Source organism: Oscillibacter sp., from assembly GCF_032018205.1.
GTDB lineage: Bacteria > Bacillota > Clostridia > Oscillospirales > Oscillospiraceae > Oscillibacter.
The window spans coordinates 1-46,647 of record NZ_DALZOY010000016.1 but is presented as its reverse complement, the minus strand read 5'-3'; the positions used below and the strand labels follow the sequence as shown (position 1 = coordinate 46,647).

Annotated in this window: 43 protein-coding genes; 29 read left to right on the top strand and 14 right to left on the bottom strand. The window is 56.2% G+C overall.

Annotated elements, in window-relative coordinates:
* Positions 1-673, top strand: a 673-nt coding sequence (locus RTU96_RS12300) for a methyl-accepting chemotaxis protein (protein ID WP_312636911.1), incomplete at its 5' end; no start/stop codon positions are given.
* A gap of 282 nt (positions 674-955) precedes the next feature.
* Here RTU96_RS12300 and RTU96_RS12295 read toward each other — a convergent pair.
* Positions 956-1,525 carry an epoxyqueuosine reductase QueH gene (locus RTU96_RS12295; RefSeq protein WP_312636910.1) on the bottom strand — a complete coding sequence of 190 codons (570 nt, stop codon included), beginning with the start codon at positions 1,523-1,525 and terminating at the stop codon, positions 956-958.
* A gap of 241 nt (positions 1,526-1,766) precedes the next feature.
* Between RTU96_RS12295 and RTU96_RS12290 the strand changes: the two genes are divergently transcribed.
* Both RTU96_RS12290 and RTU96_RS12285 read left to right on the top strand, forming a co-directional pair.
* Complete coding sequence (locus RTU96_RS12290) at positions 1,767-4,709, top strand: acyl-CoA dehydratase activase (RefSeq protein WP_312636909.1); 2,943 nt, start codon at positions 1,767-1,769, stop codon at positions 4,707-4,709.
* A 3-nt stretch (positions 4,710-4,712) separates the two neighbouring features.
* Positions 4,713-6,110 (top strand): 2-hydroxyacyl-CoA dehydratase, encoded by a 1,398-nt coding sequence (locus tag RTU96_RS12285; protein WP_312636908.1) that lies wholly within the window; start codon positions 4,713-4,715, stop codon positions 6,108-6,110.
* A 124-nt stretch (positions 6,111-6,234) separates the two neighbouring features.
* Here the strand turns inward: RTU96_RS12285 and RTU96_RS12280 are convergent, their stop codons facing one another.
* Positions 6,235-7,317 carry a GGDEF domain-containing protein gene (locus RTU96_RS12280; RefSeq protein ID WP_312636907.1) on the bottom strand — a complete coding sequence of 361 codons (1,083 nt, stop codon included), beginning with the start codon at positions 7,315-7,317 and terminating at the stop codon, positions 6,235-6,237.
* A gap of 392 nt (positions 7,318-7,709) precedes the next feature.
* Between RTU96_RS12280 and RTU96_RS12275 the strand changes: the two genes are divergently transcribed.
* Positions 7,710-8,975, top strand: a complete 1,266-nt coding sequence (locus tag RTU96_RS12275) for a methionine gamma-lyase family protein (RefSeq protein ID WP_312636922.1) — start codon at positions 7,710-7,712, stop codon at positions 8,973-8,975.
* Positions 8,976-9,067: 92 nt separating this feature from the next.
* The gene (locus RTU96_RS12270; protein ID WP_312636906.1) at positions 9,068-9,973 is read left to right on the top strand and encodes an EamA family transporter; all 906 of its coding nucleotides are present in this window, start codon (positions 9,068-9,070) and stop codon (positions 9,971-9,973) included.
* A 149-nt stretch (positions 9,974-10,122) separates the two neighbouring features.
* Here RTU96_RS12270 and RTU96_RS12265 read toward each other — a convergent pair whose 3' ends face one another.
* Complete coding sequence (locus RTU96_RS12265; protein WP_312636905.1) at positions 10,123-10,659, bottom strand: O-acetyl-ADP-ribose deacetylase; 537 nt, start codon at positions 10,657-10,659, stop codon at positions 10,123-10,125.
* A gap of 271 nt (positions 10,660-10,930) precedes the next feature.
* Between RTU96_RS12265 and RTU96_RS12260 the strand changes: the two genes are divergently transcribed.
* Complete coding sequence (locus RTU96_RS12260) at positions 10,931-11,596, top strand: hydrolase (protein ID WP_312636904.1); 666 nt, start codon at positions 10,931-10,933, stop codon at positions 11,594-11,596.
* A 45-nt stretch (positions 11,597-11,641) separates the two neighbouring features.
* On the opposite strand, the gene RTU96_RS12255 is transcribed toward RTU96_RS12260, so the two are convergent.
* Complete coding sequence (locus RTU96_RS12255; RefSeq protein WP_312636903.1) at positions 11,642-13,000, bottom strand: 8-oxoguanine deaminase; 1,359 nt, start codon at positions 12,998-13,000, stop codon at positions 11,642-11,644.
* A gap of 143 nt (positions 13,001-13,143) precedes the next feature.
* Between RTU96_RS12255 and sdaAB the strand changes: the two genes are divergently transcribed.
* The gene (gene sdaAB / locus RTU96_RS12250) at positions 13,144-13,812 is read left to right on the top strand and encodes an L-serine ammonia-lyase, iron-sulfur-dependent subunit beta (RefSeq protein ID WP_397356978.1); all 669 of its coding nucleotides are present in this window, start codon (positions 13,144-13,146) and stop codon (positions 13,810-13,812) included.
* Positions 13,812-14,687 carry an L-serine ammonia-lyase, iron-sulfur-dependent, subunit alpha gene (gene sdaAA, locus RTU96_RS12245; RefSeq protein WP_294853616.1) on the top strand — a complete coding sequence of 292 codons (876 nt, stop codon included), beginning with the start codon at positions 13,812-13,814 and terminating at the stop codon, positions 14,685-14,687. The genes sdaAB and sdaAA overlap by 1 nt, the downstream gene beginning before the upstream one ends.
* 109 nt (positions 14,688-14,796) lie before the next feature.
* Here the strand turns inward: sdaAA and RTU96_RS12240 are convergent, their stop codons facing one another.
* The 4 genes from RTU96_RS12240 to RTU96_RS12225 form a co-directional block, all read right to left on the bottom strand.
* Complete coding sequence (locus RTU96_RS12240; RefSeq protein ID WP_312636902.1) at positions 14,797-15,147, bottom strand: helix-turn-helix transcriptional regulator; 351 nt, start codon at positions 15,145-15,147, stop codon at positions 14,797-14,799.
* Positions 15,148-15,569: 422 nt separating this feature from the next.
* On the bottom strand, positions 15,570-16,436 hold the full coding sequence (locus tag RTU96_RS12235; protein ID WP_312636901.1) for a bifunctional 5,10-methylenetetrahydrofolate dehydrogenase/5,10-methenyltetrahydrofolate cyclohydrolase: 867 nt from the start codon (positions 16,434-16,436) through the stop codon (positions 15,570-15,572).
* A 13-nt stretch (positions 16,437-16,449) separates the two neighbouring features.
* Positions 16,450-17,079, bottom strand: a complete 630-nt coding sequence (locus tag RTU96_RS12230; protein ID WP_312636900.1) for a cyclodeaminase/cyclohydrolase family protein — start codon at positions 17,077-17,079, stop codon at positions 16,450-16,452.
* 214 nt (positions 17,080-17,293) lie between these two features.
* Positions 17,294-18,241: an Ig-like domain-containing protein gene (locus RTU96_RS12225; RefSeq protein WP_312636898.1), complete on the bottom strand. Its 948-nt coding sequence runs from the start codon at positions 18,239-18,241 to the stop codon at positions 17,294-17,296.
* 238 nt (positions 18,242-18,479) lie between these two features.
* Between RTU96_RS12225 and udk the strand changes: the two genes are divergently transcribed.
* Both udk and RTU96_RS12215 read left to right on the top strand, forming a co-directional pair.
* Positions 18,480-19,097 (top strand): uridine kinase, encoded by a 618-nt coding sequence (gene udk / locus RTU96_RS12220; protein ID WP_312636897.1) that lies wholly within the window; start codon positions 18,480-18,482, stop codon positions 19,095-19,097.
* 267 nt (positions 19,098-19,364) lie between these two features.
* Positions 19,365-20,288 (top strand): LysR family transcriptional regulator, encoded by a 924-nt coding sequence (locus tag RTU96_RS12215; RefSeq protein ID WP_312636895.1) that lies wholly within the window; start codon positions 19,365-19,367, stop codon positions 20,286-20,288.
* A 148-nt stretch (positions 20,289-20,436) separates the two neighbouring features.
* Here RTU96_RS12215 and RTU96_RS12210 read toward each other — a convergent pair whose 3' ends face one another.
* On the bottom strand, positions 20,437-21,075 hold the full coding sequence (locus tag RTU96_RS12210) for a TrkA C-terminal domain-containing protein (protein ID WP_312636893.1): 639 nt from the start codon (positions 21,073-21,075) through the stop codon (positions 20,437-20,439).
* Positions 21,076-21,385: 310 nt separating this feature from the next.
* Here RTU96_RS12210 and RTU96_RS12205 point away from each other — a divergent pair, with 310 nt between their 5' ends.
* Genes RTU96_RS12205 through RTU96_RS12195 form a run of 3 tightly spaced genes read left to right on the top strand, consistent with a single transcriptional unit; the run spans position 21,386 to position 24,441 of the window.
* Positions 21,386-22,387 carry an ABC transporter substrate-binding protein gene (locus RTU96_RS12205; protein ID WP_312636892.1) on the top strand — a complete coding sequence of 334 codons (1,002 nt, stop codon included), beginning with the start codon at positions 21,386-21,388 and terminating at the stop codon, positions 22,385-22,387.
* Positions 22,388-22,396: 9 nt separating this feature from the next.
* Positions 22,397-23,263, top strand: coding sequence for an ABC transporter permease subunit (locus tag RTU96_RS12200; RefSeq protein ID WP_312636891.1), 867 nt, complete (start codon positions 22,397-22,399; stop codon positions 23,261-23,263).
* 2 nt (positions 23,264-23,265) lie between these two features.
* Positions 23,266-24,441, top strand: a complete 1,176-nt coding sequence (locus RTU96_RS12195) for a glycine betaine/L-proline ABC transporter ATP-binding protein (RefSeq protein WP_312636890.1) — start codon at positions 23,266-23,268, stop codon at positions 24,439-24,441.
* Between the two features lie 145 nt (positions 24,442-24,586).
* On the opposite strand, the gene rplS is transcribed toward RTU96_RS12195, so the two are convergent.
* Complete coding sequence (gene rplS, locus RTU96_RS12190) at positions 24,587-24,928, bottom strand: 50S ribosomal protein L19 (RefSeq protein ID WP_293007748.1); 342 nt, start codon at positions 24,926-24,928, stop codon at positions 24,587-24,589.
* Positions 24,929-25,308: 380 nt separating this feature from the next.
* On the opposite strand from rplS, the gene RTU96_RS12185 reads away from it, so the two are divergent.
* The 9 genes from RTU96_RS12185 (at position 25,309) to RTU96_RS12145 (ending at position 35,822) form a co-directional block, all read left to right on the top strand.
* Positions 25,309-25,929: a TetR/AcrR family transcriptional regulator gene (locus tag RTU96_RS12185; protein ID WP_312636888.1), complete on the top strand. Its 621-nt coding sequence runs from the start codon at positions 25,309-25,311 to the stop codon at positions 25,927-25,929.
* Between the two features lie 145 nt (positions 25,930-26,074).
* A complete protein-coding gene (locus RTU96_RS12180) occupies positions 26,075-27,823 on the top strand; it encodes an ABC transporter ATP-binding protein (RefSeq protein ID WP_312636887.1) in 1,749 nt (582 codons plus the stop codon).
* The gene (locus tag RTU96_RS12175; RefSeq protein WP_312636886.1) at positions 27,820-29,568 is read left to right on the top strand and encodes an ABC transporter ATP-binding protein; all 1,749 of its coding nucleotides are present in this window, start codon (positions 27,820-27,822) and stop codon (positions 29,566-29,568) included. Before RTU96_RS12180 ends, RTU96_RS12175 begins: the two co-directional genes overlap by 4 nt.
* Positions 29,569-29,939: 371 nt before the next feature.
* Positions 29,940-31,379 carry a MarR family transcriptional regulator gene (locus RTU96_RS12170; RefSeq protein WP_312636885.1) on the top strand — a complete coding sequence of 480 codons (1,440 nt, stop codon included), beginning with the start codon at positions 29,940-29,942 and terminating at the stop codon, positions 31,377-31,379.
* 12 nt (positions 31,380-31,391) lie between these two features.
* Positions 31,392-31,586: a cysteine-rich KTR domain-containing protein gene (locus RTU96_RS12165; RefSeq protein WP_397356971.1), complete on the top strand. Its 195-nt coding sequence runs from the start codon at positions 31,392-31,394 to the stop codon at positions 31,584-31,586.
* Between the two features lie 115 nt (positions 31,587-31,701).
* Positions 31,702-32,850, top strand: coding sequence for an ABC transporter substrate-binding protein (locus RTU96_RS12160; RefSeq protein WP_312636884.1), 1,149 nt, complete (start codon positions 31,702-31,704; stop codon positions 32,848-32,850).
* Entirely contained in the window at positions 32,847-33,869 is a 1,023-nt protein-coding gene (locus RTU96_RS12155; protein WP_312636883.1) for an iron ABC transporter permease, read from the top strand. The genes RTU96_RS12160 and RTU96_RS12155 overlap by 4 nt, the downstream gene beginning before the upstream one ends.
* Positions 33,870-33,873: 4 nt before the next feature.
* Positions 33,874-34,656: an ABC transporter ATP-binding protein gene (locus tag RTU96_RS12150; protein ID WP_312636881.1), complete on the top strand. Its 783-nt coding sequence runs from the start codon at positions 33,874-33,876 to the stop codon at positions 34,654-34,656.
* A gap of 188 nt (positions 34,657-34,844) precedes the next feature.
* Positions 34,845-35,822, top strand: a complete 978-nt coding sequence (locus RTU96_RS12145; RefSeq protein ID WP_312636879.1) for a CAP domain-containing protein — start codon at positions 34,845-34,847, stop codon at positions 35,820-35,822.
* 133 nt (positions 35,823-35,955) lie between these two features.
* Here the strand turns inward: RTU96_RS12145 and RTU96_RS12140 are convergent, their stop codons facing one another.
* Positions 35,956-36,630, bottom strand: coding sequence for a hypothetical protein (locus tag RTU96_RS12140; RefSeq protein ID WP_312636878.1), 675 nt, complete (start codon positions 36,628-36,630; stop codon positions 35,956-35,958).
* 27 nt (positions 36,631-36,657) lie between these two features.
* On the bottom strand, positions 36,658-37,230 hold the full coding sequence (locus RTU96_RS12135) for a GNAT family acetyltransferase (RefSeq protein WP_312636877.1): 573 nt from the start codon (positions 37,228-37,230) through the stop codon (positions 36,658-36,660).
* A 423-nt stretch (positions 37,231-37,653) separates the two neighbouring features.
* Between RTU96_RS12135 and RTU96_RS12130 the strand changes: the two genes are divergently transcribed.
* The 4 genes from RTU96_RS12130 to rsmA all read left to right on the top strand — a co-directional run bounded on the left by RTU96_RS12130 (position 37,654) and on the right by rsmA (position 42,339).
* Positions 37,654-38,682: a G5 domain-containing protein gene (locus tag RTU96_RS12130; RefSeq protein ID WP_312636875.1), complete on the top strand. Its 1,029-nt coding sequence runs from the start codon at positions 37,654-37,656 to the stop codon at positions 38,680-38,682.
* A gap of 391 nt (positions 38,683-39,073) precedes the next feature.
* Entirely contained in the window at positions 39,074-40,453 is a 1,380-nt protein-coding gene (locus RTU96_RS12125) for a polysaccharide deacetylase family protein (protein ID WP_312636874.1), read from the top strand.
* A 99-nt stretch (positions 40,454-40,552) separates the two neighbouring features.
* Complete coding sequence (locus RTU96_RS12120; protein WP_312636873.1) at positions 40,553-41,260, top strand: polymer-forming cytoskeletal protein; 708 nt, start codon at positions 40,553-40,555, stop codon at positions 41,258-41,260.
* A 230-nt stretch (positions 41,261-41,490) separates the two neighbouring features.
* A complete protein-coding gene (gene rsmA, locus RTU96_RS12115; protein ID WP_312636871.1) occupies positions 41,491-42,339 on the top strand; it encodes a 16S rRNA (adenine(1518)-N(6)/adenine(1519)-N(6))-dimethyltransferase RsmA in 849 nt (282 codons plus the stop codon).
* A gap of 231 nt (positions 42,340-42,570) precedes the next feature.
* Here rsmA and RTU96_RS12110 read toward each other — a convergent pair whose 3' ends face one another.
* Together RTU96_RS12110 and RTU96_RS12105 are read right to left on the bottom strand one after the other, a co-directional pair.
* A complete protein-coding gene (locus tag RTU96_RS12110; RefSeq protein WP_312636870.1) occupies positions 42,571-43,008 on the bottom strand; it encodes a hypothetical protein in 438 nt (145 codons plus the stop codon).
* Between the two features lie 19 nt (positions 43,009-43,027).
* Complete coding sequence (locus RTU96_RS12105; protein ID WP_397356964.1) at positions 43,028-44,062, bottom strand: aldo/keto reductase; 1,035 nt, start codon at positions 44,060-44,062, stop codon at positions 43,028-43,030.
* A 236-nt stretch (positions 44,063-44,298) separates the two neighbouring features.
* Between RTU96_RS12105 and RTU96_RS12100 the strand changes: the two genes are divergently transcribed.
* From RTU96_RS12100 to RTU96_RS12090, 3 genes are all read left to right on the top strand, one after another.
* On the top strand, positions 44,299-44,661 hold the full coding sequence (locus RTU96_RS12100; RefSeq protein WP_312636869.1) for a LysR family transcriptional regulator: 363 nt from the start codon (positions 44,299-44,301) through the stop codon (positions 44,659-44,661).
* A gap of 129 nt (positions 44,662-44,790) precedes the next feature.
* Positions 44,791-45,114, top strand: a complete 324-nt coding sequence (locus tag RTU96_RS12095) for a helix-turn-helix transcriptional regulator (protein ID WP_312636868.1) — start codon at positions 44,791-44,793, stop codon at positions 45,112-45,114.
* Positions 45,111-46,487 carry a DUF2812 domain-containing protein gene (locus RTU96_RS12090; RefSeq protein WP_312636867.1) on the top strand — a complete coding sequence of 459 codons (1,377 nt, stop codon included), beginning with the start codon at positions 45,111-45,113 and terminating at the stop codon, positions 46,485-46,487. The genes RTU96_RS12095 and RTU96_RS12090 overlap by 4 nt, the downstream gene beginning before the upstream one ends.
* Positions 46,488-46,647 lie beyond the last annotated feature (160 nt).

The window sequence follows — 46,647 nt, the reverse complement described above, 5'->3', positions numbered from 1 at the left end:
GCAGACCGCCGGCGCGTTGTTTGATCAGATGCGGCAGCAGTCCGCGTATGCCGGTGAAAGTATGACGGAAATGCTTGCTGCAATCGGCGGCATGGAGGAAAATGCCAAAAAAATTACGGAAGTGATTCGTGCGATTCAGGACATCGCCTTCCAGACCAATGTGCTCGCGCTAAACGCCGCGATAGAGGCAGCGCGGGCAGGCGGCGCCGGGAAAGGCTTCTCGGTTGTGGCCGGGGAAGTCCGCAATCTTGCGCAGAGAAGCGCGGAGGCCGCCGAAAGCACACAGGCTCTGCTTGGGCAGTCCGTTTCCTCCGTGCAGGCCGGGCGCATCCACGCACAGAAGACCGAAGAGGCTTTGCACGAAATTATGGACTTTGTAAAACAGGTGACCGGCGCGATTCAGCAAATATCCGGCGCGTCCTTGAAGCAGAAGGAGGCCGCCGTGGAGATGCAGTCGAGCATGACGCAGATTGTGTCCTCTATTGCTTCAAACAGCGCATTTTCCGAGGAGTGCGCCGCCACCAGTCAGAGCCTTCTTGAACAGGCGGACGTTCTGGCGCAAAAGATGCGGCAATTCCGCCTGCTGGAAGCTGCGGATAATTCTCCTTTACCGGACGATGCTGCCATTACGCCGCCGGATTGCGGGGAGGACGTCCCTGAATCGAGTACCTGAGCCTTAGCCGCTCCATAAAAGCACTCGCAGCCCGAAGCCGTGGATGAGATGCCCATACGCAGAAAAACGTGCACTATCCAATAAGGCTTTCCCCTCATGACGGCAAAGGCTGCGGTTTTGATATCCTCCTGCCATTCCCACGCATATCATTCAAGGGTGGAAACTGGTATTGACCGGTTCCCACCCTTGAATTTTCATATTCGGTTTGCATGTGCTGAATTGTTCCTGTAATTTGGTGGACTTGCCGTCCCATGCTTCTTTTTGCGAACAGGACGCATAGAATCATGCGTTCTCCGCGTATTTCTCCCGGTCCCGGCGAATCTGCTTTTGATAGCGGTCCGCCTCGGAAAAGACGCAGCCGCAGTATTTTTGCATATAAAAGCCAAGCTCCCGCGCCTTTTGATTTCCTTCGCGGAAATTGGCCCGGAAGTCCCGGTATAAAAACGAAACGCCATATTGCTTCCCAAATCGCTCCGCCGCCCGGGCAATGCCGTCGTGGTCCTGATAAAGAGAGGCCAGAAGGGTGGAGGTAAAGGCCTCGTATCCGTGCTGGGCGGCATAGCGCGCCGCCTCCTCCAACCGGTGCTCGTAGCACCAGGCGCAGCGGCGGTCGATGTCGCCCGCCACATGGCAGACAAAGTCCCGCAGGCCGTATTCCTCCCGCACAATCAGCTTCATGCCGATGCTGGGCGCATACTCCGCAAGACAGTCCCGGCGGGCTTCGTATTCCTTCCAAGGATGGATATTGGGATTATACCAGAAGGCTGTGGGCTCCAGTCCCTCCGCCCGCAAAGGTTCGATGCAGGAGAGGGAGCAGGGGGCGCAGCAACAGTGCAGCAAAACGGATTCCATAAAACGTGTCACCTCGCCGTCAGTATAGCAGATTCGGCCGCTTTGCGCAAGAGAGCGGAAAAGCGTGGAAAAGAGTAGCTGTTTCCTATGGTTCCAGTGTTCGTTTTTAACGTAACATTAACGGAGGAAAACGTTTTTGCAATTGAAAAGTTCACATAAACAGAGTAGAATGAACACTGTTTAGCAGGAGGTGCGGTGCGAGTTTTCGCGCTGTTCGGACATTCTTAGGAGGAATCTGTTTTTGCGTGTTGGACTGGATGTCGGCTCTACCACCATTAAATGCGTGGTGCTGGATGACGACGAAAAAATTATATATTCTACATACGAGCGCCATTACAGTCATATTTTGGAAAAATCGGAGGAGCTGCTGCGGCGCATGGCCCAGTGGCACGTTCCCGGCGGGCGGGCGCTGCTCTCCATTTCCGGCTCCGCCGGAATGGGCATGGCGCAGAGCGTGGAGGTCCCCTTTGTGCAGGAGGTGTTCGCCACCCGCGTGGCGGTGGGGCGGTTTGCCCCCGGAACCGACGTGGTGATTGAGCTGGGCGGCGAAGACGCCAAAATTCTCTTTATGACAAACGGGCTTGAAGTCCGGATGAACGGCTCCTGCGCGGGAGGGACCGGCGCCTTTATCGACCAGATGGCAACGCTTTTGAAGATGACCGCCGAGGAGCTGGACACCGCGGCTTTGCGGGCGGAGAAGACCTATACCATCGCGTCCCGCTGCGGCGTGTTCGCCAAGAGCGACGTGCAGCCCCTCATCAATCAGGGCGCAAAGGCGGAGGACATTGCCGCCAGCATCTATCAGGCGGTGGTGAATCAGACCATCGCGGGGCTGGCACAAGGCCGCCCCATCAAGGGAAAGGTTTTGTATCTGGGCGGGCCGCTGACCTTCTCCAAATGCCTGCGGGAAAGCTTTGACAGCACACTGGGCGTTGCGGGCATGTGCCCGGAAAACAGCCTTTTGTTCGTGGCTCTTGGGGCGGCGCTGTACTCCGATCGGGAATTTGATCTCGCGGACGTGGCTCGGCATCTGCGGGAGCGGGGTGCGTCGGAAACCTACCGGTCCCAGCCGCCCCTGTTCGCCGACGAGGAAGAATACGAAAAATTCCGCGCGCGGCACGCAAGGGCATCTGTTCCTCAGGTTCCTTTCGGTGCGGAGTATGCCGAACCGGTGCACATCGGGATCGACTCCGGCTCCACCACCGTGAAGGTGGCAGTGATCGACGAACAGGCCCGGCTGCTGTTCACGGACTACCGTCCCAACGAGGGCAGCCCCACCGCCCTGATCCGGGAGGTACTGCTGCGGCTGTATGACGAGCATCCGGCTCTGCAAGTTGCCTCCGTCACCACCACGGGATACGGCGAGGATTTGGCCAAGGCTGCGTTTCACGCGGATTTCGGCGTGGTGGAAACTGTGGCCCATTTTACCGCTGCGCGGCATTTCCTGCCGGATGTGGATTTCATCATCGACATCGGCGGGCAGGACATGAAGTGCTTCAAAATTGAAAACGGAGCCATCGGCGACATCTTTTTGAACGAGGCATGCTCCTCCGGCTGTGGCAGCTTTCTCCAGACCTTTGCGCAGGCGCTGGGCAGAGACGTAAAGGAGTTTGCAAAGCTGGGCCTGTTTGCCCGGCGGCCTGTGGATTTGGGCAGCCGGTGCACGGTGTTTATGAACTCCAGTGTGAAGCAGGCCCAGAAGGACGGGGCCTCCATTGAGAATATTTCGGCGGGCCTTTCCATCAGCGTGGTGAAAAACGCCATCTACAAGGTTATCCGCGCCGCCTCTCCCGAAGAACTTGGCAGAAACATTGTGGTGCAAGGCGGTACATTTTATAACGAGGCGGTTTTGCGGGCCTTTGAAAAGGAGATGGGGACGGAGGTCATCCGCCCCGACATCGCGGGACTGATGGGGGCTTACGGCGCGGCGCTGCACGGCATGGAAAAGGTGGAGCCGGGAAGGCGAAGCACGCTTCTGACGGCGGAGCGCCTGCGCGGCTTTACGCAGGATACCCGCAGCAGACTGTGCGGCCTTTGCGGAAACAACTGCCAGCTCACCGTCAACACTTTTTCCGACGGAGCCGTCTTCCTCAGCGGAAACCGCTGCGACCGCCCCGTTACCGGCAAGGCGGACAGCGGGCTGCTGAACCTCTACGAATACAAACGCAGGCTGCTTTTAAGCTATAAGCCCGTCCCCGGAAAACGGGGAAAAATCGGCCTTCCGCTGTGCCTGAACAACTATGAGCTGCTGCCCTTCTGGCACGCGTTTTTTACAAGTCTTGGCTTTACCGTGTACCACAGCCCTCTCAGCAGCCGGGACCTGTATTTGAAGGGGCAGGCCAGCATCCCCAGCGACACCGCTTGCTTCCCGGCAAAGCTGGCCCACGGCCACATCCAATATCTGAGCCGGTTGGGGCTGGACGCGATTTTCTACCCCTGTATGACCTACAATTTGGACGAGGGCAAGGGCGACAATCACTATAACTGTCCCGTGGTGGCCTATTATCCGGAGGTTATCGCCGGGAACTCTCCGGAGATTAAAAACGTCAAATTTATCTACGATTATGTGGGGCTTCACCATCCCAAGGAGTTTGCCCACAAGATGCACGGGGTTCTCAAAAAGTATTTCTCCGGCATCAGCCGGAGCGAGGTTCGGGAGGCGGCGGACGAGGCCTATGCCGAGTATGAAAAGCACATGGCCCAGATCCGCGGAGAGGGCCAGCGCATCATCAAACAGGCCCGGGAAGAGGGGCGGCGCATCGTCGTTCTGGCCGGTCGGCCCTACCACGCGGACCCGGAGGTGAACCACGGGATCGACACCCTGCTGACCCAGTTCGGCGCGGCGGTGGTGACGGAGGACGCTGTTTCCGAGTTGGTGGACCGGTTTGAAACCTCCGTGCTGAACCAGTGGACCTACCACGCCCGGCTGTACGCCGCCGCGAAATACTGCACACAAAGCAGCGATATGGAGCTGGTGCAGTTGGTGTCCTTTGGCTGCGGGGTGGACGCTATCACCTCCGACGAGACACGGGAAATTTTGCAGGAGGGCGGAAAGCTTTATACCCAGCTAAAAATTGACGAAATTACGAATTTGGGCGCGGTGCGTATCCGCCTGCGGAGCCTGTTTGCCGCATTGGAGGAACAGGAAGACCGACGGCGGGTTGCCGCCCGGAAGGAGGACTGAGCCATGGAGATGAGTTATCCGAAATTTACCCCGGAAATGAAAAAGACGCATAAGATACTGATTCCCAGCATGGCTCCCATTCAGTTCCGGATTCTGGCCGCTGCCATGGAGAATCAGGGCTATACCTGTGAGCTTTTGGGCAATTGCGGTTCTCAGGTGGCGGAGAATGGGCTGAAATACGTCCACAACGATACCTGCTATCCCGCGCTGCTGGTCATCGGCCAGTTTTTGGACGCGCTGGATTCCGGAAAATACGATTTGGACCACACGGCCCTCATCATCACACAGACCGGCGGGGGCTGCCGTGCATCCAACTATATTCACCTGCTGCGCAAGGCGCTGGAGCGGGCGGGTTACGGGCAGGTACCTGTGGCAAGTCTGAACTTCTCAGGCCTTGAAAAAGACTCCGGCTTCCCCATGACGCTGCTTTTGATGCGCCAGTTGATGGCGGCCATCTACTATGGGGATTTGCTGGCGACCTTGCGGGCCCAGACCGTTCCCTATGAGCTGAACAGGGGCGACGGGGACGCGATGCTTGAAAAATGGCTGACGCACATCTGCGAGAGCATCCGGGCGGGGAAGGGCTATACCAATCGAGAGGTCCGCGCCCTGATGCCGAAAATTGCCGCCGATTTTGCCACAATTCCCGTCCGCCGTACGCCGAAGGTAAAGGTGGGCGTGGTGGGGGAAATCTATGTGAAATACTCCCCCCTTGGCAACAACGATTTGGAGAAGTTTCTGGAATCTCAGGACTGCGAAGTGAACCTGCCAGGGCTGATGGGCTTTGTGCAGTACTGTGCCTATAACCCCTCGGAAACGGCGCGGCTGTATGGCGGAAGCTTTTTTGAAAAGCACATTTCTGATGTGGTTTTGGGATATCTTGCCGGAACGGAGCGGGTGATGCGCAAGGCGCTGGAGAAAAACGGCTATCACGCCCCGCTGCCCTTCAAAGAGCTTAAAAAGCTTGCCGAAGGCGTCATCGGTCTTGGTAATAAAATGGGAGAGGGCTGGCTTCTCACCGCAGAGATGATTGAGCTTGTACGCGCAGGATACGAAAATATCGTCTGTGCCCAGCCCTTTGGCTGCCTGCCCAACCATATCTGCGGCAAGGGCATGGTGAACAAAATCCGGGAGCTGTATCCCCAGGCCAATATCACTCCCATTGACTACGATCCCAGTGCCACCCGGGTAAACCAGGAAAACCGCATCAAGCTGATGCTGGCGGTGGGCCGGGAGCGGCTGGAGAGTGGCTCCGACGGGGAGAAATCGGCTCCGGATCTGCAACCTGCGTTGGAAATGGACGTGGATTCAATGGGGGAGACGGAGATCAGGTTGGCGCCGAAGACGGAAGAGGAAGAGAAGCTGGAACCGGCGCTGGAAAAGAAAGCTGCGGGTCTTTAAGACTGAAGAAAGCATCATAAAACAAGCGCCGCCCGCATTGCGGGCGGCACTTGCTTGTCTTTTGATATACCCAAACCGAAAAGCCCGATTTTAAAGGCTCTTTTTCAGGGGAAGCCCCGCAGGCTTATTCTGCCCGTTCCAGCTCCGGTCCCCAGAGAGAAACGCCGCCCCGCTGCACGCGCTTGGCGCGGTAAAGCGCCGCGTCGGCCCGGTTCATAAGGGCTTGTGGGTCTTCGCCGGGGTCGCACGCCGTCAGGCCAATGCTGATGCCCGAAGGGATGGGTCCTGCATCCGCTTCCACAACCTGAATAAAGTCGGACTGGATTTGGTGGCACAGAGAAGCCGCTTCTTCTAAGTTCCGGGTCTGAAGGATGGCGCAAAACTCATCGCCGCCAAAGCGGAAGGAGCGGAACGCATCGTCTTCATAGCGCTGAAGAATCCGCCCCAATGACTGCAAATAGGAATCGCCTCGTATATGCCCCAGCTTGTCGTTTACGTTTTTAAACTGGTCCACGTCCATCATGGCAAAAAACCATTGAGAACGGCTCTTACGTGTGATTTCGGAGAGTGCGATTTGCAGGGCTCTTCGGTTTCCAACGCCGGTAAGGCTGTCGGTTCTCGTTTTTTCCCGCAGCCGATGCTGTTCCAAAACTGCGTTGACGCTGAAGTCAATCTGTCGCCGACAGAGCCGAACCAGAAGACTGGAAATCAGGCAGCAGGTGGCCAATACGGAGAGGGAAATCAACTGATTCAAAACCTCCGGTCCGCTGAGGCGGAAAGGGGGAACGTCGGCAAACCAACTCAGGAAAAGGTCGGAGACGACCTTTCCCGCAATGCAAAGCACGCCCACCAGTGCGGTTAGACGAATCCGCCCGTACAGAATGGTCAGAATCACCGGCAGCATCAAAGCCATATCCATTGCGGGGAAGAAACGGTGCACTGTGTAAAGCACAAGCCCGATGCCTGCCCCACAGAGAGAAATAATCACAATGCGCGTATCCTCGCGCAACCTTTTGCTGCGCCGGGCCAGCAGAGCGGCGCCCAGCAGCACAAGGTTCACAAGCAAAGGCAGTACGATAAACCGGAGCAGATACCGCTCGGCAGATGCAATGGGAAGCCGGAAAAAGTCGGCCGCAAAAAGGACCAGACACTCCAGCACCACGGCGATAAAAACAGCGGCCGACATAATCAGCAGGTGAAGCTTCATCCAGATGCCACAAATGTCTCCGGGCGTTTGTCCTGCGCTCTGATACTCAGTCGAAGGTTGTCCCAATATCCTGCGCCCCCGTTTCTAGAATGCTTACCTGACTTGCTTTACAGATGCCTGATTAATCAGTTAAATAGTATTTTTTATTATAACAGGCGGGCTTTTGTTTGTCATCAGCTTTTTGAAAAAATTTCCCTAATTTTCCAATTTGCACAAAAAATATCCCATAATTGCACAGACAGTCTCCGACGAAGAGTCGGGGAAGAAGAAGCTTGCTTTTTCTTGCGTTTTTTTGTCGGGTGTGCTAAAGTAAGGAAGCCGCCGACCTCCGCCGGTTATCCCCGGCGAATTCAAAAGCGGCAAAGGAATTGAAGAGCTTGAACAATCAGAATATGTATGAGGCCTTGGGCGTGAGCCGGGCCGTGTATGAAATCGGAGAGACCGTGCTGACCGCCCTACGGGAGCGGTTTGCGGAGATAGACGCGGCGGCAGAGTATAATCAGGGCAAGGTGCTGCTGGCCATGCAGAAAAACAGAGTCAGCGCCGCCCATTTCGCCGCCACCACGGGCTACGGCTATAACGACGAGGGCCGGGACAATCTGGAACGGATATATGCCGACGTGTTTCACACCGAGGCGGCTTTGGTGCGCCCGCAGATTACCTGCGGAACCCACGCGCTGGCGGTGGCATTGTCTGCCAACCTCTTGCCGGGGGATGAGCTGCTTTCCCCCGTGGGCGCGCCCTACGACACGCTGGAGGAGGTCATCGGTATCCGGGAGAGCAGGTGCTCGTTAAAGGAATACGGCGTGACCTATGCGCAGGCCGATTTAAAAGAGGATGGAAGCTTTGATTACGACGCCATCCGGGCCGCAATCAATGACCGGACAAAGCTGATTACCATTCAGCGTTCCAAGGGCTACGCCACCCGTCCCAGCTTTTCCGTCCCCCAGATCGGAGAGCTGATTGCCTTTTGCAAGTCCGTGAAACCGGATGTGAAATGCATGGTGGACAACTGCTATGGCGAGTTTGTGGAGCTGGAGGAGCCCTCCGACGTGGGGGCGGACATGGTGGTGGGCAGTCTCATCAAAAACCCCGGCGGCGGGCTTGCGCCCGTGGGCGGGTATATCTGCGGCACGAAGGAATGCGTGGAACGGTGCGCCTACCGGCTCTCCGCCCCGGGACTGGGGCAGGAGGTGGGCGCAAACCTAGGCCTGATGCCCGCGCTGTATCAGGGCCTGTTCTTGTCGCCCACGGTGGTGTCCGGTGCGCTGAAGGGTGCTATTTTTGCTGCCAACATCTATGAAAAGCTGGGCTTTGCCTGTGTCCCCGGTGGGGCGGAGGATCGGCACGATATCATTCAGGCGGTCACATTGGGAAGCCGCGAGGCCATGGTGGCCTTCTGCAAGGGCATCCAGTCCGCTGCCCCGGTGGACAGCTACGTCACTCCGGAGCCGTGGGCCATGCCGGGCTATGATTCCGATGTGATTATGGCGGCGGGCGCCTTTGTGCAGGGAAGCTCTATCGAGCTGTCTGCCGACGGGCCGATCCGGGAGCCTTACGCCGTATATTTTCAGGGCGGTTTGACGTGGTATCACGCGAAGCTTGGCATCCTCATGAGCCTGCAAAAGCTGGTCGAGGCCGGTATTGTGAGGCTGTAAAATGTCTACACCCAATCACTTTTTCAGGAGGAGGCCGCCTCCGGTCCAAAACCGATAAACCTCAAAAAATTTAAAATAGGAGATTTATCTACATGTGGTTTTGGCTTTCTATGATTACCCTGCTCTGCTGGAGCGGGTCGGACCTTTTTTCCAAAATCGGCTGCCGCGATCAGGACAAATATGCGCACCTGAAAATGGTGATGGCCGTGGGCCTTGTGATGGGCCTTCACGCGGCCTATGAGGTTTTTATCGGTGGGGCGGAGATTTCCGTTTCTATCCTGCTGACGTACCTGCCTGTTTCCGCGCTGTATATCCTGTCTATGACCATTGGCTATGTGGGCCTTAGGTACATTGAGCTGTCGATTTCCTCTCCCATCTGCAATTCCTCCGGTGCGCTTGTGGCGGTGCTGATTCTGGTCACCGGCGGCGCGGGCGACGTGAACGGCTGGCAGCTTGCCGCCGTGGCGCTGGTGTGCGCGGGCGTGGTGGGCCTTGGCGTTGTGGAAACCCACGAGGATGCGGATCTGCGCGCCCTGCGGCAGGAGGCGTCCAATTACAAATATGCAAAGTCCGCGCTGGCCTTGGTCCTGCCAATTCTTTACTGTCTGCTGGACGCGCTGGGGACCTTTGCGGATTCTCTGGTGCTGCGCACGCTGAACGAGGACTCTGCCAATGTTGCCTATGAGCTGACGTTTTTTGTCTGCGCGGTGGCATGCTTTATCTACGTGGTGCTGGTGAAAAAGCAGCCGCTGGTTCCCAAGCAGGAAGCGCCCAAATACGTGGGCGCCCTGTGCGAGACGGCGGGCCAGTTTGCCTATATCTACGCCATCGGAGATGAAGAGCATGTGATGATGGCTGCGCCCATCATCTCGGCTTACTGCGTGGCTTCCGTGGTGTGGAGCCGCATTTTCCTGAAAGAAAAGCTCTCCGTGCGGCACTACGCGGCGATTGCCACAGTCATTGTGGGCATCGTGATTCTGGGCGTGTTTGACGCATAAGCCACGGCGGAAACCAACCGTTGCAGAGCTGGTTTCATGCGGAGGCACGCATTCCTGAAACTGACCGTTCAGCAATAGAGAGCACCCTCTTCCCACGGGAAGAGGGTGCTTTTCAGCTACCGTCACGGATGCGGCGCGGCGGGTGGCAATCACAGCCGTTCCGCCTTGGTTCCGGCGTACCAGAAATTGTAGGTCTGCCGCCAGATTTTTGCGGCTTCCTCCGTGTGGCAGATAATCCGCACAAAGCGGGGCGTTTCATTTTCGTAAAGAAAATCCATGATCGTCCGCAGGGACACCGCAGCGGCCTGTGTCGCCGGATAGCCGAAAACCCCGGTGGAAATACAGGGAAAATCCACAGATTGAATGCCATGCTCCTTGGCAAGATACAGACAGGACCGGTAGCAGGAGGCAAGCTGCTCCGCCTCACCAGATTGCCCGCCCTGCCACACGGGGCCGGGCGTGTGGAGCACATACCGGGCCTTCAGCCGATAGCCCTTTGTCAATTTCGCCTGCCCCGTGGGGCAGCCGCCAAGCGTGCGGCACTCCTCCAAAAGCTCCGGGCCAGCAGCGGCGTGAATGGCCCCATCCACGCCGCTGCCGCCAAGAAGCGACTCGTTGGCGGCGTTGACAATGGCCTCTGCGTTTGATTGGGTAATATCTCCCACAAGAATGGAAAAACGGTCCATAAAGGTGCCTCCTTCTGTAATTTTCTGTACATTTTTTCCAGTGAAACCGCAGGCTATATACCCGGCGGCGATTGTCCCGTAGGGGTTATCGGTTCCGGTGGGCAGTGTGTGACGCGTCTGGCGGCCCCGCGCTGCCGCGTTTGCTTAATGCCTGTGCCCTGCCATGAGGACGGGCCTTTTACGGCGCTTTTACTTGCGTTTACGGCGGTAAAGTGATAAAATACATACCATAATATTAGTTTTTTAATCGTACCGCAAAAGGAGGTCATCCATGCCCAAATACATGCCTACCTATACCGGGACGCTGCGCAGTCACACGCTGGCGCTTCCCCAGTGCGTCAGCGAGTGCGGCGGCATCCGCATTTTTGGTCGGCGCATCAAGTCTCTGGCCTTTTCCACAGACGTGGCCATTGTCAAAAATATCAACGCCGACGCCATCATCGCCGTCTATCCCTTTACGCCTCAGCCGGTGATTTCCCAGGCCATTATCAGCGTGTCGGATGTGCCGGTGTTCGTGGGAGTGGGCGGCGGCATCACAACAGGAGCCCGGGCTGTCCGTCTGGCGATTCAGGCGGAGCATCAGGGAGCCTACGGTGTGGTGCTGAACGCGCCCACCGACAACTCCATCATCCGCCAGATCAAGGAAGAGGTGGACATTCCGGTGATTATCACCGTGGTGTCCGAGCAAACGGACATCCGCGCCCGCATGGATGCCGGGGCCGATTTCCTCAACGTGTCCGGCGCGGCCAGAACCCCGGAAATCGTGGCCCACATCCGAAATCAGTTTCCCGAGGTGCCCATCATCGCAACCGGCGGGCCTACGGACGAAACGGTCCTCAAGACCATCCGGGCCGGGGCCAACGCCATTACCTACACACCCCCCAGCACCGGTGAGCTGTTTGCCAAAATTATGGACAGGTACCGGGACACACTTTAAAGGCAGGCGCTCCTCCAAAAGCGGGGGAGCGCCTTTTTCATCGCATTACGCCCGGGCCAGGTATTCCCCGCAGACCCGGCGGGCCTCGGCCGCCACGGCATCCTCGTCCACAGTGACCAGCCGTCCGTTCCGGACCACAATTTTTCCGCCCACCACCGTCATGTCCACCGGTCCGCGCAGGCCCATGGTGGCAAGGACAGCGGCGGGGTCGTATTCGCCGCCCACCAGTTCCAGACGGCGGGAGTCCACCAAAAAGAAGTCCGCGCAGTTGCCAACCGCCAGAGAGCCGATATCCTCTCTTCCCAGCAAACGGGCGCTGCCCCGGGTGGCCAGCTTCAAAATCTCATACCCTGAGGGGGCGGCGGCGCTGGAGTTGAGCCGGTGGAGCAAAAATGCCACGCGCAGTTCCTCCATCAAAGACGAGCCGTCGTTGCTGGCGGAGCCATCCACCGCAAGGCCCACCGGAACACCCAGTTTTATCATCTCGGGAATCCGGGCAATGCCGGAGCTGAGCTTCATGTTGGAAATGGGGCAGTGGGCAACACCCGTGCCGGTGCGGGCAAGCTCTTGCAGTTCTTCAGTGTTAAAATGGATGCCGTGGGCATACCACACGTCCGGTCCCGTCCAGCCAAGGGAGGACATGTATTCAAGGGGACGCATTTGGAAACGCTCTAAGGTGTAGCGCTCCTCGTCTTTCGTCTCCGCCAGATGGGTGTGCAGCCGCACGCCATACTGCCGGGCCAGCACCGCGCTCTGGCTCAGCAGCTCCGGCGAGACGGAGAAGGGCGAGCAGGGGGCCAGCGCCACCTGACGCATGGAGCCAAAGGATGCGTCGTGATATGCCTCGATGCACCGGGCGGAGTCGCGCATAATTTCGTCCACCGTCTGCACCACGCTGTCCGGCGGAAGGCCCCCGTCCTTTTTGGACAGGTCCATGCTGCCTCGGGAGGCGTGGAACCGCACGCCCAGCTCTGCCGCTGCCGCAAACTGCACGCCCATCAGATCGCCCGCCCCGGCGGGGAAGACATAGTGATGGTCAAACACGGTGGTGCAGCCGTGTTTCAAAAGCTCGCCGCAGCCCGTCAGGGTGCTGAGGCGGATCGCTTCGCCGTCCAGCCCTTTCCAGATTTCGTACAGGGCGGTGAGCCAGTCGAACAGCTCCAGATTCTGCACCTGAGGCAGGTTTCTCGAAAAGGTCTGGTACAGGTGATGGTGGGTGTTCACAAGCCCCGGATAGCACCAGAAATGAGAACCGTCCAAAACCTCGTCGGCAGACTGGGGCAGCGCTGTTCCCATGGCACGCAAAACGCCGTTTTCACAGTAGAGATCGATGTTTTTCAAAATCCGGTCATCGTCATCGCAAGTCACCACGGCGGACAGATTTTTAATCAGCAGAGAGGACATGGCGCAGCTCCTTTCAACATTAAAACAGGTTGCATCGTTTTTTACGACTATTCTAACAGAAGTATCAAAAAAATCAACTTGAAACCTCATAAAAATTGTAGTAAGCTAAAAGAAAGTTTTGGAACAGGGAAGGGAGGGGCCTTATGCTGGATATTTTTGATATCCTGGGTCCCATTATGGTGGGGCCGTCCAGCTCTCACACGGCGGGGGCGGTGCGGATTGGAAACATGGCCCGGTCGCTGTTGGGGAGCGAGCCGAAAACGGCAAATATCGGGCTGCACGGCTCTTTTGCGGAGACGGGGCCGGGACACGGCACGGACCGGGCGCTGGTGGCGGGGCTTCTGGGGATGCGGCCGGATGATCTGCGGATTCCCCGCAGCTTTGAGCTGGCGGAAAAAGAGGGGCTGGAGGTATCCTTTCATAAAGTGGAGCTGAAGGAAGCCCATCCCAACACGGCGGTGCTCCGCGTCTCCGACGGAAACGGACGGACGCTGGAGCTTCAGGCGGCCTCCACCGGCGGCGGGCGCATCCGGGTGGACGCGCTGGACGGCATCCATGTGAATTTCACCGGCATTTTCAACACGCTGGTTATCCGTTCCATCGACGTGCCGGGGAAGCTGGCGGAGGTGACGTGGATTCTGGAGCACGGAAACGTGAACATCGCCAACATGAACCTTTGGCGGGCGAAGCGGGGCGGCAGCGTGCTGATGGTGATTGAGACGGACGAAAAGGTGTCCCCCAAGGTGCGGACGCTGATTGGAGAGCTGGAGGATGTGACCGGCGTGACGTATTATGAGAGGGAGGACGCGTAATGGCACTGGATTCCATGCAGGAGATTTTTGACGCCGCCGAAGCGGGCGGCAGGGAGTTTTGGGAAGTGGTGCTGGACACCGACATGGAGGAGCGGAGCGTGACGGCAGAGGCATCCATGGAAAAAATGCGGATTGCGTGGCGGGCCATGCTGGAAGCGGTGGACACCTACCGGGGCGACCGGCTCTCCGCCAGCGGCCTGGTGGGCGGCGACGGAAAGAAGATGCGTAACTACGCGGCGGAGATGAACACCCTTTCGGGGCCGTATCTCTCGGCGGTGATTGCCTCCGCGCTTTGTACGGGCGAGTCCAACGCCTGCATGCGCCGGATCGTGGCGGCGCCCACAGCGGGCGCCAGCGGCGTGCTGCCTGCGGTGCTGATTCCCCTCTACCACCGGGGCGACATCGACGAGGACGCCGCCGTCCGTGGGCTGTACGTGGCGGCAGGCATCGGCGCGGTGGTGGGCAGCCGGGCCTGCATTTCCGGGGCCTCCGGCGGCTGTCAGGCGGAAATCGGAACGGCCTCCGCTATGGCCGCGGGTACGCTGACGGCTTTGCGGGGCGGCTCCTGCCAGCAGATCGGCCATGCAGTGGCCATGGCGCTGAAAAACCTTTTGGGCCTTGTGTGCGACCCCGTGGCGGGCCTTGTGGAGGTCCCCTGCGTAAAGCGGAACGTGGTGGGCGCGGTCAATGCCGTGAGTTGCGCGGACATGGCCCTTGCGGGGGTGGAGAGCCGGGTTCCTGTGGATCAGGTGATCGACTGCATGGGCGAGGTGGGCCGCAAAATGTCCGAGGAGTTCCGGGAGACAGCGCTGGGCGGCCTTGCGGATTCCCCCTTCGGCCGGGAGGTCAAGGAGCGGATGAAAAACCGGGTGTAAATGAAAGGTCGGGCCATCGTATCATTTTGATAAGGGTGCTTTAGGGCATCACCGTTTTATCCACGGTGATGCCCTCATTTTGTATTATAAGCATTATGTAAATGTCAAGTTATTCAACTTCCTTTAGCAAATCTTCCGCTGAGATACCGTACAGATTTGCAAGAGCCAGAAGATTTGAAGTGCTTGGATCAGAAGTGCCGCTTTCCCATTTTGATACGGCTTGCCGACTGACGCCGATACTTTCCGCCACAAATTCCTGTGTCATTTTGCAGCGGGTGCGGTTTGCCTTCAGTGCTTCACCAAGCGACCTTGTTACCCTTTCTTTTTCTTTCCGTACGCTGTCGGAATGGATATACTTCAGAAGCGCCTTAATTATCAGTATAACAAGGACAATGACAACTGCTGCAATCGAGAGATAGATTACGAAACCTCCAAGCAAAAGTGAAAAGCTGATATTCATTGTATATTCCTCCTTTTGTATTGGCTCCATTTTAACAAAAGCGGTTGCATAGCACTACCAACTTTCACGCAACTTTAGGTTGAATTTCGGTTGCATCAATGAATATAAGCCTTTTTAGCAAGATTATATAAAGCATCAACCCTATTTCTATAGTTCTATTATAACAGCCATAAATGACTGCCGCAATCACAATATGGCTGTGGCAAAATACGTCACTGTATGACAAGCTTATTTGGAAGTGGCCCGCCTTTCTCAAAAAAGAAAGGCGGCAACCATGAAAAAACATCATGCCTGCCGCCTTTGAAAACAGCCTTATGCGCCGCCCGCAATGGAGCCGGCCTTTTGGGAGCAGAGATATCGGAATAACTGCTGTGGTGAGTTTTCATTCTGCGAAAGGACATGCCGGGAGGGTTCCGGGTGTGTCAGTCGTCCCACTTCACGTTCGCGGCCTTTGCCGCCGCGTCGATCACGTGCCCGGCCAGCACGGTGGAGGTCACCGTGCCCACGCCGCCGGGAACCGGCGTGATGGCGGCGACCACCGGCTCCACACTTGCAAAATCTGCGTCGCCGTGCATGGAGCCGTCGGCGTCCACATGGATTCCCACGTCGATCACCGTCTGACCCGGAGCCACGCACGCACCGTCCACCGCTCCGGCTTTTCCGGCAGCCACAATCAAAATCTCCGCCCGACGACACTCCTCTGCCAAGTCTTTCGTGTGGGTGTGGCAGGGGGTGACGGTGGCGTTTCGGGCCAGCAGAAGCATGGCCGCGGGCTTTCCGATGACAAGGCTGCGACCAACCACCGTCACCCGCTTTCCGTCCAAATCACAGCCGTAGTGATCCAAAATCTCCATGCATGCCTGCGCAGTGCAGGGGGGATAGCCCGCGCCCTTTCCGGTAAACACCCGGGCAAGGGACCCACTGGTGATGCAGTCCACGTCCTTTTCGGGAAGCAGGGCTTCACAGGCCGCTTGCTCATTCAGCGTTTTGGGTAGAGGACGCAGCATCAAAAGGCCATGGATGTCCGCAGACTTGTTGACGCTTTGAATGGCCTCCATCAGCTCCGTCTGGGTGCAGTCGGCGGAAAGGGTCAGCTTTTTGACCGCCACGCCAAGCTTTTCGCAGCGCTTCACCGCACCCCGCTCATAGGCCAGATCGTCGGGCCGCTCGCCAACCCGCAAAATGGCCAGCGTGGGCTTCACGCCCTTTCCTTCCAGCGTTTGCACCCGCTCCGCAAGGCGAAGACTCAATGCCTCCGCCACTTCTTTTCCACTTAGTACCCTTGCCATACGCGCTCTCCCCTCACTTTCCCCGAAGCTGGACCCGCACCGCGTCCGCCACGGCGGTGGCCCGCGCGCCGTATTCTTGCAGCAGCGCGTCGGTCCGATGCTCCAGCGCTGTCGCCGTTACGCGGTTTTTCATGGTCGTCGTGTTGATAAACACATTCAGCGCGGCGCATTCCATGGCCGCCCGACAGCAAGTCGCCCCGCAGCCCACGTCGGAAATCAGCATCACGCTGCTCTTTTCCAGCAGACCCTCCAGCAGTTCTACTGCCTTGGCGCACTGCTCCAGCGTTTCCATAGGCGCGGCGCAGGCCCGCTTGGTGGCCTCTTCCAAAACCGCGTCATGGGTGGGGTCGTCCTTGGGGATGGAATAAGCGCGGGACAGAGGCTCAAAGGCCGCCGCGTCTGCGTCCACCAGCTCCAGAAGGCGCGCTTGAATTTCTGCTCCTTTTTCAAGCAGGACGCGGAGGTCCTCCTCCACGGCGGCGTATTTTTTCCGCCCCAGAGTCATGTTCCCCGCCATGGAGCCCAAAGCGGAGCCCAGCGCGCCCACCAGAGCGGAGGCGCCGCCGCCGCCGGGAACAGGGACTTTGGCCGCGAGGAGGGAGGTAAACTCCCGGCAGGTTCGATCAATCAGCTTTTCGGGCATGGACAAATCCTCCGTTTTTCTTATCAGTTTTTGGAGCCTTTACTGCAAAGTAGTATACCCCCATCCCTATAAAATTGCAATGCTGATGCAAAGCGCACAAAACATGGACAAAAGCTGCAAGGGCGCTGTAAAAATCGGATGTTTGGCGCTACCAGGACGATGAAAAGCGCTCTCCGAAGTCTCGGAGATCGCTTTTTATAAAATGGATCCGTTGTTATTTCACCCGGACAATGCAGGTCAGGCTGTTCCCGTCGTAGGACATGGTGACAGTGGACATGCCGGCGGACACGCCGGTGACCATCCCGCTGCCGTTGACAGTGGCCACGCCGGGGTTGCTGCTGGACCAGGTCTGGGCGGTGGTGATTCCGGTGTTCTTGAGCTGGAAGCTCTCGCCTATGCCCAAGGTGAAGTCCTCCCGGTTCAGCTTCACGTCGCCGCCGGAGGGTGTGACGGTGTTCCCGGAGCTTCCGGAAGAACCGGAGCCTGCGCGCACCCGGACGATGCAAAGACCCTTTCCGGTGCCGTCGGTGGCGTAAACATTGATGATTCCGGCAGAAATGGCCGTCACCGTGCCGTTTTCGTCCACGGAGGCGATTCCGTCGTCCTCGCTGAACCATGTATAACTCCCGCTGCCGCCGGAAACAGTCAGCTTCACTGCCGGGTCACCAACAGGGAGGGTAAAGTCCGTCTTGGAGAGGGTCAGGGTGTCAGGCAGGGCCGCCACCTGCTCCACAGTCAGCCCGGAGGGGTCCGTTTTCGTTCCGCTCCCCGGCTCTATCACGCTTCCCGGATTTTCACCGGCAGAGGAAGAAGAATCCCCAGAGGAATCTCCGATCCCCGGCAGACTGGTATCTCCGGAGGAACCGCCGCTTTGAGATGGATCGACTTCGGAGGAGGAGACGCCCGGCTCTGTGCCGCCGCCCAGCTTTTCCTTGATGCTGTCGCCGAAGAACAGCCAGCCCAGCGTCACCGCCAGCACCAAAATTACCACAACCAGAACGGGGGTCAAAATGCTTGGTTCCTTCCGGCAGGCGGAACGCCGCGTACCCTTTCGGCGGAAGGGACGCTCCTCTGAAAGCGCAGCCTCCTCCTCGCAGAAGGGACAGCACTTATATGTATCGGAATACTTTTCCCCGCAATCGGGGCAGCGTTTCATGGCCATGAATATCCTCCTTCGGAGCGGTGGGTGTTTTTATGATCAATTGACATAATATCGGGTTTTTCCTGCACAGTCAAGGCCATGAAGACGAATTTTGTGGAATTCCGTTTTTTTCCGTGGTTTCTACTTGCATTTGGGGGACGCCGTCCCTATAATATTCTGAGGTTCTTCCCCTGTGTTCCTTGCGGGGAATTGCCGACGGCGGGCGGCGCATGCCCCCGCAGAGAGGGGGAAAAGCCCAATGGATATTATTTTAATCGGCGTGGCGGGGGGCACCGGCTCCGGCAAGACCACCCTGACCCGGCGGCTGAAGGAGCATTTCGGGGACGACGTGACTGTGGTGGGCCACGACAGCTATTACAAATTGCAGGAGGGCGTCTCCTTAGAGGAGCGGATACGCCAGAATTACGACCATCCCAGCGCCTTTGACACCGACCTCCTGATTGAACATCTGCGGGCGCTGAAACGGGGAGAACCCATTGCGTGTCCCGTGTATTCCTTTACAGACTTTAACCGCACCGAACAAACGGTGACAATTTTTCCCGCCAAGGTCATCATTGTGGAGGGATTTTTGATTTTTCAGAATCCCATCCTGCGGGAGATGTTCGACATTAAAATTTTCGTGGAGACGGACGCGGACGAGCGCATCCTGCGCCGCGCTCTGCGAGACGTGGAGGACCGGGGAAGAAGTCTCCAGTCCGTTGTCAAGCAGTATCTCACCACCGTGAAGCCCATGCACGAGCGGTATGTGGAGCCTTTCCGGAAGTACGCCGACATCATTGTGTTGGGCGGCGGACGCAATCTGGTGGCGCTGGAAATGATGATTCAGCGCATTCAGGCTCACATCGACAGGGATTAGAAGATAAGGGACCCGCCATCAGGCGGGCCCCTTTTTTTGCGGGCATTGGACGGGAATTGCGCATTTAAAACGCTTCACCGAAAAAATTAACAAATATTGTATTTACAATTACCATCAGCAGTCCTTATAATGATAACAATTCAACAGGAAGGAAACCGAAAAAAGCAATACTGCCCGGGTTTGCGCCCAGAAGGATGGGCCACCGGGGTGGAAGGCATACAATCAAGCGCAGTCTCAAAAAGTCCCAAATGCAAAGGAGGAGGCGTCATGTCGGTGAAGCTGGAGCTGTATCGGGTGTTCAAGGAGGTGGCCGAGGCGGGGAACATCTCCGTGGCCGCAAAAAATCTCTATATTTCACAGTCGGCGGTAAGCCAGTCCATCAAGCAGTTGGAAACGGCCCTTCAGGCGCGGCTGTTTTCCCGCAGCCCCCGGGGCGTTTCCCTGACAGGGGAAGGGCAACTACTGTATGACTATGTTCGTTCTGCGCTGGGGCTTTTGGCCACGGGGGAGGATAAGCTCTCTCAGGCCCAGCAGCTCATGCTGGGCACGCTGGTGATCGGCGCCAGCGACACCGTGACAGGCCAGTTTTTGACCCCTTATCTGGAATCATTTCACCGGCTTCACCCCGGTATCCGACTGAAAATTATCAGCGGACGGAGTGCCAAGGTTTTGAGTCTGCTGCGCTCCGGCTCTGTGGACATCGCCTTTGCTTCCACCCCGGCGGAGCGGGAGCGGCTGGAAGCGTGGCCCTGCTTTTCCACCCACAGCGTGTTTGTGGCGGGCAGCGGCTACGGCTGCGATTTCGACCACGTTTACACACGGGAGGAAATTGCGGCGTTTCCTCTGATTTTGTTGGAGCGCAAGGCCAGCTCCCGTGGCTTTTTGGAGCAGGATTTTCTCCGCTGCGGCGTGACGCTGACTCCGGAAATCGAGCTGAGCTCCCGAAGCCTTCTGGTGACGCTGGCAAAGATCGGTCTGGGCGTGGCGGGTGTGACGCTGGAATTTGTGCAGGATGCGCTGAGCGCGGGAGAGATTCGGCTTTTGAAGACCGACTTCACCATCCCTGCCCGCAGCGTGGAGATGTGCACGTTGGTGGACGTGGCGCCCACGGCGGCGGCAGGCGCGTTTATGGAAATGGTGCAGGCCGGGGCGGAGAAGGAAATTCTCCTCCCAGCGGAAACAGGAGAATAACCGCCTGAGAGAAGTGGAATAATTGTAGCCGGAAAAGCGGTAACAACTGCGCAAACGGAGTGGAGGCAAAATGGCCTCCACTCCGTTTGCGTTATTTTATCAGAAAAACCGATTAAGAAAGGCCGCCGCTTTTATAAAAAGGAGGAAATTATCCGTCGTTTGCGGAGGTCACAAAATGGATGGCAGAGAGAAGTGTTCGTTCGTCTCCCACAATATAGAGAATATCTCCGCTCAAGAGGGAAGAATAAGGACCGGGAGAGAGGATAATCTGCTCGCCCCGCTCGATGGCGATGATGGTGGCGCCAGTTTTGTGCCAGAAGTTCAGGCCGCTGATGCTCTTGCCCGCAACCTGAGAATTGGCAGGCACCGCAATCTCGTAAGGCACAAAGGGCGTGTTTTTCGCTGCACGGCCCGCCGTGTTGAGGACAAACAGCAGCTTTTCCATGGCGGCGGAGGTTTCGACAATCTGGCGCTCCATCCACGAGAGCAGCTCGCCCTTTACGTCGGCGGCGCTTTGCAGCTCCCGACTTTCCTGAATGAACTCCGCGGCCTTTTGCGAAGAGAGAATCCACACGCCGCTGTTTTTCTTAATGTCGAGAATCTCCACATCCTCCAAAAGATGAACCGCCTTGCGAATCGTCTCCGGAGAAACCCCGTATTGAGAGGAGAGCACTGTGCGCCCGGACAGCTTCTGTCCCTCCACATATTTTCCGCCCACAATATCCTGAGCGATGGTAACCGCAATCTTTCGATAAACAGGCAGGGTAATCCCCTTGCTTCTTGCCATAATGATTTCACCGTAATTCCGTTATAATATTTATTGTGCCGCAATACTGCCAGTCTATCACAAAGTTTAGATTTCGTCAAAATAAATTGCTCTTTCTGTATAATCGGAGAGACGGCGAAATAATAAATTCCGCCTCGCATCTTGAATTGCCTGACAGCATTACAATTTTAAGAAAAAATTCCCCAGAAAATACCATTATTTTTCCGGCAACTTATACAAAAATTAAGATGTCAGTTTGACAAAGTGACAACTTGTTGATATAATATGCAATGTCAGTATTGTGACGTACAAGAAAGGAGTCAGATAGTTTATGAAGAAAACGATCCGGATTACAGGATTGCTTTTGGCAATGATTGTATTGGCCGGCAGCCTTGTTGGCTGCGGAGCAGGGGAGCAGAAGCAGACGAAAACACTGCGCTTTGCCGATGTTGGCTGGGATTCTATCCTGTTCCACAATGCCGTGGCGGGAACGGTGGCCGAGACGGTGTTTGGCTATCAGTGGACGGAGGTTTCCGGCAGCACACCCATCACCCATGAGGCGGTGAAGAAGGGTGAGATCGACGTACACATGGAGGTGTGGTCTGATAACCTTCCGGACTATAATGCCGATATTGAGGCGGGTGCGCTCAAAGAGGTGGGCGTGAACTTCGACGACAACGCTCAGGGGCTGTATGTGCCGCGCTATGTCATCGAGGGGGACCCGGAGCGGGGCATTGAGCCCATGGCGCCGAACCTGAAGACCGTGGCGGACCTCAAGGACTATGCTTCCCTCTTTAAGGACCCCGAGGATTCCTCCAAGGGGATTATCTACGGCGGAATCGCGGGCTGGGAAATTACACAGATTATTCACCAAAAGTACTTGTACTACGGCTTGGACAAAACCTATAACTATATCGAGCCGGGTACCGACGCCGCCACCAGCGCCGTGCTGGTCGCCGCATATGACAGGGGAGAGCCGGTGGTGGCCTATTATTGGGAGCCGACCTGGCTGCTGGGTAAATACGACTTTGTCCTGCTGGAGGATGAGCCCTATGACCCGGAGCTGTTCCTTGAGGGAAAGACACAGTGCCCGTCTGTGCGGGTCACCATTTGCACCAGCAACGATTTTTATGACAGCGACCCGGAGTATGTGGCGTTTTTGTCCAAGTATCACACCACCTCCGCGCTGACCAGCGAGGCCCTTGCCTATATCGAGGAAACCGGCGCGGATTATAAGACGGCGGCAAAGTGGTTTTTAAATGAGCACCGCGACATGGTTGAGACCTGGCTCACCGCGGAGCAGGCCGATACGCTGTATGCGGCCATCGGATAAGGAGGGTGCATGGATTGGCTGTTTAATTTTCCCTTTAAAATCAACATCGATACAAACGCCATAGACAATGCCGTGCGCGGCTTTGCCGCTTCACACTCCGCGTTTTTTGACGGAATCAAGTCTGGGCTGACCGGCTTTGTGGGGGCGATCAACTGGATTTTAGGCTATATTCCGTGGTTTGTTTTAATTGCGCTGGTGTTTTTCCTTGGCTGGAAGGGGCATAAGAGCCTGCGTTCCGGCATCACATACGCTGTCTTGCTGTGCGTCATCGGAATGCTGGGATTGTGGGACCTGATGAACCTGACGCTTTCCATTGTGCTGGCAGGCGTGATCATCGCGTTGGTCCTGGGGCTGCCTGTCGGCGTGCTTCTCTCCGGCTCCGACCGGGCCAACCGGACGGCACGGCCGCTGCTGGACATGATGCAGACTATGCCGGTGTTCGTGTATCTGATTCCGGCGGTGATTTTCTTTGGGATGGGCTCTGCCTCCGCCGTGATTGCCACCGTAATTTATGCCATGGTGCCGGTGATTCGCCTCACCAGCCTTGGCATTCGGCAGGTGAATGCCGAGGTGGTGGAGGCTGCGCGCTCCTTTGGCTCCACAAAGCTGCAAATGCTTTTGAAGGTCCAGATGCCGCAGGCTCTTCCTACGATTATGGCGGGTATCAACCAGACCATGATGATGGCCATGTCCATGGTGGTGACCTGCTCCATGATCGGAGCGCGGGGGCTTGGCAACGAGGTGCTCATCGCCGTCAACCGGGTGGAAATCTCCAGAGGCTTTATGGCTGGCGGCTCGGTGGTCATTCTCGCCATTCTTTTGGACCGCCTGACACAGGGCTGGTTTTCAAACCGGAAGGAATCGGGGGATGAATGACGATGAGCGATATCATTATCGAGACAAAGAACCTCTCCAAGCTGTATGGAACGCGTCGGGAAGAGGCCATGGAGCTGCTGGGTCAGGGAACTGAAAAGGCAGAGGTTTTGAAAAAAACCGGGGTGACCACCGCGCTGTACGACATCAACCTGCAAATTCCCCGGGGTAAGATTTTTGTGGTCATCGGGCTGTCCGGGTCGGGAAAGTCCACCTTGGTGCGCTGTTTTAACCGCCTGCACCGGCCCACCTCCGGCTCCGTCACCTTTGACGGAGTAGACCTTCTCAAGCTAAACAAGCAGGAGCTTCGGGAATTTAGGCGGAGGAAGATGGCCATGGTGTTTCAGTCCTTCGGACTGATGAGCCACCGCAATGTGCTGGGCAACGTGGCCTATGGGCTGGAGGTATCCGGCATGGGCCGGGAAGAGCGGGAAAAGCGCGCCAGAGAGGCCATTGCATTGGTGGGTCTGGCGGGCTGGGAGGAATCCATGATCGGCAGCCTTTCAGGCGGTATGCGTCAGCGGGTGGGCCTTGCCCGGGCGCTGGCCAACGATCCCGAAGTGCTGCTGATGGACGAACCTTTTTCCGCGCTGGACCCGCTGGTGCGAAACGACATGCAGTTTGAGCTGCTGTCTATCCAGCGGAAGCTGGGGAAAACCGTTATTTTCATCACCCATGACATCGACGAGGCGTTTCATCTTGGCGACACGGTTGCCATCATGCGGGACGGACGGCTGATTCAGGTGGACACGCCCGAGGGAATGAGCACGCGTCCGGCGGACGACTATGTGCGCCGCTTCATCGATTCCGCAGACAAATCAAAGGTTTTGTCCGTGCGTAATATTATGATTACGCCGGTGAGCCTGATCAAGCCCGGCGACGGCATTGACCATGCGCTGCGGCTGATGCGGAAGAACGCCATCTCCTCAGTGTATGTTGTGGATGGACAGATGAAGCTTCAGGGGATCCTGACGCTGGCGGACGCCATGCGAGCCAAGCGGGAGAATCTGGATTTGACGGAAATGATCATCAAGGATGTCCCCTCGGCGGGGCTGGACGCCTCGGTGGAGGAGATTATGCCCCTGTCGGCGGAATCGCCCTATCCTTTGGCGGTATTGGACGAGGGGGGGCGCTTGCAGGGAATTGTCACGAAGGCAAGCGTTCTGTCCTCTCTGGTGTAAGATAAAAAAATCCCCGGCAGAAATTGCATTGCAATTTCTGCCGGGGATTTCATCTGCTGTTTTGTCGCTCCGCAGGGAGCGTGAAAAGTCATGCCGCTTGTCTGGGAAACAAGGTTCCCTCGAAAAGCTGGACCTTTTTTGCGGCTTAGAGCTTCTCCTTGACCTTGGCCCGCTTGCCCACACGGTCACGCAGGTAGTAAAGCTTCGCACGGCGAACCTTACCGTTGCGCACGACTTCCACGTGGTCGATAGAGGGAGAGTGAACGGGGAACACCTTCTCCGCGCCCACGCCGTAAGAGATACGACGGACGGTGAACGTCTCCTCGATGCCGCCGTGCTTCTTGGCGATGACGGTGCCCTCGAAAACCTGAATGCGCTCGCGGGAGCCTTCTCTGACCTTCACATGAACGCGGACGGTATCGCCCACATTCACCTCGGGCAGCGTTTGTGCCAGCGCTTCTTTGTTCAGTTCCTTAATGAGATCCATGGATTTTCCTCCTAATTTATAGGCGTTCTTACCGCTGATTCATGGCATTTGCCAAAATGACGTATGCGCGGCAGAGGACCGCCCTTTGTAGCCTGAATAGAATACCACGCCGTTCCCCTAATTGCAAGGGTTTTTTCAAGATTTCCCCCTGAAAGGCGAAAATTAAGAACAAATTGGGCAATTGAGCAGGCGTTTGCTGCGTGCGATTCATCAGCCGCCGGTTTGCCGCAAGCGCTCATAGGCTGTGAAATGCGGTGAGACCGAAATAAGTACCGAAGAATATCCAAAACCGCTTGACAAATTGGACTCCGCCTGATAATGTGATAATTACATTATCGATAATATGATTATCAATGAAGCAAGGGGGGTGAACGACACAAATGGCAACGCCGGATCATACCATTGATCCACGTATTCTGGACAGTGCGAAAAAGGAATTTCTGGCGCATGGATTTGAAAGGGCATCTCTAAAAGCAATTTGCGAGGATGCGGGAGTGACCACCGGGGCGCTGTATAAGCGATATAAAGGAAAAGAGGATTTATTCTGCGCTGTGGTGGGGGATACGGTGAAGGCCCTGTATGATTTTGTGGAATTAAGAAGCTCTGTTCCTCCCGAAACGTTATCCGATGATGCGCTGATAAAGGCGTGGGAGATGGGGGAGAGCATGATGGAATGGTTCCGCTTTCTCTACCAGTATCACGACGGATTTACGCTGCTGGTTTCATGTGCGGCGGGAACCCGCTATGCCAATTTTCAGCATGATTTTGCTGAAGAAATGGCTGTTAAGACCTATGAATACTTTCAGGAGGCAAAAAACAGGGGCTTGACTGTGGCTGACATCTCCATCGAGGAGATGCATATTTTGCTCTCAGCTTTCTGGACCACGGTTTACGAGCCGTTTATTCACAACTATACATTTCGGCAGATTGAGGCCCACTGTGAGCTGATGTGCAGGCTGTTCAACTGGTATTCCGTACTGGGCTTCGATACCGCCGAATAAAATTCCCTTCGTGAAAGGGAATTTTATTAAGATGCGCAGTTAGCTATGGATAACTATGAAAAGCCGTCTCTTTATAAAGGGGCTTTTATTTCTTTGGAGGTTAGCTTTATCTAACCACAACGTGTTAAAAAAGGAGGGGTTTTGTTTGTTCAAAAAGATACTGGGGTATGCGGGCGAGTACCGGAAAACCACCTATAAGGCGATTGCCGCCATGCTGGTGGGGATGGTGATGCAGGTGCTTCCTTTTTGGTTCATTTACCAAATTGTCCGGCCGCTGCTCCTGCGGGAAGCCGTTTCGGCGGAGTATGTGATTTGGAGGGTGGCAGGAATTGGACTCAGCACCGTTTTGTATGCGGTGTTTTATATCTGGGGGCTTTCTCTGTCCCACAATGCGGCCTATAACACGCTGAAAAACCTGCGGCTGTCCCTGCAAAACAAACTGGAAAACCTGCCGCTTGGCGTAATTCAGGAAAAAGGCGTGGGCTCCATTAAGAAACTGTTTATCGACGATATCGAAACCATCGAACTGCCGCTGGCTCACGCCATCCCCGAGGGAGTTGCCAACATTACGATTCCGGTGCTGGTATTTGCGGGCCTGTTTCTGACGGATTGGAGGCTGGCTTTGCTGGCGCTGGCGGCGCTGCCTCTTGGAATGTTTGCCATGGCGGTGATGTACCAAAGCGGCGTGGGAAAAATGCGGGACTACTACGCCGCGTCCCATAAGATGAACCGCACCATCGTGGAGTACATCAACGGCATGGAGGTCGTCAAGGTATTTAACCGGGACGGCGAATCCTACCACCGTTACGAAACTGATATCAAAAGCTACCGTGATTTTACGCTGGCGTGGTATAGGGTCTGCTGGCCGTGGATGGCCATTTATGAGTGCCTTGTGCCCTGCGTGGCTCTGTTTGTGTTGCCCGTGGGCGCATACTTCGTTTTGCGGGGATACTCCACCTTGCCGGATCTGGCGCTGGCGCTGTGTATGTCCTTTGGAATCGGCGCGCCGTTGCTGCGTGTGATGAGCTTTTTCCCCAACATGGCGCGGCTCAATTTCGTGGTGACCAACATGGAGCAGATGATGGAGGAAGCGCCCCTGAAGCAGGCGGAAAAACCCTTCTCCGACAAGAACTATGGCGTGACATTTGAAGACGTGCGCTTTGCTTATAAGGAGGCGGAGGTGCTCCACGGTATTACCTTGGATATTCCCGAAGGAAGCCTCACCGCGCTGGTCGGCGAATCGGGCAGCGGTAAATCCACCCTTGCAAAGCTTCTGGTGCATTTTTATGACGTGACCGGCGGCTCCGTGAAAATCGGCGGGCAGGATGTGCGGGACATGCGTCTGGAAGCGCTCAACGACCAGATTTCCTATGTGGCGCAGGAGCAGTTTCTGTTTAATATGAATCTTCTGGAAAATATTCGGCTGGGAAGGCCGGACGCCACCGATGATCAGGTGCTGGCCGCCGCGGAAAAGGCCCAGTGCGGCGAATTTTTGAGCCGGCTGGAGAAGGGAATTTATACGCTGGCAGGAGACGGCGGCAAGCAGCTTTCCGGGGGAGAGCGCCAGCGCATTTCGCTGGCCCGGGCCATTTTGAAGGACGCGCCCATTGTGGTGCTGGATGAGGCCACCGCCTTTATGGACCCGGAGAACGAGGAAAAAATGAACGCGGCGATTGCCGAGGTAATCCGAGGCAAAACCGTGGTAGTCATTGCCCACCGACTGCATTCTATTGTGGATGCCGACCAGATCTGCGTACTGGATGCGGGCAGGCTTGCCGACGCCGGGACCCATGAAGAACTGCTGGAGCGCTGCCCGGCCTATCAAACCCTGTGGCGGGCCGCCGAGGGTAGCGCCAGATGGAAAGTCAGCGCCGCAAAGGAGGAGACACGATGACCGCTTTAATGAGCCGCATTTTTAATGCCTCCGGAAAATACCGGAGCAGAATCGCATGGGCCTTCGTATTTTCTTTTTTGAAAGGAGTCCTCAAAAACGCACCCATCGCTCTTGGCTTTTTCACCCTTGCCGCGTTTTACCACGGAACGGTCACGCCTAAGTTCTGCCTTCAAATCGGCGTCGCGCTGGTTGGCATGCTTTTGGCCCAGATGTTGTTCCACCACATTGCCGACCGGCTGCAATCGGCGGCGGGCTTTCTGCTGTTTGCCGACAAGCGGATGGAGCTGGGCGCGCACCTGCGGAAAATGCCCATGGGCTATTTCACGGAGGGCAACATCGGAAAAATCAGCTCGGTGCTCTCAACGGACATGGTGTTTATTGAGGAAAACTGCATGGCCGTGCTGGCCGATCTGATGAGCTATCTCTTTGCACAAGGCATTTTGGTGGCCTTTCTCTTTTTCTTCAATGTATGGATTGGACTGGCGGGACTGATTGTCGTTGTGCTGATTACGCTTTTGGGCCGGGGCCTTAAAAAGGAAGCGGTAGAGGATTCCCATATCCGGCAGGCGCAGCTTGAAAACCTCACCGAATCCGTTTTGGACTTCACCGAGGGGATCGGCATCATCAAAACCTACAATCTGCTGGGGGAAAAGTCCAAAACGCTTACCGGCAGCTTTGAAGAAACCTGCCGGACCAGTCTTGCGTTTGAGGAAAATCATACCCCGTGGCAGAGAGGGCTGAATCTTATTTACGGACTGGGAACCACCTTTGTAGTCGGTCTTTCCGCGTTCCTGTATTTTAAGGGTATGCTGGACGTGACCTATCTGGTGGGCACCATGCTCTTTGTGTTCGACCTGTTCGGCCCCCTGAAAGCACTGTACAGCCAAAGCGCGCGACTCACCGTGATGAATAGCTGTATGGACCGCATCGAGGAGGTGTTCCGGGAGCAGGAGCTGCCCGACACGGGCGCGAACCACATTCCCGCACAAAGCGACGCGCCCGAGGTGCAGTTTGAAGATGTCACGTTTGCCTATGGCGAGAAAAATGTCCTTCAAAATGTGTCCTTCGACCTCCCCAAAAACCGTATGCTGGCGCTGGTTGGCCCGTCGGGCGGCGGAAAATCCACCATCGCAAGCCTGCTGGCCCGCTTTTGGGATGTAAAGGCGGGAAAAATTCTGGTGCGGGGTCAGGATATCCGAACGGTTCCCCTAAGCGAGCTGATGGACCAGATCAGTATGGTGTTTCAGCGGGTCTATCTGTTTCAGGACAGTATTTACAATAATATCAGTATCGGCAGGCAGGAGGCCAGCCGGGAGGAAGTGATGGAAGCGGCGAAAAAAGCCCGCTGCTATGACTTTATTATGGCTCTGCCTGAGGGGTTTGACACCGTGGTGGGCGAGGGCGGCGCCAGTCTTTCCGGCGGGGAGCAGCAGCGGATTTCCATTGCCCGCTGCATTTTAAAGGATGCGCCCATTGTCATTTTGGATGAGGCCACCGCCAGCGTGGACGCAGACAATGAGAGCTATATTCAGGAGGCCATCAGCGAGCTGTGCAAAGGGAAAACCCTGCTGGTTATTGCTCATCGCTTAAATACGATCCGCAACGCGGATGAAATTCTGGTCATCGCCGGCGGAGGGATTGCCCAGCAGGGGACCCATGACGGGCTGATGGAGCAGACGGGTATCTACAAGCAATTTGTGACCGCTCGGGAAAACAGCCGGGGCTGGAGCCGAAAGGGGGCGTGAGTGTCAATTGACTGGATGGGTAAATTCCGACAAAAAACGGCGGCGGAAAAGTGCAGAGTCCACAGTCGGCATAAGTACATGGGGACGCGCAAGGCGCTTGCCGGGACCGGAATCAACAAAACGCTCCGGGAATAAGACGATCTTAAAGTGAAGCGTTTCTGAAATAAGACGCTCCGAAAAAAGAAACCACAAAAAGGCGGACGGTTTTTAAAACCGTTCGCCTTTTCACGCAGCGGAGAGTTCCTCCCGGCTGGACATTTTAAAATTTACGCAGTTTTTTATTTGTTGTCTTGACATTGATTTTGAATGTATGCTATACTAACAAATAGCTTAGTTGCAACTAACTAAAAGCGTATAGGAGGCACGCCGAAATGCCGTACCACACAGAAAACAGCCCGGGCCGATACTATGAAACGATGCGCCGGTATCAGGAGGCGCAGTTGCTGTTCGCGGCCATTCGCCTCAATGTATTTTCCCATCTGGACACGCCGCAGACTGCGCAGGATGTTGCTAAGGCGCTGGAGTGCGATCCGTGTCAGGTTCGGCTTCTGCTGCTGACCCTGACTTCCTGCGGCTGGCTTGGAAAGCTTGGGGAGTATTACATGAACACGCCCGAAACGAAGGACTTTTTATCCAGAAACAGCAATGTGTTTCTGGGGGACGCCCTGCTGTTCCGGGAAAACATGACCTCGCTGGCGCAGCTTGAGGAAAAGGTCAAGTCCCCTGAAGCTCTGCCCAAACCGGCCTACAATTTTTCTGAAATGGCGAGGGTGTCCATTCCCGAGCTGTACACCGGGCGCGTGCAGGCGTTTTTAAAGCAGATGGAGGCGCTGTATCCGGACCCGCTTCGCCCGCTCCGCCTGCTAGATCTGGGCGGGGGAACCGGGATTCTGGGAATTGAATTTACGAAACATTTTCAAAACAGCCGGGCGGTGATTTTTGAAGCGCCGGATGTGGCGGAGGTCACCAAGGAAATTGTGCGGGAGCATAATAAGGAAGGGCAGGTGGGGGTTATCGCCGGGGATTTTAATACGGATTCCCTCGGTGGCCCATACGATGTAATCGTTGCTTCCGGTATTCTGAATTTTGTGCGCGGCGACCTGTCGGATTTCATTGGCAAGCTGTCGGCAAGCCTTGCTGAGGATGGGAAACTGCTGATTGTGGGGCAGTTTTCGGATGGGGAGGACGGCGTGCCGCCCAATATGGTAGGATGGCTGTCCGGCTTTTTGGAGGGTCTGCCGCTCCCGCCCGACGGGGAGGCGCTTGCAAAGGCGGTGAAAAACGCGGGGCTGACCCCCATGGAAGCCGCGGGGGCCGACCGATACGAAGGGCGGCTTTACCGAAAAGGGGGCGCGGAAGCAACGGTTTCCTCTGAAGACGTTATTCGTTCCTTTATTGAGCTGAACGAGCGCATTGCCAACAGCCGGACCAACGTCCTGAACTTTGGCAGTGAGGAGATGACTTTCTATCGGGGAGAAATCCACATTCTGAAAATGATCGGTGACTTTCCGGGGATTCACAGCGCCGAGCTGGCGCGGAAATTTGGAATCACCCGGCCCGTGGTTCATAAAAGTCTGCAAAAGCTGGCGGAGCGGGATTTGATTCGCAGAGAGGACGACGCCGCAGATAAAAAGCGCGCCCTGCTGTACCTGACGGACAAGGGGCAAACGGCCTACCGGGCCCACGAGCGCTATCACGACGAAAACGACAGGGCGCTGTTTGCATTCCTTGCGGATATGCCCGGCGATAAGCTGACCGCCATCAATGGATTTTTAAACCATGCCATCGGCCTGATTGAAAACCATGCGTAGGCGGCGTAGGTGATGGGCCGAATGGAACAGAACGAATGGGTATGCTGTCCCCTGTGCGGACAGAAAACGCGGGTTAGGATTCGGGGGGATACGGTGCTGATCCGTTTGCCGCTCTTCTGCCCCAAATGTAAACGGGAAAGTTTGATCAATCTACGCGACCGGAAGGTTTCCGTTGTTCCACAGCCAGACGCTAAGACGCAGTGCTGATAAAACAAACGTGTTTGTTTTATCACGCCTGCGTCTTTTTTTCTTGCGAAGCATCTGCTAAGATTTCTGAAAAATCATTCAGAACATCTTAATTATTATTAAGGAGAAATTGTACATGAACAGCAAATTGATTGCCGCCGCTTTGGCGGCCACCCTCTGCCTGTCACTGACAGCCTGCGGGCAGACGCCCGCCTCGTCAGGCGCGTCTGCATCCGCTGGCTCGTCCCAGGCGGTGGAAAGCGCAGCGTCCGCCAAGTCCGGCGAGCCGAGAACCATCACAGACCTTGGCGGGCACCAGGTCACTGTTCCCGCTGCTGCCGACATCCGAAAGATTGTCATTTTAAGCCCGCCGGTGATGTCCTTTGTGATTGGGGCTGTGCCGGATACCGAAATGATTGTGGGCATCAACGCCCGGTCCTTCCTGACCTCCAATCCGCAAATTGTGGAAAAGGCGTTTCCAAATTGGCAGTCGGTGGAATCCTCCTTTGTGGATGTGAATTTCGCAGTAAATACCGAATCTCTGCTGGCGCTGGAACCGGATATTATTTTCTATTACGGGGATTTCCAGAGAAAAGGCATTGAGGGCCTTGCGATTCCGGCGGTGGACTTTCTGATGAAGGGTGTGAACAGTCCGGAGACAATGTCGGTTGCGTGGGACGGGCAAATCAGAGAGCTGTTGAGTACGGATACCTCTGTGGGAATCCAGCAGGAATGGGATGCCACCAACGCAAAGCTTGACAAGCTTCTTGCGCAGGTGGGAGACGAGAAGAAAACAGGGCTTTGCATCAAGCTGAATCAGGCCGGAAGTCTGATGGTCATGGGATCAGACTCCTTTGACGGCTGGGCCCAGAGCTTCTTTGCCCTGGGCGGAATTGAGAACGCCGCCGCATCCATTGAGGGCACCGGCGAGGTCAGCATGGAGCAGATTTACCAGTGGGACCCGGATTTTATCATGTGCTTCCAGGATGCCCCGGCAAGCTATATTCTGGAAAACTCCATTGAGGGGCAGGATTGGTCGCTGCTGAGCGCCTGGAAAAACAAGCAGGTTTTTGACGTGCCCAGAACCACCTATGCATGGGTTACGCCCTGCGCGGATTCCCCGCTCTTTCCCTTGTGGCTGGTTTCCAAGGCATACCCGGAGCTTGTGAGCGACGATGAGGTGCGCACAGAGATCAGGGAGTATTATCAGCGAAATTACAGCCTGGAATTGACCGAGGGGGAGCTTGACTCCATTCTGGACTATCGGGAAGCCACCGGAATATGAGAACCGCCCATCACGCAGGCTATCGCAAAACGATGCTGCTTGGCTCCTTGTTGCTTGCGGGGGCGGTGGTTGCCGGAATATCGCTGGGGAAATACGGCATCCGCCTGTCGGAGCTTGCGGCTATTTTCTCCGCAAAGCTGCACGGCGGCGTGGACAGCACCATGGAAACCGCCGCCTTTGTCATTTTCAACGTGCGCATTCCGAGAATTATGTTAGCCGCCATGGTCGGAGCCGGATTATCCATATCCGGCTCCGCCTTGCAGGGCACCTTTCAAAATCCGCTGGTCAGTCCGGATTTGCTGGGCGTCAGTTCCGGCGCGGGCTTTGGCGCGGCGCTGGGCATCCTGCTTACCGGGGGGCTGGGCCTGTTTACGCCGGTGCTTTCCCTGCTGGCGGGGCTGATGAGCGTGGTGCTGGTATTCTTGCTGGCGGGGACAAAAAAGGGCGGGGGAACGCTGTCAGTGGTGCTGGGAGGGATTATTGTGTCCTCTATCTTTTCGGCACTCATCTCGCTGATTAAGTATGTGGCCGACTCCTCCGAAACGCTTCCTGCCATCACCTTCTGGCAGATGGGCAGCTTTGCAAACGTCACCTACCGGGACATCGAGATTGCCTTTGTGCCTATTGCGGGAGGTATGCTCGGTCTTCTGATGCTTCGCTGGAAAATCAATCTTCTCTCTCTTGGCGACGAGGACTGCTTTACCCTTGGAATCAATCCGCATACCACTCGCTGGCTGGTGATTTTATTTGCCACGCTGACCACGGCAGGCAGCGTCACCGTTGCCGGGGTCATCGGATGGGTGGGACTTGTAATTCCCCATATTTGCCGCAGGCTTGTGGGGGTGAATCACGGGCATCTCCTGCCTGCCTCCGCCCTGATTGGGGCGGCCTTTATGATTCTGGTGGATACCGCCGCAAGAAACCTGACCTCAGCCGAGATTCCCGTGGGAATCCTCACCGCCCTGATCGGCGCGCCGTTTTTCGCGGTGATTTATCGCCGGGGAAGAAAGGAGGGGTGAGCGAATGGAAAAAATTCTGGAGGTGCGGGAGGGCTGCTTCTCCTATGCGAAGGGAAAGCCGCTCCTGCAAAATATCAGCGTTTCCTTAGACGGCGGGCAGGTGATGGCGGTGATGGGAAGAAACGGTATCGGAAAAACCACGCTGATTAAATGCATTGTGGGCATTCTGAGCTGGGACAGCGGCTATTCCACGGTGGCCGGCAGGCAAAGCAAAAAAAACAGGCCCGTGAAGGAAATCGGCTATGTGCCACAGGCCCACCGGGTCTCCTTTGACTACTCCGTGCGGGACATGGTCGTGTTCGGCAAGGCGGGGCACAGCTCCTTTTTCGCATCACCAAGCAGGGGAGACTATGAACTGGCGGACCGGATGCTTCAAAAAACGGGGATTTATGAACTGCGGGACTCCCCCTGCAACGAACTGAGCGGCGGTCAGCTTCAACTGGTGTACATCGCCCGTGCGCTGATCAATGAACCAAAGCTTCTGGTGCTGGACGAGCCGGAATCGCATTTGGATTTCCGCAATCAAATCCGTCTGCTAAAGCTGATTCAAGCCGTTACAGCCGAGGAAAACATTGCCTGCATTCTCAACACCCATTATCCGAACCACGCCCTGCGCATTGCGCAGCGGTGCTTTTTGCTGGGCGAGGGAGACTATATTACCGGAGATACAAACCGGGTGATGACGGATGCCAATATTCAAAAATTTTTCGGCGTGTATGCGCATTCCACCGAGTTTGAATATAAGGGCGAAAAAGTGACCTCATTCTCGTTTTTAGACGAGGTATAAGTGCGTGTAAAAGGAGCTATTTTCCCAATTTTCAAAAAAATATGCCGGAGAGGGCTGCTTCCCGGCCTACAAACCGACTCGTATCAGGCGGATACAAGGTCCGCTTCCATACCTTGGGAGAAGTGGAAACATTTATAGATTGCAAATGGTAACAAAACAGTTACAATAGGATGCAAGGAGGTAACAAAATGAAAAACTTGAAAAAAACACTCAGCGTTGCCCTTACATCCGCGATCCTTGCAGTGGGCCTGGCGGTCAGCGCTTCTGCGCAGACCCTGCCGGGTGCGTCCTGCCCAAGCGGCTCCGGCCGGTCCGCCGCTTTCCAGAACGTAAACAATGTTCTTAGTACCTATGTCAACAATTCTTCCAACTCGAATTGCAGCTCCAACCTGAAGTCACTATTGGGGAATCTGACCTCCAATGGCTCCGGGCAGACGCTTCCTTCCAGCGTCAGCGATCTTTTGAAGCAGTGCGGGATTGACTCCAACGTGCTGAACTCCGGCTCCAATTGCAATCAGTCCAAAAACAGCAATTCTAACTCCAACTGCAATTCCAACACCAACTGCAATTCTAACTCCAACTGCAATTCCAACACTAACTGCACGCAGGCAGGCAACTGCATCACCGACTGCGACACGACGGGCAATTGCACCACCACCTGCGATAAGTCCGGCAATTGCACCCAGCCCACCGGAAATAATCAGACTCCCTCCACCGGCAACGGACAGTCCGGTCAGAACGGATCTTCCAATCAGGGTGGTTCCGGCTCTACCGACAACTCCACGGCCGACAATCAGACCTTTGAGCAGCAGGTGGCCGATCTGGTCAACCAGCAGCGCGCGGCCAACGGCCTGAATCCCCTGACACTGAGCACCGAGCTGTCTGCAGCAGCCCGCGCCAAGTCTCAGGACATGCACGACAAAAATTACTTTGCCCACGAAAGCCCCACCTACGGCTCTCCCTTTGACATGCTGAAGACCTTTGGTATCAGCTACCGCACCGCCGGTGAAAACATTGCCATGGGCTATTCCACACCCGAAGCGGTGATGAACGCCTGGATGAACTCCTCCGGGCACAGAGCCAACATTTTGAACGCCTCCTACACCCAGATCGGCGTGGGCTATGTGGCGGACGGCAACTACTGGACGCAGGAATTTATCGGGTAATGTTGCCCATACCTGCATAAAGAAATAGAAAAGCGCAAAAACGCGCCGTGGTAGGCCTGCCACGGCGCGTTTTTGTACAGAAAGACCCCGGCGCGTACCAGAATCGGTACGCGCCGGGGTTTAAGAAAGTAACTCAGCTCCGCGGATGACTGGAAAAGCCCTGATCGCCGCCTACGTTATAAAGTCCGTAGAAGGGAAGCGTTTCCTCGATAGTGTCGCCATAGCCGCGGGCCCAGCTAAGGTAGCCCTCCGGCAGGTCCTTTACCGGAGCGCCCGACAGGTAGAACAGCAGCTCCTTGGCGTCATCCAGTCCGTAGGGCTCGCTGTAAAGATACTTGATTCCGTCCCGGATTTCCTCCGTTCCGGGTTCCTTGGACAGGGTGAGGTCCTGAATCTCAACGGAATAGGTGTACTCGTCCACTTTTTCCGGCGTTGTAAAGGTTCCCGTAAACTCGGAGCTGTAGCAGGTGCCGTTGGGATAATCGGTATCTGCACTGCCCATGTCGGAGTCGGTGTAAAGCCCCTCGAAGGAGCCGTCGTCCGCGACATACAGCACTGTGCGCCATGCGCCTGCACCGCTTCCAAACCAAAATTCCAGCTCTGAAATATCAGAGAAGGAAAATTCCGCTGTCTGTGCGTCCGGCTTCGTTTCCGAAGAGGAGGAAGCGGCTGCTTCCGCTCCTGATGAAGCGGAGCCGACGCTGCTGCCGCCCGGCGAAGATGGTTCGCCCGAGTCGCCGCAGCCCGTCAAAAGGCTGAGGGTCAGCAGGGCCGTTGTGAAAAGCAATTGGTTTTTTCTGTGTATCATAGTAGTTTCCGCCTTTACTGAATTGTTTTATAAGCTGCTCGTTTCTTTTGCGTCCGTCTCACAAGCCATGAAATAGTAATTGTTTTGATTAAATTGAAAGGTTCCAAGCTGGGTCAGAAAAACCTTTTTGGTGTGGGCGGCATAGGAACGGTGGTTGATCTGATTGATAAAGGTCACCATCACAGGGTATCGGTCCTTCATACCGGCCAGCGACGCATGGAAAAGCTGTGCGAACAGCCCTGTGCCGCGCACGGCTTTGTCAAGGCACGCCGGGCCGTACTGATAGGAGGTTTCCACCGACAATGTACGCCCATTCAACGAATATAGGGGAAGCTGTCCGATCATGTGGGTGAACAGGGGCCACTGGGCCCAAAAGTCCCAAGAGGCAGCGGTGGCGTATGCCATCACCTTTCCTGCATCATCCTTCGCCACGGTCACGCCCCTCTGCTCCGTGATCAGTGCCTTAAGCTGCTCCGGTGTAAAACTTGTGGTGACAAAGCCGTCCGGTCGGTCCTCTGGACGGATAAAGTCCGTATGATACGCACGATGCAGGGCTACGATTCCGTCATAGTCCTTCATGGTTGCCTGTGAAATGTGCATAAAGCCCCCCTCCAAACCTTTTTAACAATCGGGATACCGAAGATAGTATAGCACACATTGTCCTTTGATGAAACATAATTGTTGCCTGACACCGGTGGCTTTTTCCGCTGCGGCGGAGCGGTTTTCCCGCAGGATTACAACTCTGTTTCTTTTATTTATTTTTGTAGATATTTTGTTACTGTTGCATCTCGATGCATCCAAAATTATCCAGTCATTTTAGGGAGTTTTTGGGCGAAAGTGGGGACACTACTTGCCTTAACACCGCATAAACTTGACAAGGGTGGGAAAGTGGAGTATACTAAGCCCAGTTTTTCATTTGGTAACAAAAAGTTACAAAGTGTTTTCCGTGAAGCAGGAAGACGTATAAACGTTTTCCAAATCGGGGAAAATTCGGAATGGAAACGATTCTCAGGAGGTATTGTTTTGGATTTGCAACTGCTTTCCCGCGCGAAAAGCGCGGCTGGACGGCTGATCTCGCTTGTCACTGTGACGGCGGTGGTTCTGACCGTCTGTTGGTTCACCGCGGAGCGGGCTTCCGCGCTGTATATTCTCACCGACGGGGAGGACGCCACCATTGTTTTGGAGGCGGGCGCCGACGTGGCGGACTTTTCCTCTCAGATGGTGTATATCGGCACAAACGCCGCCGGCTTTGAGCTGACGCTGGCCGCCGGCTGGCCCGTAACGGTGCTTTACGACGGCGCGTCCGTCTCCACCACCTCCCGGCAGGAAACCGTTTCGCAGCTCCTTGACCGGGTTCACGCCGTTCCGGGGCCGCTGGAGATGGTGGCCGTGGATTTGAAAGACGCGGGGCTGACGCTGACAGTGTCCTCTGAACTGACTCACTACGAGCGGGTGGCGGAGGACGTCTCGTACCAGACCGTGGAGGTGGACGATTCCACGCTGGCGGCCGGGACCCGGAAGGTGGTTCAGTCCGGCGCGGATGGCATCCGCACCGCAGTGTATGAGGTAACGTATTCCGGCGGCGAGCGGGTTTCCCGCCAGTTGGTGTCGGAGGAGTCCACCGCCGTGGACGAGGTGGTTCATGTGGGCGTGGCTCCCGCCGCAGGGGGACCCGGCAACGCCGACCCGGTGGTGAATGTGGAGAAAAACGCCGATGGAAGCGGAACCCTGACCTTTGCCTCCGGCGCCGTCTCCAGCTTTTCCGCGGTTAAGTCCATGACCGCAACGGCTTATACCAGCGGTTACGGTGGGGCGGATACCTGCACCGCCACCGGCACCTTTGTGCGGGTGGGCGTGGTGGCCGTTGACAGGAAGGTAATCCCCTTGGGAACGCGGCTGTATATTGTCACCGCCGACGGCAAGGTGAACTACGGCATGGCCGTGGCTGAGGATACGGGTGTCCGTGGAAACACCGTGGACCTGTATTTCGACACCTATCGGCAGTGCATTGAGTTTGGCCGCCGCGCCGCCACAGTGTACGTGCTGGACTAACGGCTCTTCAGGAGAATAAAAGCGCCCGTCTTGCTGGATTTTCGGTGAGGCGGGTGCTTTGCGTCCGGGAACGGGCGTTTTTATCGACCAAAAACGACAGAAGTTACCATTTTTTTTGGACAAAGACTTTTAAAAAACAAAAAGGCGTGTTATAATGGCTCAGAAACAGACACGAAATGAAGATTTATTTGCTTTTTTATCCCTTTCCCGGGCGGTTGGGAACAGGCTGCGCCGCATCGGCGCACTGTCCGGTCAGGTGAAAGAACGCCGCTGCTGAGGGCCTTTTGTGCTTGTAAGCGTGGTGATCTTTAGGCGGATTTATGAAAATGTGTGTAAATTCCCAGAGCGGCGGGCCTTTTATCGGGGCGTGCGGCGCGGGAAGGAGGGCCGGATGAAGCAATTGGCACAGGGAGCCTTTGCCGACAGCGATTTGGAGGAGGAGCAGTCCCACGGCAAAACGTTGAATTTTCCCGGGGAAATGAGAGTAATGAAGCGGGAGGACAGCGGCGCCGATTTGGCGACGGAGGAGGAACCTTTTCCAGAAGAGGAAGCGGAAAACGAATGGGCGGAGGAGACCGCACCGCAGGATCAGGCGCATGTCTTTGCAGAAGATGGCGTTTCCGAAACGGAGGAGTTATCCGAAGCGGAAAGCGCTTCCGAAACGGAGAAGCCTGCTGACGATGTACCCGAAGATGGGGAAATGACTTGCGGAGAGCCGGGGACGGGACACGTTGAAGAGCGCAAAGAAGAGGAGATGCCTCTCCCAGCGGAGCAATTGGACGCGGAAAGCGCGTTGGCGGAGAGAGCGCCATATTTCGGCAGCGTCAAGTTTTTTAAAAATATGATTCTGGCGGCGGTGATCGTTGCCATAGTGATTCCTTCCTCGCTGGCTGTTTTCTTCTGGAGGAACGGACAGACGGCGCTGGCAGAGGAAGAAGGACGACGGGCGGCTCTCAGCGCTTCTTTGGCGGAGCTTCAGACCCAATACGATCAAATGGCGGAGGAGAAACTTGCGCAGGAGCGTATCTGGGCCGGTTCGGTGGCGGACCGGGTGGTAAAGTCGGACCCTCTGTATTATCAGGAGCTGTATCCCGATTTTTACGTGACCGATCCCCTCGGCCCGGCGGTACAGGACGACGGAACCATGTACCTCACTTTCGACGACGGCCCCTCCTCCAATACGCCGCTGCTGCTGACGGTTTTGCGGAACAAGGATGTCAAAGCCACTTTTTTTGTGGTGGGCGGCAGCTCGGAGAAACAGCGCCAGTGGATGCGAGACATTGTAAGCGAGGGCCACACGCTGGGGATGCACAGCTATACCCACCAGTATCATGAGATTTACGCGTCGGTAGAGGCGTTTCTCGATGACTTTTATAAACAGTTTACCGCTATTAAGGAGGCCACCGGTCAGGCGCCTACTATTTTCCGGTTTCCCGGCGGCAGCGTGAACGCCTATAATTACCCGGTGTACCGGGAAATTGTGGCGGAAATGCTGCGCAGAGGCTTTGTATTCTATGACTGGAATCTTTCCAGCGGAGACGCGTCCTCCAATTACATATCTCCCAAGAAAATTACCTCCAATATTCTGGACAATGCTCCGGCGTTTTCCCGGGGAATCGTGCTGATGCACGACGCACCCAGCAAGGACAGTACAGTGGAATCCCTTGCCGGAGTAATTGACGGCTTACGGGATCAGGGCTTTACCCTTGCCCCTCTCACGCGGGAGGTGCGCCCAATGCTGTTCAATTACACCGACTATCAGCCCGACTGACAAACGTGCGCGCAGGAAAGGTGACAAACGCTGAATGGTACAGCGAAAAAAGCCTTTGGCCGGGACAGCGCCAGAGTAGAGAAAGGAATTTGAGTGCAGATGAAAAAGGATAATTTCAGCAAGGCCATGAACGAGATGTTCGGAGTTGGCGGAGACGGCAGAGCCGAGGCTCCCGCTGCGGAGCCGGTGATGGCGGCCCCGTCGGAGTCCTATGTGTCCGACGAGATGTTTGCCCCGGCGGAGCCGGCTGCGCCCGAGAGCGGCTTTGCCGCTCCTCCTGCGCCAGAGCCGATTGTGCCCGAGATCTCCGCGCCGGACCCCTTTGCCACCGCCGTGCCCTATACCACGGAGCCGTCCTACAACAGGGCAATGCCCTCTGCGCCTGTGCAGAAGACCATTCTGGCGGCGGGTACTACCTTTGTGGGCAACATGACCGCTCAGGGCGATGTGGATATGGACTGCGAATTTCAGGGAGACATCCGTGCCAATGGAACCGTGACCATCCGCACCAAGCTGGCCGGAGATTTGAGCGCGCGGGTGGCGGAGCTGGTTTCCTGCGAGGTACAGGGCGACGTGCACGCCGACGAAAGCGTTCGGATTGACAGCAATTCCAAGGTGATCGGCAACATTACCGGCAAGGATTTGAACTGCTCCGGAAGCATTCAGGGCAATGTACAGGTCAGCGGCCATGTGCAGGTCAGCGGTAGCGCCTATATCGAGGGCGATCTGGAGGCTGCCAGCATTTCCATTGAAAACGGCGCGGGCATCAGCGGACAGATGCAGGTTTTGCCCCGCAGGGTCCAGTAACGGTGCTTTTAAAATATCCGAGGCTGAATAATTATAAGGTCGCGGTGTAACGGCGTGGGCAAGGGGACCGCCTTTGGCGGTTCCCTTGCGCTCTTGCGGTATGTGAGAAAGTTTTGGGCACACGTCGCGCCGAAAGTCATTTACGTATAGTTTACCGCTCTGGCGGCAAACTTTTGCAAGGCTTTTTATGCGTGGCTGCGGGCTGTGTCCCGCGGAAAGGCGGAATATTTTTGAATCTTTGTAATCTGAACGATTTGCGGGATCTGCTGGGGCGGCACGGCTTCCGTTTCTCAAAATCAATGGGCCAGAATTTCCTGATTGACCCCACTGTTCCACGGGATATCGCGGATTCCTCCGGTGCGTCGCCGGAGTGGGGGGTTTTGGAGATTGGCCCAGGTGTGGGGCCGCTGACGGTGGAGCTGGCCCAAAGAGCAGGAAAAGTGGTGACCGTGGAGCTGGACCGGTCTCTCTTTCCGGTGCTGGAGGAGACGCTGGCGCCTTATCCCAATGTGGAGGTCGTCTCCGGCGACGTAATGAAGCTGGAGCTGGACGCTTTGCTTCGGGAGAAGTTCGGCGGACTGCCGGTGATGGCCTGCGCCAATCTGCCCTATAACATCACCACGCCGGTTCTGACAAAATTCGTGGAGACAAAGGAAATTCGCCAGTTTACCGTGATGATTCAGCGGGAGGTGGCCAAAAGAATCTGCGCGCCCCCGGGGGACAGGGAAGGAAGCGCTTTCTCCCTGTTTTTGCAGTATTATATGGAACCGGAATATCTCTTTTCCGTGGAGCCGGAGAAATTCTATCCCGCGCCTAAGGTAACGTCCGCGGTGGTGCGCTGCGTCCGAAGGGAAAAGCCCCCGGTAGAGACGAAGGACGAGGCGCTGCTGCTGCGCCTGATGCGGGGAGCATTCGCCCTGCGGCGAAAAACGCTGGCAAACAGTCTGGCTTCCGCGCTGGGGCGGCCCAAGGAGGAGCTTTTGGAGGCCATTCGCGGGGCCGGCCTTTCCGAAACCGTGCGGGGAGAGCAACTGACGTTTCAGGATTTTGCCGTGCTGTGCGCACGGCTGACGGGCTGACGGGTGAACACCGCAAGTGGTATTCGGGCAATCCGGGAGTCCGCATCTTGATCCTACGGCTTGCCGAGGACCTACGCGGCCTGCGCCGATGAGCGCCCCGCAGATTGCCACTTGGGACCTAGTCTTCATACCATAAAAACAACGTCCCCGGCGGAAGAGTTTGTCTTCCGCCGGGGACGTTTTCTTAAAAATTTCGGAAGAGGGAGCGGGACAGGGCAAGCAAAGCCGTTGTCAGTCTCGCTGAGGAAATTTTTTGCACAAAGTGTCCAACTCTTCGATCAGGGCGCTCAACGCTGCTTCGGTCATCACGCAGTCCACGTCGGCGCAGTCAATATCCTCCATCGTGTTTTGCAGGAGAAAGGAGACGTTTATAATATAGCGCTCCTCCTTGTCCCTGTACGCGGAAAAAAGGAAGACCGGCTCGATAAATTCGCTGTCCCAGCGGTCGCGGATGCCGGATCGCAGAACCTTCAGTCCGGCGGCCAGTTCTTGAAGCTCCCCGGTAGATAAACAACTGCTGGATTCCCGGATGACACGGCCGTCGTCATGGGTGTAGGTTGCCCGCAGGACCAGCCAGTTGCGATCCTCCACAGACGCGCCTGCGGAGGAGGAAAATTCGTAGCTGACAATTTCCAGCTTCAGGTTGACAGCTTCGTTTTGAAAAAACATGATTCTCTCCGTTCTATTCTTATACGGCGCTGTGGTGCAAGGCGTAAAACTCGTCGTAATCCTTCAGCATGAACTGAAGCAGCGTGGGCGTGTCCAACTCATAGGGGCAGCGGCTCTTGCACGCGTTGCAGTGAATGCAGTCTTCAATTTTGTGCATTTTATCGTGCCACTCGTCGCTCATGTAGGGTTGATAGGGCGCGCGGCGCAGCAGCATAGCCATCCGGGCGGCCTGAGGAATGTCGATTCCGGCGGCGCAGGGGAGGCAATAGCCGCAGCTCCGGCAAAAATTGTGGGCAAGCTCTTGGCGGTCTTTGTCGATGACCGCCTGAAGCTCCGGGGTAATTTTCTGGCGCTTTTCCGTCAGCTCCAGCCACTGGTCCAGCTCCCACTCGTGCTGAATGCCCCAGATGGGAACCACGTTGTCATAGCCTTGCATGAATGCGTAGCAGGCGGCGGCGTTGTTCAGCATCCCGCCAGAGAGGCCCTTCATAGCGATAAAGCCCATATCCGCTGCTTTGCAGCGGGCTGTAAGGTCAATATCCTTGTCGGAGGATAAATAACAGAAAGGGAACTGCATCGTCTCAAAATTCCCGGAATCCACGGCTGCAAGTGCCACGTTCAGGCGGTGGTTCGTAATACCGATGTGGCGGACATAGCCCTTTTGCTTCGCTTCCAACGCGGCGGCAAAGGGGCCGTCGGGATCGTTGATGTCTGGGAACTGGGCCGGGTTGTGGAATTGAAACAGGTCGATATAGTCGGTTTTCAGACGGCGGAGACTCTCCTCAATGTGGGCCTGCACAGTTTTTTTGTCATTGCCGCCGCTTTTGGTGGAGATAACAATTTCGTGCCGCACGTCACCCAGCGCCTCGCCCAGCTTTTCCTCACTGTCGGTATAGGCGTTGGCGGTGTCAAAATAGTTGATTCCCGCGTCAAAGGCGCGGCGCAGCAGCGCCGCTGCGTCGCTGTGGCTGACACGCTGAACGGGCAGCGCACCGAAGGCGGTTTTTGTGACCAGCAGCTCCGTCCTGCCCAAGCGGACCTTTTCGATTTCCATGGATATTTCCTCCCCGTTTGTGCGATTTAAGAAAGTTCACCAATGTTAAATTTATTGTAAACCATTAGAAGACAGTTTGCAATAGGCCGAAAAATTTCGGTCCGATTTCTGCCGCCGAGAAACCGTTTTGAACGGGTTATGTCTTATTTTGTCGCATTTTTTATAAGACGGCGCGTCGGGCGAAACTGCTAAAATCCCCGTTTGACGAAGCGGGCAGGTTGTGCTATGATGCAGGCATGAACGAACATTTGAAATTAAAACTGACGGTCAGATTATATTCCGACGACGACGAACGGGGCTTCGGGCCGGGAATCGCCACGCTGCTCCACCGGGTGGAGGAGTATCGATCCCTGCGCGCCGCCGCCGCGTCCATGGCCATGGCCTATTCAAAGGCCTGGCGCATCGTGCGCGCGGCGGAGTCTGTCTTTGGCTGCAAAATGCTCAGCAGTGTCACCGGCGGAAAAAACGGCGGCGGCGCCGTCCTCACCGAGGAGGCCACGGCGCTGCTGGCGGCCTACGATCAGTATTGTGCCGAGGTGCAGGGCTTTGCGGCAGAGCGGTTCAAGCGCCATTTTGCGGTTGGACCGGAGGAAACGTGACCCTTTTTGAAGAACTTTGGGGGCGGGAGCTTTATGCTCCCGCTTTTTTGATTGCCCGTTGACAATAGCGATATTCGATGTTATTATTTGGAATAGCGATATTCGATATCTGAAAGGAGGAGCAGACGGATGGCCCGGGAAAAATTTCAAACTCTGACGGAGCAGATGTTTTACATTCTTCTTTCTCTGCGGGAGGAGCTGTGCGGCGCGGACGTGATGGCCCGGGTGGCGGAGCTGACAGGCAATCGGGTAATGATTGGGCCGGGAACGCTGTACAACCTGCTGGAAAGATTTCTAAATGAGGAAATGATTGAGGAGACGGCCGTAGAGGGCCGCCGGAGAAGCTACCGTCTTACGGCGGTGGGGGAGCGGGCGCTGCTGGCGGAGGCCAATCGGATGGAAACGCTGCTGGCGGATTACCGGCGACATGGCACAGGAGGGGGAAGGGCATGAGAGAGACAAAGCGGACACTGATGTGGTATGAGTTCTATCAGGACGCAAATATCGAGGAGCATCTGGAAAATATGGCGGCAAAGGGCTGGCGACTGGAGAAGATTGGGCTTTTCTGGCACTACCGCCGGGCGGAGCCGGCACGGGTGCGCTATGCCGTGACCTATTTTTCCGAGTCCTCGGAGTTCAATCCCTCGCCCACAGAAAACGAGGAAACGCTGCTGGAATACTGCGCGGCGGCCGGGTGGGACTTTGTGGCGGGGTTGCATCAGATGCTGATTTTTTCAACCTTGCGGGAGGACGCGCCCCCCATTGAGACGGAGGGGGCCGTGAAGCTGGAGGCCATCCACCGGGCCATGAAAAAGAATTTCCTGCCGGGAAATTTTGTGCTGCTAGCGTTGTTTGGACTCAATTTGGTCATACAACTGCGTGCGGGGGCACTTCATTGGTCCCGCTTTTTGTCAGACGGGGTGCAGCTGGGCGCGGCGCTGATGATGCTGGCGCTGGTAAGCTATTTTGCGTTGCTGCTGCTGTCCTATTTTCTGTGGTTCCGGGCGGCAAAGCGGTCGGTGGAGCAGGGAGGCCCCTGCCGCTCGGGGCGGAGCCGCTTTGCAAGGGCGCGGCAAATAGCGCTAATGGCGCTGGCGGTGGTCGTGTTGGCATTGATGTATATCCCAGCGGCACTGCAGTACGGGCACGGACTGCTGGCCGCACTGCTGTTTTTTCTGTGCTTTTACGCGCTTTTAGGCGTGACCGTCCGGGGCCTGCGGGGCTGGATGAAGCGGAAGGGGGTGAGCGCATGGACAAACCGCCTGGTGTCTACCGGCCTGGCCTTTGTGCTGGCGGCGGCGGTGCTGGCGGCGATTCCTTTTATCGTGTTGCGTGCTGGGGACAACGGATGGTTTGGCGGAGAGAAGACGGAAACCTACGTCACGTCCCACGGCTCCGAGTGGACGCTTCACCGTGACCCGCTTCCCCTGAAAATTGAGGACTTACAGCCGATAGAGGAGCTACCCTGGTCCTATGAGCTGACGGAGCACTGGAGCCCGTTTGCGTCGTTGCGGGAGGGACGGCAGGTGGAGTATGAAAACTGGGAATCGCTGGACTACGATATTTTTGACGTGAAAACCTACTTTTTGTACCGGGCCTGCCTGCGGGATTATTTAAGGACAGAAGAACTAATCGGGCTGGAGTACAATGCTGCGGACGAAGCGCCGTGGGGGGCGGAGGTGGCCTACCGCCTAAGCATGGACGGAGAGGAAATGAACTCTTGGCTGCTGTGTCGAAATCGGCGCATCGTGCGCATTGCCTTTGCCTGGACGCCCACCCCGGCGCAGATGGCGCTGGCAGGGGAAAAGCTGCTGGCGGGTGCGTGAGAGCCAAGACCGAACGGCGGCCTATAAATCCCACGCTGAAAAATACGGGATGGGTGAGCGGTGAAAGCCGGGACGGGAGTTTAAAGTCCACGGGGCTTATTTGCGATTGAAGGGAAGAGCCAGAAAAACCGAACAGAAAAGCCGCGCCCCGAAGCTATAA

Bases quoted from the DNA above. Each gene is read 5' to 3' on its own strand.
- RTU96_RS12295 (WP_312636910.1), bottom strand. From the start codon at position 1,525: ATGGAATCCGTTTTGCTGCACTGTTGCTGCGCCCCCTGCTCCCTCTCC.
- RTU96_RS12285 (WP_312636908.1), top strand. From the start codon at position 4,713: ATGGAGATGAGTTATCCGAAATTTACCCCGGAAATGAAAAAGACGCAT.
- RTU96_RS12280 (WP_312636907.1), bottom strand. From the start codon at position 7,317: ATGAAGCTTCACCTGCTGATTATGTCGGCCGCTGTTTTTATCGCCGTG.
- RTU96_RS12275 (WP_312636922.1), top strand. From the start codon at position 7,710: ATGTATGAGGCCTTGGGCGTGAGCCGGGCCGTGTATGAAATCGGAGAG.
- RTU96_RS12270 (WP_312636906.1), top strand. From the start codon at position 9,068: ATGTGGTTTTGGCTTTCTATGATTACCCTGCTCTGCTGGAGCGGGTCG.
- RTU96_RS12265 (WP_312636905.1), bottom strand. From the start codon at position 10,659: ATGGACCGTTTTTCCATTCTTGTGGGAGATATTACCCAATCAAACGCA.
- RTU96_RS12260 (WP_312636904.1), top strand. From the start codon at position 10,931: ATGCCCAAATACATGCCTACCTATACCGGGACGCTGCGCAGTCACACG.
- RTU96_RS12255 (WP_312636903.1), bottom strand. From the start codon at position 13,000: ATGTCCTCTCTGCTGATTAAAAATCTGTCCGCCGTGGTGACTTGCGAT.
- sdaAB (WP_397356978.1), top strand. From the start codon at position 13,144: ATGCTGGATATTTTTGATATCCTGGGTCCCATTATGGTGGGGCCGTCC.
- sdaAA (WP_294853616.1), top strand. From the start codon at position 13,812: ATGGCACTGGATTCCATGCAGGAGATTTTTGACGCCGCCGAAGCGGGC.
- RTU96_RS12240 (WP_312636902.1), bottom strand. From the start codon at position 15,147: ATGAATATCAGCTTTTCACTTTTGCTTGGAGGTTTCGTAATCTATCTC.
- RTU96_RS12235 (WP_312636901.1), bottom strand. From the start codon at position 16,436: ATGGCAAGGGTACTAAGTGGAAAAGAAGTGGCGGAGGCATTGAGTCTT.
- RTU96_RS12230 (WP_312636900.1), bottom strand. From the start codon at position 17,079: ATGCCCGAAAAGCTGATTGATCGAACCTGCCGGGAGTTTACCTCCCTC.
- RTU96_RS12225 (WP_312636898.1), bottom strand. From the start codon at position 18,241: ATGGCCATGAAACGCTGCCCCGATTGCGGGGAAAAGTATTCCGATACA.
- udk (WP_312636897.1), top strand. From the start codon at position 18,480: ATGGATATTATTTTAATCGGCGTGGCGGGGGGCACCGGCTCCGGCAAG.
- RTU96_RS12215 (WP_312636895.1), top strand. From the start codon at position 19,365: ATGTCGGTGAAGCTGGAGCTGTATCGGGTGTTCAAGGAGGTGGCCGAG.
- RTU96_RS12210 (WP_312636893.1), bottom strand. From the start codon at position 21,075: ATGGCAAGAAGCAAGGGGATTACCCTGCCTGTTTATCGAAAGATTGCG.
- RTU96_RS12205 (WP_312636892.1), top strand. From the start codon at position 21,386: ATGAAGAAAACGATCCGGATTACAGGATTGCTTTTGGCAATGATTGTA.
- RTU96_RS12200 (WP_312636891.1), top strand. From the start codon at position 22,397: ATGGATTGGCTGTTTAATTTTCCCTTTAAAATCAACATCGATACAAAC.
- RTU96_RS12195 (WP_312636890.1), top strand. From the start codon at position 23,266: ATGAGCGATATCATTATCGAGACAAAGAACCTCTCCAAGCTGTATGGA.
- rplS (WP_293007748.1), bottom strand. From the start codon at position 24,928: ATGGATCTCATTAAGGAACTGAACAAAGAAGCGCTGGCACAAACGCTG.
- RTU96_RS12185 (WP_312636888.1), top strand. From the start codon at position 25,309: ATGGCAACGCCGGATCATACCATTGATCCACGTATTCTGGACAGTGCG.
- RTU96_RS12175 (WP_312636886.1), top strand. From the start codon at position 27,820: ATGACCGCTTTAATGAGCCGCATTTTTAATGCCTCCGGAAAATACCGG.
- RTU96_RS12170 (WP_312636885.1), top strand. From the start codon at position 29,940: ATGCCGTACCACACAGAAAACAGCCCGGGCCGATACTATGAAACGATG.
- RTU96_RS12165 (WP_397356971.1), top strand. From the start codon at position 31,392: ATGGGCCGAATGGAACAGAACGAATGGGTATGCTGTCCCCTGTGCGGA.
- RTU96_RS12160 (WP_312636884.1), top strand. From the start codon at position 31,702: ATGAACAGCAAATTGATTGCCGCCGCTTTGGCGGCCACCCTCTGCCTG.
- RTU96_RS12155 (WP_312636883.1), top strand. From the start codon at position 32,847: ATGAGAACCGCCCATCACGCAGGCTATCGCAAAACGATGCTGCTTGGC.
- RTU96_RS12150 (WP_312636881.1), top strand. From the start codon at position 33,874: ATGGAAAAAATTCTGGAGGTGCGGGAGGGCTGCTTCTCCTATGCGAAG.
- RTU96_RS12145 (WP_312636879.1), top strand. From the start codon at position 34,845: ATGAAAAACTTGAAAAAAACACTCAGCGTTGCCCTTACATCCGCGATC.
- RTU96_RS12140 (WP_312636878.1), bottom strand. From the start codon at position 36,630: ATGATACACAGAAAAAACCAATTGCTTTTCACAACGGCCCTGCTGACC.
- RTU96_RS12135 (WP_312636877.1), bottom strand. From the start codon at position 37,230: ATGCACATTTCACAGGCAACCATGAAGGACTATGACGGAATCGTAGCC.
- RTU96_RS12125 (WP_312636874.1), top strand. From the start codon at position 39,074: ATGAAGCAATTGGCACAGGGAGCCTTTGCCGACAGCGATTTGGAGGAG.
- RTU96_RS12120 (WP_312636873.1), top strand. From the start codon at position 40,553: ATGAAAAAGGATAATTTCAGCAAGGCCATGAACGAGATGTTCGGAGTT.
- RTU96_RS12110 (WP_312636870.1), bottom strand. From the start codon at position 43,008: ATGTTTTTTCAAAACGAAGCTGTCAACCTGAAGCTGGAAATTGTCAGC.
- RTU96_RS12105 (WP_397356964.1), bottom strand. From the start codon at position 44,062: ATGGAAATCGAAAAGGTCCGCTTGGGCAGGACGGAGCTGCTGGTCACA.
- RTU96_RS12100 (WP_312636869.1), top strand. From the start codon at position 44,299: ATGAACGAACATTTGAAATTAAAACTGACGGTCAGATTATATTCCGAC.
- RTU96_RS12095 (WP_312636868.1), top strand. From the start codon at position 44,791: ATGGCCCGGGAAAAATTTCAAACTCTGACGGAGCAGATGTTTTACATT.
- RTU96_RS12090 (WP_312636867.1), top strand. From the start codon at position 45,111: ATGAGAGAGACAAAGCGGACACTGATGTGGTATGAGTTCTATCAGGAC.